Below are 55,799 nucleotides of genomic sequence, written 5' to 3'. Positions count from 1 at the left end.
AACGGTGCAGTAACCATGCCACCAATCATCGGTGCAGCAATACGTTGCATCACCTCCGAGCCACTCCCATTGCCCCACATGATTGGCAGCAGTCCCGCCATAATCGTGGCGACCGTCATCACCTTCGGACGCACGCGCAGCACGGCACCTTCGTGGATCGCCCGCAATAGCACCGTATTTCCCCCTTCTGGCTCCAGCCTGTGATATTTATCAAGCGCATGATTCAAATATAGAACCATAATTACGCCGAATTCTGCTGCCACCCCGGAAAGGGCGATAAAGCCAACGGCCCCCGCCACAGACAAATTATATTCAAGCAGCCATAATAACCACACCCCACCAATAAGCGCGAAAGGCAATGTCCCCATTATTATCAGGACATTTGATATCCGCCTGAAGGTTAACCATAAAAGGATGAATATAATCATCAGCGTGACAGGTAAGACTATTTTAAGCGTCGCGGTCGCCCGTTCCAGATATTCAAACTGCCCGGACCAGGAGAGAGATACGCCCTGCGGCAATACCACCTTCTCCTCCACCCGTTTTTGCATTTCATCTACGGCGGACTTCAGATCGCGCCCGCGTAAGTCCACGTAGATCCAGCTGGAAAGGCGCGCGTTTTCACTTTTTAGCATCGGTGGGCCTTCCGTCACGACGATATCGGCCAGTTCCCCCAGCGCCACCTGGCTACCGCTGGCGGTTACTACCGGCAACACCCGCAACGTGTCGACGTTATCACGCAAATCGCGGGGATAACGCAGGTTGATGGGGTACCGCTCGCGTCCCTGGATCACCTCACCAATGTTATCGCCCCCGACCAGCGTGGAGACCAGGCTTTGCAGTTCATCGACGGAAACGCCGTAGCGCGCGGCTTTTTGCCGGTCGATACGAATATCCACGTAGCGCCCGCCTTCCAGTCGCTCCGCCAGCGCCGAGGAGACGCCAGGAACGTCCTTCACCACCTGCTCAATCTGCCGGGCCACGCGCTCAATGTCGGCAATATTATTGCCGTTCACCTTAATGCCGACCGGGCTTTTGATCCCGGTTGCCAGCATGTCCAGACGGTTACGGACAGGGGGCACCCACACATTGGCAATGCCCGGCAGCGACACGGTTTTATCGAGCTCCTCCACCAGCTTTTGCGGCGTCATTCCAGGCCGCCACTGCTCGCGGGGCTTAAAGTGGATAGTTGTTTCCAGCATGGTTAATGGCGCGGGATCGGTTGCCGACTCCGCCCGACCAGCTTTGCCAAACACGCTCGCCACCTCCGGTACGCTTTTGATCAAGCGGTCCGTCTGCTGAAGCAGCCGCGATGCCTCGCGAGCAGAGATCCCCGGCAGCGTGGAGGGCATATAGAGTAAATCCCCTTCATCCAGCGGCGGCATAAACTCACTGCCCAGGCGGCTCAGCGGCCAGAGCGTGGCGATCAGCAGCAGACATGCCAGTGCCAGCGTCGTTTTCGGGAAGGTCAGTACCTTATCAAGCAGCGGCTCATACAGGCGGATCAGGAGGCGGTTTATCGGGTTTGCCTTCTCATCCGGGATTTTCCCGCGAATAAAGAAGCCCATTAGCACCGGCACCAGAGTGATCCCAAGCCCGGCGGCCACGGCCATCGACCAGGTTTTGGTGAACGCCAGCGGCGAGAACATTCGCCCCTCCTGCGCTTCCAGCGAAAATACCGGTATAAATGACAGCGTGATGATTAACAGGCTGCAAAACAGCGCCGGTCCCACTTCAACCGCCGCCTTTTCCGCCAGACGCCAGTACTCTCCCGACGCAGGCTCCTTGCCCGGATTATCATGCCGCCACTGCTCCAGCACCTTGTGCATGTTTTCAATCATGACAATTGCCGCATCCACCATCGCTCCGATGGCAATGGCGATCCCGCCGAGCGACATCATATTCGCGTTAATGCCCTGATAGTGCATCACCACAAAAGCCCCGAGGATCCCCAGCGGCAGAGAAACCATCGCCACCAGCGCGGAACGCAGGTGGAACAGGAACAGCGCGCACACCAGTACCACCACGGCAAACTCTTCGAGCAGCTTGTGCGTCAGCGTTTTGACCGACTCCTCAATCAGCGTGGAGCGATCGTAGACCGGAACAATCTCGACGCCCTGCGGCAGCGTTTTTTGCAGCTCGCTCAGTTTCGCTTTTACCGCGCGAAGGGTTTCCAGCGCGTTCTGCCCGTAGCGCATCACGATTACGCCGCCAGCAACCTCCCCTTCACCGTTAAGCTCCGCCACGCCCCGGCGGATCTCCGGGCCAATGCCAATGGTGGCGACATCTTTCAGCAGGACAGGTACGCCATCGCGGGTGGCGATCACCACATTGCGAAAATCCTCCAGCGAGCGCAAATAGCCCGTTGTCCGCACCATATACTCCGCTTCGCCCATCTCCAGCAGGGCGCCGCCGCTCTCTTTATTGGCGGCCTGCACCGCGCCGGATAGCTGGCTGTGGGTAATATTCAGCGCGCGCATTTTCGCCGGGTCCGCCACGATCTGATACTGACGCACCATTCCGCCAATGCTTGCCACTTCAGATACATTCGGTACCGTCTTAAGCTCGAACTTAAGCGTCCAGTCCTGAAGGGCCCGCAGATCTGCCAGGCTGTGTTTTCCACTACGGTCGATCAGCGCATATTCGTAGATCCAGCCCACGCCCGTCGCATCCGGCCCCAGCGACACCTTCACGCCCGGCGGAAACTGCGCCTGTACCTGGCTTAAATATTCCAGCACCCGGGATCGCGCCCAGTAGAGATCGGTGCCATCCTCAAACAGCACATACACATAAGCGTCACCAAACATTGAAAAACCGCGCACGGTTTTGGCACCCGGCACAGACAACATGGAGGTTGTCAGCGGCCAGGTCACCTGATCTTCAATCACCTGCGGCGCTTTCCCGGGGTAACTCGCTTTGATAATGACCTGCACATCAGACAGATCGGGCAACGCGTCCAGCGGCGCGCGCTGCACCGCCCACCAGCCCCAGCCGGCCATCATCAGCGCGGCCAGTATCACCAGCAGGCGGTTACGCAACGAGGCGCGAATCACAGCGGCAATCATGGCGTCACCTCCGGCATCACGCTACGCAGGCTGGCTTCGGAATCAATCAGGAATTGCCCGGACGTCACCACCTTATCGCCCTCTTTGACCCCGGACAGGATCGCCGTCCAGCCCTGCGCCGTCAGGCCGGTTTTCACCGTCACAGGCTGGAAATAACCGTCCCCGGTAGCCAGCAGCAGACGCGCAGACTCTCCGCTGTTAATCACCGCTTCTTCCGGCACCGCCAGCACCGGCGGGCCTTTCAGCTCTTCCGCACGCCTGACGGAGAGGTACATGCCCGGCTTCAGCTTATGTGCGGAATTTTCCAGCACGATACGGGCTTTCAGGGTTCGCGTGGCCGCCTCCATCTGCGGCAGCAATTCGCTGACCGTGCCGTGGAACTGCTCCCCCGGCCAGCTTTCTGAGGTTGCTACCACCTTGCTGCCCACCGCCAGAGACTGCGCCTGCGTTTGCGGGTAGTCGACCACCAGCCAGACCGGATCGAGGCTGGCGATCTCAAACAGCGGCGCCGTTGCGGTGATTTGCGCCCCTTCCCGCACGTCCAGCTTCACCACATAGCCCGCCCGGTCGGTGCGCAGAATGAGCGTGGTCTGCGGCTTACCGCTACGCTCCAGCAAACGAATGACCTCTTCTGGCATAAACTGCAACGCCAGCCGCTCGCGTGCGGCGCGGGTCAATGCGGCATCGCCAAGCTGACGAACCGCGAGATACTCCTGCTGGGCGGCGGTCCACTGCGGGATCCACAGTTGCGCCAGCGCCTCTCCGGCTTTTACCTGCTGCTGCGGCGCATTAACAAACAATTTTGACACCACGCCATTGGCCGGGGCTGACAACACCGAGACGTTACGTTCATCCGTTGCAACCGTGGCAAAGGCCGAGAACGGCGAAACCAGCTGGCGCATCTCAACGTTGGCGGTTTTCATCCCCAGGTTTTGCTGCTGTTGAGTGCTGATGGCCACGCCTGACGCCGCCTGCGCTTCATCGGCGTAGCGTGGGACCAGATCCATATCCATAAAGGGGGATTTACCCGGCTTATCGAAGCGCTGACCGGGCACCATGGGGTCGTACCAGTAAAGCACCTTGCGTTCTGAGGGTTGTGAAGCCGCATCCGGCTGATGCGTCTGCTTCTGTCCGACAAAATAGCCGCCAACGGCAGCTATCGCGATGGCAATCGCCATTAACGTTGTTTTTTTCATTGCGCCAGCTCCTGCGGGATCAGCCAGTTCACGGCAGCCCAGGTTCGCGCCATTTCGCGCTCCGCCTGGTTCACCGCCAGTTCCGTATCCAGTACGCCACGACGCGCCTCCAGCAGGGCCGGAAGCGCCGACTGTCCAGAACGATATTGCGCCGTCAGCACCGCCAGCCGTTGTCGCTGCAACGGTAGTACCTCATCCCGCTGACGCTGCCACACCGTTTGCGCAGCCTGATACTGCGCCACCAGCGTTTGCACCTGGGCAATGTGTTCGCGTTTGAGCAGCGTCAGTTGATCCACCGCCTGCATTGAGCGGGAAACATCGGCGGCGTAATCCTTGTCCTGACGTTTTGACTGGAACAAAGGCAGATCCACGCTGAACATCACGCCAGCCATATCGTCATAGCCTTCGGCGCGGTGGGCGTAATAGACCTCCACATCCACATCGGGTAGCGCTGCCACGGCAGATTGCGCTGAACGCGCTTTCGCGGTCTCTGCTTCACGTCGCGCGGCCTCCACTTCCGGGTGTCTGGCAATCCCCTCCTGCAACGTTTTTTCATCGGCAGGAAGGCGCTGATAGCGCGGCAGCGGACCGCGAACCGCCGTAATAGCGTGCCCTGTTAGCTCCAGCAGACGGCTTTGCGCCAGCTGCACATCCCGCTGCGCCAGCGTCTCTTTGTCGCGCATGGCGCTGAGGATCATTTGCAGGGCCAGTGCGCTGTCCGGCGTTGCGCCTCCCGCCCCGACGCTCGCCTTCTGCACGCCCCGCTGGCGTTCCGTTTCACGGACCAGCGTTCTGGCCGTTTTCAGCGCCTGCTGTGCCAGCGCCAGATCCAGCCAGGCCTGGGCGGTATCACGCTGAAGCGCGGCACGTACGGCCTCGGATTTTGCCAGCACGCTTCGCGCCTGCGCCTGAAAAGTCTGTGCTTTACGTTCCCGCTTCTCTGAGCTGACGTAGCTTTGCATGATGCCAACCTTCTGCATGGTCATCCCTTCGCGCGTAAGCCGCCGATCGTTGCTGCCCTGTACCGGCACGTTTTCAATACCGAATTTCAGTTTTGGATCAGGTAATTGCGTGGCGGAATCCGCCATCGCATCCAGCGCCTGCGCTTCGTTACGGCTGGCGGAGAGTTCTGCCGAGTAGCGCTGGGCTTCGGTCAGGGTGTGTTCGAGCGTCCACGGCTCCGCCTGCGCGGCGGAGGTTAACAGGCCGAACAACACCCCACCGAGCCACAGGCTCAGTGAGTGTTGTTTCATGGTGACCTCGCTTAGCGCGCTGGCGTCAGCGAGATAATCTGGAAACCGTCACCCGCACGCTCAAGCGTGAAGGTCACCTCATCCCCCGGTTTGGCGCCATTCAGCGTGGCGCCGGCAGATAAAGTAAACGGCATGGTCATCGCTGGCCATTTTAGTTCCGGTATGGCCTCGTGACGGAGCATGACGGCATTGTCAGAGATCGACTGAACCACGCCGCGGCCCTGCCAGGTCTGGTTTGCCTGAACGGTATAAGAAGCGAAAGAGATGGACGCGCCAACCAGCGCGGAAAGGAATAGGGTACGCATGATAAAACTCCTGTTAAACGTTAAGTAAATAAAATCAACGAATTAACAGGTTTTTACTCCCGAAACCGGCAATAGCGGATCGTTGCCGGCGGCCCCACAGCAGGAGGGGTAACAGACCACGCAGAATGGCTTGCAGATGAACACTCTGGCGTCGTTAAGGTCAGCGTCATGGCGGCAGGCAGCGCCACCAGATGCGGCTGGGCAGGTTCTTTTTGTACCTGATCCGGCACACAATGTTTTTCACACAGCGGTGAAGCACCGGCAGCATAATGCAGCCCCGGTCCCGCCATCATATCCATATGCTGGATGGTGGCCACCTCACCGCGCAAATCCATTGAACATTGATGGGAGGCGACGGCCACCTGACTCTGGATTAACAGCCAGCCAAACGCCAGCAAAAACATCAGCAGATGTTTTTTGATAAAGCGCAGGCGATACGTCCAGCTGGCGTGCATATTCAGATCGTCGGATAGGGTAAAAGTGAACCGAGTATAAGCAGGCAAAAGAATGAAAGAGAAGTAGTTTTAAAGAGATTTACGTTTTTAAATCGATTGTCGGCAAGTAATACTCAAAACCTTAACACTTCACCATCAATTTAATGACATATAATATCTATTCATCAGGTCAATAACGTCTTAATATAAATGACGCAGGGTTAGCAAAAATATCGTCATCATTGCCTTTAGTAGTCTCTTTCTTGATTTTAATCAGCAAGGACTGGCCATTTATTCGGCACATTTCAGGCTTCTTTTTTATTGATTATTTGTCTCTCGGGCAGCAAGGATACAGGGGAAATCATGCTTACTTTTCTCGAACTCCTCATTGGAGTCGTGGTCATTGTCGGTGTAGCACGCTACATCATTAAAGGTTACTCAGCCACCGGTGTGCTATTTGTCGGCGGCCTGACGCTGCTGATCATTAGCGCGCTAATGGGTCATCAGGTTTTACCCGCCAGCGAAGCCAGCACCGGATATACCGCTACCGATATTGTGGAATATATAAAAATTCTGCTGATGAGCCGCGGCGGCGACCTGGGCATGATGATCATGATGCTCTGCGGATTTGCTGCCTATATGACCCATATCGGTGCGAATGATATGGTGGTGAAGCTGGCTTCTAAGCCGCTGCAATATATTAACTCCCCCTATCTGCTGATGGTCGCGGCTTATTTCCTGGCCTGTCTGATGTCATTAGCCGTTTCCTCAGCAACAGGCCTTGGCGTGCTGTTAATGGCGACGTTATTCCCGGTAATGGTTAACGTCGGGATCAGCCGTGGCGCAGCGGCGGCTATTTGCGCCTCTCCGGCGGCGATTATTCTCTCCCCTACTTCCGGTGACGTGGTGCTGGCCGCGAAAGCCGCGGAAATGTCGCTGATTGACTTCGCCTTCAAAACCACACTGCCAATCTCCATCACCGCTATTCTCGGCATGGGCGTGGCGCATTTCTTCTGGCAACGCTACCTCGATAAGAAAGAGAACGTCAGCCATGAGATGATGGACGTCAGTGAAATCACCACTACCGCCCCGGCGTTTTATTCCATCCTGCCCTTCACGCCGATTATTGGCGTGCTTATTTTTGACGGCAAATGGGGCCCTCAGCTGCACATCATCACTATCCTGGTGATCTGTATGCTGCTGGCGGCCATCCTGGAATTTGTTCGTGGCTTTAATACCCAGAAGGTGTTCACAGGTCTTGAAGTCGCCTTCCGCGGCATGGCGGATGCCTTCGCGGGCGTGGTGATGCTGCTGGTTGCCGCGGGGGTGTTTGCTCAGGGGCTGAGCACCATCGGCTTTATCCAGAGCCTGATCTCTATCGCCACCTCTTTCGGCTCGGCCAGCATTATCCTGATGCTGGTGCTGGTGGTACTGACCATGCTGGCGGCGATGACTACCGGCTCCGGTAACGCGCCGTTCTATGCGTTTGTTGAGATGATCCCTAAGCTGGCACACTCCTCCGGCATCAACCCGGCTTACCTGTCCATTCCGATGCTCCAGGCCTCCAACCTGGGTCGTACCATTTCTCCGGTATCGGGCGTGGTGGTTGCGGTTGCAGGGATGGCAAAAATCTCTCCGTTTGAAGTGGTAAAACGCACGTCAGTGCCGGTGCTGGTTGGCCTGATTATCGTTATTATCGCCACCGAAGTGCTGGTTCCCGGCGCTGCCTAAGCGAAATTCCTGCTTTCCAAAAAGCGCCTGCGGGCGCTTTTTGTGCTTTAATAACCCTCAGAAATTAATCGCGCCCAACCAATCAGGAAAGCAAATGTTCAGGAAGGATATCGTTATCCCGTCTGGCGCAGTAGCGCTTGCACTCTGTGTCTTCTCAATTCAGGCAGATCCGCTTAAGCCAACCCAGTACGGCGATTTCGATCGCTACGTCCTGGCTCTTTCCTGGCAAACGGGATTTTGCCAGAGTATGGTCGAACGCAACCGTGACGAACCGGAAGAGTGTCGCCTGCAAAAAGAGAGCAGCAACAAAACCGATTTTCTGACCGTCCACGGCTTATGGCCAGCGCTGCCGAAATCTATTGCCGCTCGCGGAGTGGATGAACGCCGCTGGATGCGCTTCGGCTGTGCCACTCGTCCGGTTCCGAATATGCCGGAAGCAAAAGCCAGCCGCAAATGTGACGCCGCAGAGACCGGGCTATCGCTAACGGGCGCGGCGAAGCTGAACAGCGTGATGCCCGGCGCGGGCGGCAACTCCTGCCTTGAACGTTATGAATACGCGAAACACGGCGTCTGCTTTGGTTTTGATCCCGACGCTTACTTCGGCACCATGGTGCGCATGAACCAGGAAGTGAAAAATAGTGCGGTTGGGAAATTTCTGGCGGAAAACTATGGCAAAACCGTCCGCCGTAGCGATTTTGATGCAGCCGTGGCCAAAAGCTGGGGGAAACAGAACGTAAAAGCGTTCAAGCTTACCTGCCATGGCAATCCGGCTTATCTGACCGAAATGCAGATCTCGCTAAAATCCAGCACCATTAACAACTCGCTCTCAGCCAGCACCTTTGCGCCACAGCCGCATCCCGGTAACTGCGGCAAACAGTTCGTTATCGATAAAGCCGGTTACTGATTGTTCCTGCGCGCATCCGGGCGTACCAGATCGAAGCGATGGCTGTCGCTGATGCCGTAGTAGGCGGACGGTCCACCCGCACGCAGAATGGGCTGCGCTTTCGCGGTCTGGTAAATCCCCTCTTCCAGCAAACTCTCGGCGATATGGACGCCCACCACTTCGCCGAGCACCAGCCAGGTATCAATCGGGGTCCCATCCGCGCCGGTCAACTGAATGCACTGTGACAATCGACACTCGAAATTCACCGGGCTTTCCGCCACGCGCGGCGAGCTCACAAGCTGGCTGGCTACGGGCGTCAGGCCGGCAAAGGTAAATTCATCCTCGCCATGAGGGAGTGTGGCGGAGGTTTCATTCATCGCCTCAGCCAGATCGCGCGTTGCGAGGTTCCAGACAAACTCTTCCGTTTCGGTAATATTCCGCACGCTATCCTTCCAGCCGTTGCTGGAAAAACCAATGATCGGTGGGCGATAGTTAAAGCAGTTAAAGAAGCTGTACGGGGCAAGGTTCAGTTGACCGGCCTTATCACAGGATGAAATCCAGCCAATCGGACGTGGACCGATAATGGCGTTCAGCGGGTCGTGCGGCAGGCCGTGCCCCTGAGACGGTTGGTAAAAGTACATATCGCTCTCTCTACGCTGGGGCTGCAACGCGCATTGCCCGGTTTAAGTTTTACCAGCGTAACGAAATTTCCGTTCAGCGTGAATCGGGATGCCGGGTTTATTGCCAAAAATTCATATGGCGCACGAATGTGACCTTCATCACTTCAAACTTAGGGTTTCAGACAGTATCATCAGATAAGTTAAACCCTCGCTGCCAGACGGCGAGGGTTTTCTTTTGGATTGGTTTCTGCGTTACACGCAGCATTAACGACATGGAGTAAAAATGTCCAGACCTACGATTATCATCAATGAACTCGACGCAGAACGTATTGACCGACTGTTGGAGAAACCAGAATTCGCCTCGCTGCCGGTTGCCGATGCGCTGAACGAAGAGCTAGACCGGGCGCAAATGTGTACGCCTGAGACCATGCCGCATGATGTGGTCACCATGAACAGCCAGGTGAAGTTCCGCAACCTGACCACCGGGGAGGAACTCACCCGTACGCTGGTCTATCCGGCGCAGATGACCGACAGCAGCATGCAGCTTTCGGTGCTGGCACCCGTGGGCGCGGCGCTGCTTGGACTGCGCACGGGCGATACTATCCACTGGGAACTCCCGGGCGGCGCCTCAGCCCATCTGGAAGTACTTGAGCTGCTCTACCAGCCCGAAGCCGCTGGCGATTACCTGCGTTAATCCCTTCTGAACAAGCGACCCCGCTTTGCACAGAGGATGCACCTGCATCCTCTTTCCGCAAATTCACCCGATTGTGTTATATCGGACAAAAACCGCTTAATCCATGTTTACTCTGTCGTAGTGCCGTGGGGACGAAACCTCACACAACGCCGCCGGGGAAGGCATTCACCAGTCCCTTCACTTTCTGCTGCGCTGCCTCCGGGGTGTCTGCGCCAGGCACCAGGATCACCTTGCGGCACTCCTCCTCCCGTTTTTCGAAGATCTTATAGGCGCGCTCCGCATCAGCCAGCGGAAGATAGTGGGTCACAATATCTTCCGGTGTAAGCAACCCTTTTTCGATAAGCGGCAGCAGCTCTCCCAGCCAGGCGTGGACGTGCGTCTGCCCCATCTTAAAGCTCAGCCCTTTATCGAAGGCATCGCCAAACAGGAAGCCATGGATGAAACCGGCGTACACGCCCGGCACGCTGACCACGCCGCCGCGTCGCACCGCAGCAATGCACTGGCGCAGGGCTTTGCCGCTGCTGCCTTCAATTTTCAGGTTACTGAGGATCGTTTCCGTCGTGCTGCCTTTGGCCTCAAACCCGACGGCATCAATCACCGCATCCACCCCGCGCTGCCCGGCCGTTTGCTCAATGATTTTTTCCGCCGCGTCGTTATCGTCATCAAAGTTAATCGGGATCGCGCCGTAGCGCTCCTGGGCAAACCGCAGTCGATAGGGATGATGGTCAACCACAAAAATCTGCTCTGCGCCGAGAAGCCGCGCGCAGGCAATGGTCAGTAACCCCACCGGCCCGGCCCCGAATACGGCGACGCTGGAGCCTTTCTGGATCTGCGCATTTTTCGCCGCCTGCCAGGCGGTAGGCAGAATATCTGACAGGAAAAGCGCTTTGTCGTCTGACAGCAGCTGAGGCACTTTAAACGGCCCTACGTTGCCTTTCGGCACGCGCACATACTCCGCCTGTCCGCCCGGCACACCGCCGTAAAGATGGCTGTAGCCAAACAGCGCGGCAGGGGCGGGAATTTGCTTTTTGTTCAGCGCCGCGCCCTGCCCGCGGTTCGTGTTTTCGCAGGCCGCGTACTGTTGCATCTGGCAAAAGAAACAGTCACCGCAGGCAATCACAAACGGGATCACCACCCGGTCACCTTTCTGCACGTTCTTCACTTCGCTCCCGCACTCCACCACCTCGCCCATAAATTCATGACCAAAGATATCGCCGTGCTGGACCTTGGGAATTTTTCCGCGATAAAGATGCAAATCAGAACCACAGATCGCCGTGGCCGTTACGCGCAGGATGATATCGTCAGGCTGTTCGATGCCCGGATCGGGGACATTATCGACCCGAACATGATGTGGACCGTGATAGGTGAGAGCTTTCATGCAACCTCCGAAAGGGTGTGGGTAAGCTTATAAAAGGGTAGCTACCTCTCGGGATCTGCCCCGGAATCCGGCTGTTTTGAGATTTATCCTGGCGAGATAAAAAAGTGCTGTCGGGATTACAGAAACCTTTTATATTTTGTGGTTGAATGATTTCAGCGTTTATAAACAAGGAGAAACGGTTATGTATCAAACAATCATTATGCCGGTTGATGTTTTCGAAATGGAACTGAGTGATAAGGCTGTACGTCACGCGGAATTTCTCGCGCAGCAGGACGGAGTTATTCATCTTCTGCATGTTTTACCGGGCTCTGCCAGCCTGAGCCTGCATCGTTTCGCTGCTGATGTGCGTCGTTTTGAAGAGCATTTACAGCATGAAGCCGAGACGCGCCTGCAAACCATGGTCGGGCACTTCAGCATCGATCCTTCCCGCATAAAAACCCACGTCCGGTTCGGTAGCGTGCGTGACGCCGTTAATGAACTGGCCGCGGAGCTGAACGCAGACGTGGTGGTGATTGGTTCGCGCAACCCGTCTATTACCACGCACCTGCTGGGGTCGAACGCCTCCAGCGTGATCCGCCACACCCACATTCCGGTGATGGTCGTCAGATAAAAAAAGAGGCCACCTTTTGGTGGCCTCTTGTATTGCAGGTGTCGTCTTGCTTTCTTTTATTATGCAGTTTTGGTGCGGATCAGGTAATCAAACGAGCTCAGCGACGCTTTCGCACCTTCACCGGTAGCGATGATGATCTGCTTGTACGGCACGGTGGTGCAGTCGCCCGCCGCAAATACGCCCTTCACGCTGGTTTCGCATTTCGCATCGATGATGATCTCGCCCATGCGGTTGCGCTCAATTGCGCCTTCCAGCCAGGTGGTGTTTGGCAGCAGGCCAATCTGAACGAAGATCCCCGCCAGCGGTACGCTGTGAATATCGCCACTCACGCGGTCACGGTATTCCAGACCGGTCACTTTGCTGCCGTCGCCTTTCACTTCTGTCGTCTCGGCATTGAGCACAATGTCGACGTTATTCAGGCTACGCACTTTATCCTGCAACACCTGGTCCGCTTTCATCTCAGGGGCGAACTCCAGCAGGGTAACGTGTTCAACAATTCCCGCCAGATCGATAGCCGCTTCCACACCGGAGTTACCGCCGCCGATCACCGCTACGCGTTTACCTTTGAACAGCGGGCCGTCACAGTGCGGGCAATAGGTCACGCCTTTGGTGCGATACTGATCTTCGCCCGGCACGTTCATGTTGCGCCATTTCGCGCCAGTGGCAATGATCACGCTGCGCGCCTTCAGCACCGCACCGGACGCCGTTTCAATCTGGTGCAAACCACCCTCGACCGCGGCCGGAACCAGTTTGCTGGCGCTCTGGCTGTCAATGACATCCACGTCGTAGTCGCTGACGTGCGCTTTCAACGCCCCGGCCAGCTTCTGGCCTTCGGTTTTCGGCACGGAAATGTAGTTTTCAATGTCTACGGTATCCAGAACCTGACCACCGAAACGCTCGCCCATCAGACCGGTACGGATCCCTTTACGTGCGGAGTAAACCGCTGCCGCCGCGCCCGCCGGGCCGGAGCCAACAATCAGCACGTCATAAGCATCGCGTTGGTTCAACTCTTCCGCCGCACGTTTTTCTGCGCCGGTATCCACTTTGGCGACGATTTCGGTCAGCGTCATACGCCCCTGGCCGAACTCCTGACCATTCAGGTAAACCGCCGGAACGCCCATCACGTTGCGCTCGGTGATTTCGTTCTGGAACGTACCGCCGTCAATCGCCGTGTGCTTAATGCGTGGGTTGAGCACTGACATCAGGTTCAGCGCCTGCACCACGTCCGGGCAGTTGTGGCAGGAGAGCGAGTAATAGGTTTCAAACTCAAAATCACCGTCGATATCGCGGATCTGCTCCAGCAGCGCCTGCGCTTCTTTTGACGGATGACCACCGGTCCACAGCAGCGCCAGCACCAGGGACGTAAATTCGTGCCCCAGCGGAGAACCCGCGAAACGCGGCCCCTGGTCAGACCCTGGGTTGGCGATCAGGAAAGAAGGCTTACGGACTGCCAGCGTGTTGTCTTCTTTGAAGGTCACTTTCGGCGACAGCTCAGCAATCTCTGTCAGCAGCGCTTTGATTTCTGCCGATTTCGCGCTGTCGTCCAGCGTGGCAATCAGCTCAACAGGTTTGGTCAGTTTCTCAAGGTAGGCCTTGAGCTGGGTTTTCATGTTAGTGTCGAGCATTATTCTTCCCTCTCTTAAAACGTCATCATGCAAGCCGCCTTATACGGGCTGCCTGAATGCAACTTGCATCATGGTGCTGGAATGAAATGGGCGCGGGTGCGCCCATGACTGAAACAATTTCCAGAGTATTTCGCGTCAGAGCAAGGCGGCTAGCCTGAGAATCCCCGGGAGCTTACTGAAGTAAGTGACCGGGGTGAGCAGGCGACGCCAACGCAGCTATGGCGTGAAAGACGACGGAAATTTAGATCTTGCCGACCAGGTCCAGAGATGGCGCCAGCGTTGCTTCGCCTTCTTTCCATTTCGCCGGGCACACTTCGCCTGGGTGAGAAGCAACGTACTGAGCCGCCTTCACTTTGCGCAGCAGGTCAGATGCATCACGGCCGATACCTTCAGCGGTAACTTCGATAGCCTGGATAATGCCCTGCGGGTCAACAACGAAGGTCGCACGGTCAGCCAGGCCTTCATCTTCACGCATGTTGTCGAAGTTACGGGTCAGGGCGCCAGTCGGGTCGCCGATCATCGCGTATTTGATTTTCGCGATAGTTTCAGAGCTGCTGTGCCACGCTTTGTGGGTGAAGTGGGTATCGGTAGAAACAGAGTAAACGTCTACGCCCAGCTTTTGCAGTTCTTCGTAGTGGTCTGCAACGTCGCCCAGTTCGGTCGGGCAAACGAAGGTGAAGTCAGCCGGATAGAAGAAGAACACGCTCCAGCGGCCTTCGGTATCTTTCTCAGTAACTTCGATGAACTCACCGTTTTTGAACGCCTGGTTTTTGAAAGGTTTAATTTTGGTGTTAATCAAGGACATCTGTACTTCCTCCGTGTTTTCGTTGAGGTGTAAGGTAACCAACTTTGTTCATCGGGGCTAATGCGTATGCTTTATCAAATCAATCAGCCAAACCTTACAACAGCAACAAGACAGCAAGGTGAACCTTTTACAGGAAAGCCTGAAAGTAAAAAGGCCGCCTCAACGGGCGGCCCTGATACCTGAATTCCCCGCAGGTACATTCAGTGCCAGCCGAAGCTGGCGTTGCGTTGCGCTCTACATACCTTGTATCAAGGCCGTAACAGCGGTTTGATTACAGCACCCCTGCGCGCAATGAGCAATGCATAAGAGGGATAGTCCTGCCTATGGCTGTGATAGGCAGATTCGAACAGGTCATTGAAACATTATAAATTTAATTTCATTATGGGTTTCACGCTATATATAAACGCCATTTGTCATTCAAATAATTCAATCACACTTTAAAGATAAAATTATCTTAATAACTCTTGAAGATATGTTTCAATAATCCAAAGCCGTGATATATTAAGATCACTTAAATTTTAAATTAAGCGAGTTATTCACACGGATTGTAAAGGGTAACTACACTCTGTCGTACTCCATGGTGTGATAACGACAGCAAACTCAACTCACTCAGGACGAAACATGGCAAACCTCTACGACCTAAAAAAATTCGATCTCAATCTGTTAGTTATCTTCGAATGCATTTACCAACATCTCAGTATCAGTAGGGCTGCCGAGACGCTTTATATCACACCATCCGCCGTCAGCCAGTCGCTGCAACGCCTGCGCGGTCAGCTTGATGACCCCCTGTTTATCCGTTCAGGGAAGGGAATTACGCCCACCACGGTAGGTACCAACTTGCATCATCATCTGGAAAAAAATCTCAATCAGCTTGAGCAGACGATCAACATGATGCATCACTCGGACATCAAGAAAAAGTTCGTTATCTATTGCACTCAAATGGTGTCTCCTGGTTCGATGCTGGAACCGTTGAAGCTTTTAATATCTGAGGAGAATTATGAGATAGAACAAAGAGATATGCTTATTTCCTCCGAATCAGCGGAAGATTTGTTGGCCTATCGTATAGCCGATCTCATCTTCTCTATCGCACCTATCCACAATCGCTCTGTGGTCTGCACCCACTTCACTACGGTGCCGATAGCCTTAATCTGTAGAGCAGACCACCCAAGGCTCGCTGACACAGCCACGGTGGACGCGCTATACCAGGAGAAATTCACTTTTTACCAGAGTGCTCATCCGGGTGTAAAAGAGTTCCAGAGTCGGGCCAATGACGCTTTTCCGGAAAGAAATATTGCTTTTCGCACCGACTCCCTTAGCTCTCTCATCTCTATGGTCAGTTCATCTGATTTGTTAGGCTATATCCCCGTGTCGATCTATGAAACATTTAAAGAATCTTTGAAATTAAAAAGGCTTGAGCCACCGTTTGCGCTGCCTGAATTAAAGATCTATATGCTCTACGGCCGTTCATCACTGAATAGCTCTGTTTTTTCAACATTCATTGAAAAAATGCATAAGCTCTGCGTTTCTCCGCCGTCTGCGTAAAATACATTTGCATGGTGAATATAATTAAAGCGAACCGAAAAAAATGACTCCGTGAAATTAAGGATAAATAATTCCATAATATCGTTTTGATTTTCCCAAGACATTTAACACGCAGGACGCGATTAATCATGTCGAACTATAAAATCCCTTTACAGGAAAATGTTTTAGACGCTTCTGCGGAACGCATACACTGGACGCTTAACAATTTCCCCAAGGTATGCGTTTCCTTTTCCGGTGGAAAAGATTCTACCGTGATGCTGCATCTTGTTGCCCAGAAAGCACGGCAATTAAAGCGAAAAATAGACGTCATCTTTCTGGACTGGGAAGCGCAATTCTCGTCGACCATTCAGCATGTTGACGCTATGAAAACGCTCTATCGGGATGTTATCCACCAGTTCTGGTGGGTAGCGCTTCCGCTCACGACCCAGAACGCCCTGTCACAGTTTCAACCTGAATGGCAGTGCTGGGAACCCGGAACAAACTGGGTTCGCCAGCCACCAGAAGATGCCATTACCGATTATCACTATTTCGATTTTTATCAGCAGGGAATGACGTTTGAAGCCTTCGTGCGCGAGTTTGCCGAATGGTATGCGCAAAGACGTCCTGCCGCAGTCATGGTAGGGATCCGCGCCGATGAATCTTACAACCGCTTTCTGGCTATCGCGTCGGCGCGTAAGCAGCGCTTTTCTGACGATAAACCCTGGACGACCGTCGCCCCGGGTGGGCACGCCTGGTATATCTACCCACTGTACGACTGGAAAACCGCCGACATCTGGACGTGGTTCGCGAAATCAAAATGTTGCTATAACCCGTTATACGACCTGATGTACAAGGCTGGGGTGCCGCCGCGTTATATGCGCATCTGCGAACCGTTTGGTCCGGAACAGCGTCAGGGCTTATGGCTCTATCATGTCATTGAACCCGAACGCTGGGCGGCTATGTGTGAACGCGCCTGCGGCGTGCGAAGTGGAGGTATTTATGCCGGGCACGATAACCATTTTTATGGCCACCGGAAGATCCTGAAACCTGACCATCTCGGCTGGCGCGAATACGCCATGCTGCTACTCGACAGCATGCCGCAAAATACGGCGGAACATTACCGAAATAAAATCGCAATTTATCTCCACTGGTATCAAAAGCGAGGCCTGGACGATATTCCCGATACGCAGGAGGGTGACATTGGCGCAAAAGATATCCCTTCCTGGCGACGCATTTGCAAGGTTTTACTCAACAATGACTACTGGTGCCGGGCTCTCTCATTTAGTCCAAACAAACCTAAACACTATCAACGCTACAGCGAAAGAGTGAAAGCCAAACGCAAGGAATGGGGGATTTTATGCAGCAGCAAATAATCAGAGAAATGCAGACGTACCTGCAGGCCCTTTCTGAAGAAGAGAAAATCGGCGCTATTAATGCCTTTCGCCAGGCATTACACGAAATCAGCCCTTTTAATAATCAACCCGTCGACTGCGTATTGTGGATAAAACAGACTGACATCACCGCCAATGACTACAACCCAAATAATGTCGCTCCGGCGGAGAAGCGGTTGCTCAGCAAATCACTGGAGCTGGATGGATTCACACAACCTATCGTTGTGACGGAAAATGCGCCTGAGAGCTATGAAATTGTCGATGGATTCCATCGCCATGAGCTTGGCAGTCATCGGGCTATTCTGAAGCGTCAACTTAAAGGTTACCTCCCTGTTACCTGCCTGCGTAAAGCACGCCAGGAAAAGTTCGATCGCATGGCTGCAACCATTCGTCACAACCGCGCGCGTGGACGCCACCAGATCAATGCCATGTCAGAAATCGTGCGAGAACTGGTGCTTATGGGCTGGAGTGAGCAGAAAATTGGCCTGGAGTTGGGTATGGACAGCGATGAAGTGCTGCGACTGAAGCAAATCAACGGTCTGCTGGAACTCTTCGCGGACCGTCGTTTTTCAGAAGCCTGGACGGTTAAATAGTCAGAGCGAATTTAAGCGCGCAGCCGCTGCCAGCAGCGTCGACTCCTGCTTCGCAAAGCAAAGACGAATCAGTTTATGCGGGAAGGGATCGGCGCAGAACACCGACAGCGGAATGGCCGCCACGCCCACCTCTTTCGTCAGCCACTGGCAAAAACTGACATCATCCAGATCGGAAATCGCGCTGTAGTCCGCCAGCAGGAAGTAGGTGCCTTCGCATGGCAGGATCTCCAGCCGACTCTCGCTCAAGGCAGTCACAAACCGATCCCGCCGCGCACGGTAAAAAGCTGGCAGGTCCCGGTAATGTTCAGGTTCAGCGCGCAGCATATCCGCCAGCGCCAGCTGGGCGGGTGTGTTTACGGCAAACGTCAAATACTGGTGCACTTTACGCAGCTCAGCGCTGATGGCGGCGGGCGCCACGCAGTACCCTACCTTCCAGCCGGTCATATGGTAGGTTTTCCCAAATGATGATACCGCGATTGCGCGCTCGCGAAGCTGCGGATGCGCCAGCACGCTGGCATGACCCTCTTCGGCAAAGCAGATGTGCTCATACACCTCGTCGCTCAGAACATAGATTTCACGTTCGGCGATGGCCTGCCACAGGGCGGCAAAATCGCTTTTCTGCCACACCGTCGCCGATGGGTTGTGTGGCGTATTCAGGATCACCAGCCGGGTTTTATCGCTCAGCAGCGCGGCAAACGCCTGCCAGTCCGGACGAAAATGCGGCGGCTGGAGCGCCACGCGTTTCACCACGCCACCGGCCAGTTCAATCGCCGGGGCGTAGCTATCGTAGCTCGGGTCAAAACAAATCACCTCATCGCCCGTACGCACCAGGGCGGTTATCGCCGCATACAGCGCTTCGGTGGCCCCTGCGGTTACCGTGATATCGCTGTTCGCGTCAGGCTTATGGCCGTATAACTCCGCCGTTTTATCCGCAATGGCTTCACGCAACGCCTGCACGCCGGTCATCGGCGCATACTGGTTGGCTCCCTGCGCAACGTGGTACGCCAGACGCTCCTGCAAATATTTCGGCCCGTCAAAATCCGGGAAACCTTGTGAGAGGTTAATGGCGTTGTGCTGCTGCGCCAGGGCGCTCATCTGCGTAAAAATCGTCGTGCCGAGATTCGGAAGTTTACTCTGCGGGATCAACGGGTTATTGCTCATTGTAGTGTGCCTGCCTGTAATACTTATGTTGCTGACACTATAACACGATGTTAGTCTTTGGCAATCAAGACGCTTAGACGTCTAAATGATATAAATATTCCTGACCGAGAGGGTAAAAGGAAATGACAGACAACCTGCAACTCACACACCTGGTCGAGGCCTGCCGCTGGATTGGCGCTAAAGGCTGGGCGCCCGCTACCGGCGGCAATATGTCCGTGCGTCAGGATGAACATCTGTGCTGGCTGAGCGAATCCGGAAAAGACAAAGGCAGCCTGACCACCGCCGATTTTCTACAGGTTGAAATCGCCACCAACCGTGCGCCTTCTGGCCGTAAACCGTCGGCAGAGACCGGGCTGCATACCCTCATCTATCGCCTGTTCCCGGAGGCTAACGCCGTCCTGCACGTTCACACCGTCAATGCCACGGTGCTGTCGCGGCTGGTCAACGAGACCGAGCTGAAGATCTCCGGCTTCGAGATGCAAAAATCCCTTACCGGACAGACCACGCATCGGGATACGGTGGCCATCCCGGTGTTTGATAATGACCAGGACATCGACGCCCTCGCCTCTCGCATCGCCCATTACGCGCAGGAACGCCCGCTTAATTATGGTTTTCTTCTGCGCGGTCATGGCTTAACCTGCTGGGGACGCGACGTGGCCGAAGCCCGCCGTCATCTGGAAGGTTTAGAATTCTTATTTGAATGCGAAATGCGTTTACGACAATGGGAGAGAGTATGATTCGCGCGATTGTGACGGATATTGAAGGGACCACCAGCGATATCCGTTTTGTCCATGATGTTTTGTTCCCCTACGCGCGTGAGCGGCTGGCGGCCTTTGTGACCGCGCAGCAGTACGCCGAGCCGGTCAAATCGATTCTGGACAACCTGCGCGATGAAATCAGCACTCCGCATGCCAGCGTCAGCGATCTCATCAACGTGCTGTTTACCTTTATGGATGAAGACCGCAAATCGACGGCGCTCAAAGCCCTGCAAGGCATCATCTGGCAGGACGGTTACGTCAACGGTGACTTTACCGGCCATCTCTACCCTGATGTACTGCCCGCGCTGGAAAAATGGAAGGCACAAGGGATTGATCTCTATGTTTATTCCTCTGGCTCCGTCGCCGCGCAGAAACTGTTATTTGGCTACAGCGACGAAGGTGATATTACTCATCTGTTCAGCGGCTATTTTGATACCCGCATCGGTGCCAAGCGTGAGGTGCAGTCTTATCATAATATTGCGGCGCAAACGGGCATCGCCCCGTCGCAGATCCTGTTCCTGTCGGATATTCATCAGGAGCTGGACGCGGCTGAACAGGCGGGTTTTCGCACCCTGCAACTGATACGCGGTGAAGATGACGGCGCAAGCCATCACCATCAGATCCACCAGTTTGACGAGATTAACCCGGAGCAGATCCCTTCATGAGCGCATTGACCATTTATTCCGATAAAGACGCCAGTAAGCACCTGTGGCACAGCACCGACGCCGCCGAGATTGCCCAACAGCTGAACGCTAAGGGCGTGCGCTTTGAGCGCTGGGCGGCAGACCGTGATTTAGGGCAGGATCCTGCGCCCGAAGCCGTGATCGAAGCGTATCAGCATGCAATCGACAAGCTGGTGGCAGAGAAAGGTTACCAGAGCTGGGATGTGATCAGCCTGCGCGCCGACAATCCGCAGAAAGAGGCGCTGCGTGCGAAGTTCCTGAATGAACACACTCACGGCGAAGACGAAGTGCGCTTTTTCGTGGAAGGTGCCGGGCTGTTCTGCCTGCATATTGGCGATGAGGTGTATCAGGTGCTGTGCGAGAAAAACGACCTGATTTCCGTTCCCGCGGGCACGCCGCACTGGTTTGATATGGGCTCAGAACCGAACTTTACCGCCATTCGTATTTTCGATAACCCGGAAGGCTGGGTGGCGCAGTTTACGGGCGATGCAATCGCGGATGCGTATCCACGCCTGGCCTGATCTTTTCTCCCTACCCCGCAAAGTAATGCGAGCACCGTGCTATCCCCTCGCCCCTCTGGGGAGAGGGTTAGGGTGAGGGGAACATACGGCTCAGGTGGTCAGTTCCATACTCAGGCATTAATTAAATGCTGGCGATAATCCTCTGCACATCTGCGCCAACCAGCCTCGCCAGATGCACAAACTCCACCACGTCCAACCTACGCTCACCGTTTTCCACTTTAGCAATAAACGATTGTGGTTTTCCCAGTGCCTCCGCAAGCTGCGCCTGAGTCATCGCCTTCTCTTTACGCGCTTTCTTCAACGCATTGATAACACGCTGGTATTCATCCGAGTAAACTGAAGCCATTGTTCCGATTCCATACAAATATCCTGAAATCGAATATCCTCCCGTTGCCTTCTTATCCCAAAACAGGATAATTGAGCACGTAACGAACACATGTAAGGAGGACACAATGCAGCATCAGAACTGGCACCCGGCCGATATTATCGCTGCACTAAAGAAACATGGAACAAGCCTGGCTGCGTTGTCCAGAAAGGCTGGCCTTTCCTCATCCACACTGGCAAATGCGCTTACCCGACCATGGCCCAAAGGTGAACTGCTTACCGCTCAGGCGCCAGACATTCCACCCGATGTGATATGGCCGGAAAGATACTTTGATGAAAAGGGAGAGCGAGTATTTCGTCAGATGAGGAATACCAAAAAGAGAAATCTGTCTTCAACATAATCAATGAATTCTCCCCCCTCACCCCAGCCCTCTCCCTCAAGGGAGAGGGGGTCTAAGGGCACTACCGTTTCAGCCCTTTCACATACCCCACCAGCTGATCCAACACCACGCCCCACCCTTCGTGGAAGCCCATCTGTTCATGCTGCTCGCGGATCTCCTTCGTTGGGTGACGCGCTATCGCCGTGTAGCGGGTTTTGCCCTCCCCCACATCTTCCAGCAGCAGGATCGCCGTCATAAACGGCTTTTCAGCCGGCTTCCAGCCCTCAGTATAGCCATCGGTAAAGACCAGCTTGTTCCCCGGATCGATTTCAAGAAATACGCCCCGGTTATCCATCCGCTGCCCGTCCACCTCAAACACGGTATTGAACCGCCCACCCACGCGCAGATCGAGGTCGCATTCAGTCACCTTATGGGGAGCAGGAATGAAGAAGTTTTTGATGTGCTCCGGTGTGGTCCAGCAGAGCCACAGCAGGTCGCGCGGTGCGTCCACCACGCGTTCAAGTTTTAAGTCTGTTTCAGGATCGAGCGTCACGATAACGTCCTCTAAAGGGAACCCCTTACAAGGATAGTCCCACTCAGGCGAATTTCCCTTTCGCTACCTCTTCAGGGGTGACCACGCCCGTATCCAGCACCCAGCCGCTAATCAGCGAGGCGGGGGTAACGTCAAACGCCGGATTATAGACCTGCGCCTCTTGCGGTGCCCACTGCACCGCGCCAAAGCTTCCCGCCACGCCCGTCACTTCGCTGGCCGCGCGCTGCTCAATGGGGATCGCGTCACCGTTCGGGCAGTCCCGGTCGAGGGTCGTTTGCGGGGCGGCGACGTAGAACGGAATACCGTGGAACTTCGCCAGCACCGCCAGGGAATAGGTGCCGATTTTGTTCGCCACGTCGCCGTTGGCGGCAATGCGGTCTGCCCCCACCCACACGGCATCCACCTGCCCTTTTGCCATCAGGCTGGCGGCCATGGAGTCAGTAATCAGCTGATACGGCACGCCCAGCTCGCCCAGCTCCCATGCGGTCAGCCTGCCGCCCTGCAACAGCGGACGGGTTTCATCCACCCAGACGTTGCTGACATTCCCTGCCTGATGCGCGCGGGCAATCACACCCAGCGCCGTCCCGACGCCCGCCGTTGCCAGCCCGCCGGTATTGCAGTGGGTCAGCAGGCGGCTGCCGGGCTTCACCAGCGCGCTACCCGCTTTCGCAATCGCGTCGCAAAGCCGTTTGTCTTCATTAATCAGGCGCAGCGCTTCAGCCACCAGCGCCGGAACGAACGCTTCCTGCCACAGCGCAATCTTCATGCGGTCGAGATTGTTCATCAGGTTCACCGCCGTCGGGCGGGAGGCACGCAGGGTCTCCAGCGCCGCCGCCAGCTCGTCGCGGCTTTTACCGCTTTCCGCTAACAGTGCCAGCAGCAGGCTTGCAGAGAGACCAATTAACGGCGCGCCACGCACGCGCAGAGCGTGGATATGCCCAACCAGCGCCTCCACCGTCGAGGCATCCAGCCAGCGTTTCTCCTGCGGAAGCGCCTGCTGGTCGAGAATATAGAGCTGATTATTCGCCACCCGCAGGCTGGTCGTCTGTAATGTCTGCATGTCGTTAATTCCCTGTTGCGTTGTTGTAGCACATTGTGTCAGGATGAAATCCAGATGTATAGACGTCTACATGTCTTAACTAGCAAAACTGAGGAGCAGGCCATGTCGCAATACCTTACCTTTACCGCTCAGGACGCCGTGGAGTATGCCAGGCAGTTTGGCGGACTTGACGATCCGTCATCGCTGGTGGAGGCGCAGGAAATCGGCGACGGTAACCTCAACCTGGTCTTTAAAGTTTTCGACCGCGCGGGCGTGAGCCGAATCGTCGTTAAGCAGGCGCTGCCCTATGTGCGCTGCGTCGGCGAGTCCTGGCCGCTGACGCTGGATCGCGCTCGCCTGGAGGCGCAAACCCTGGTCGAGCATTACAAGCACAGCCCTGAGCACACGGTGAAAATCCACCACTTTGACCCGGAACTGGCGGTGATGGTGATGGAAGATCTCTCCAGCCATCGCATCTGGCGCGGCGAGCTGATTAACAACATTTACTACCCGCAGGCGGCGCGGCAGCTGGGTGAATATCTGGCTCACACCCTGTTCCACACCAGCGATTTTTATCTGCATCCGCACGAGAAAAAAGCGCAGGTGGCAAAATTCATCAACCCGGAGATGTGCGAGATCACTGAAGATCTGTTCTTTAACGATCCGTACCAGATCCACGCGCGCAACAGCTACCCGGCCGATCTGGAGAACGATGTTGCCGCCCTGCGCGACGACGCCCAGCTTAAAATCGCTGTGGCCTCCCTGAAGCACCGCTTCTTTTCGCATGCCGAAGCCCTGCTGCACGGGGACATTCACAGCGGCTCAATTTTTGTGGCCGACGGCAGCCTGAAAGCCATCGACGCCGAGTTCGGCTACTTTGGCCCGATTGGCTTTGACGTTGGCACTGCCATCGGCAACCTGCTGCTGAACTTCTGCGGCCTGCCGGGGCATCTGGGCATTCGCGATGCCGCCGCCGCGCGCGAGCAGCGCCTGACCGATATTCAGGAACTGTGGAACACCTTCGCGGAGCGCTTCCAGGCGCTGGCGAATGAGAAAACGCGCGACGCCGCGCTCAGCGCGCCGGGCTATGCCTCTGCGTTCCTGAAAAAGGTCTGGCACGATGCCATCGGATTCTGCGGCACCGAGCTGATTCGCCGCAGCGTCGGGCTTTCCCATGTGGCGGATATCGACACCATTCAGGATGAAGCGATGCGTCACGAATGCCTGCGCCACGCGATATCCCTCGGCAAGGCGCTGATTGTGATTGCTGACCGCATCGACAGCGCGGAAGAGCTGGTCGCGCGGGTGCGGCAGTACAGTTGAGAACGTTTGCCCGGTGGCGCTGCGCTTACCGGGCCTACGGGTGCAAAATGTAGGCCCGGTAAGGCGAAGCCGCCACCCGGCAAAAACTCACCCCAGATACTCAATCACCGACATCCCGCCGTTATAATCCGTGCTGTAAATAATCCCCTGCGCATCCACAAACACGTCGCACGACTGGATCACCTGCGGGCGATTGGGCCGCGTATCCATCATCTTTTCCGGCGCCGCGGGCACCAGCGCCCCCGTTTCTACCGGGCGATACGGATTGGAAATGTCATACGCGCGCACGCCCGCGTTCTGGTACGTCGCGAAGATCAGCGTTGAGCTGACAAAGCTCCCCGGCCGGTTCTCGTGCAGGTTGTGCGGGCCGAAATGCGCCCCTTTCGCCACGTAGTCGGTTTCATCCGGCTGCGGGAAGGTAGAAATGCTCACCGGGTTCGACGGCTCGCGGATATCAAACAGCCAGATCAGCTTCTCGCCGTCCTGCTGGTTATCCAGCACCGCCTCGTCCAGCACCACCAGCAGATCGCGATCCGGCAGCGGAAGCGCGGTGTGCGTCCCGCCCCCAAACGGCGGGCTCCAGTTACGGTGGCTAATGAGCTTAGGCCGGGTGCGGTCCTTCACGTCCAGCAGCGTCAGGCCACCGTCGCGCCAGCTGCCGTACGCGGTATCGCCTGCAATAATCGCATGGTGCAGAGCGTAGCGTTTGCCTTCCGGCCAGTTCGGCTGTTCGCCTTCGGCCTGATTCATCCCCGGCAGCCACCAGCGTCCCGCCACTTCAGGCTTGCGCGGGTCCGCCAGATCGATGGTCAGAAAGATGTAGTCGGTAAAGCCGTCAATCAGCGCTGAGACATACGCCCAGCGGCCACCGACGTACCAGATGCGGTGAATGCCGATGCCGCTCAGCGATAAAAAGCCTATCTCGCGTGGCCTGTCCGGTGTGGAGATATCAAAGACGCGAAGCCCGGCGCTCCAGCCTTTATCCTGCACATCGCTGACGGTCTCCCCCACCTGGCGGGTGTAGTAGACCTTCTCGTCGGCAAAACGCGCATCGGCAAACAGATCCCGGGCGTTGATCACCAGCAGCAGGTCGTCATGCGCCTGGAGATGCACATTCCAGGTACCCGGCGGCGCAGGCACGTATCCTGCGGCTTTTGGTTTTTTCGGGTCGCGCACATCCACTATCGAAAAGCCCTGCGACACCATATGGCCGATATAGGCGAAACCGCGGTGCACCATCAGCTGCACGCCGTCCGGGCGACCGCCCTGATCGCTATGGCCAATCAGCCGCATATTGCGGCTGTATTCGGGTTGAGGTAATGCAGACATGTATAAGTCCTTTCGCCGGATGGCGGCTGCGCCTTATCCGGCCTACAACACCGTAGGCCCGGTAAGCAAAGCGCCACCGGGCATTATTTTGACCTGGCTTCCAGCGTCGCAAACCACGGCGCAACAAAATCTTCCGTCTGGCCCCAGCCCGGAATGATTTTCCCCAGAGACGCCACGTTCACCGCGCCCGGCTGGGCGGTCAGCAGCGCCTGCGGAATGGCCGCCGCCTTGAAATCGTAAGTGGCAGGCGTCGCTTCTCCGGCAATCTTATTGGCAATCAGGCGTACGTTGGTCGCGCCAATCAGCTTCGGATCCACCGCCACGCTCACTGCCCATGGGCTACCCGGCTCGCGCATCAGCTGTAAATCCTGGTTGGAGATGTCGATGCTGTAGAGTTTGATCTCGGTTCGGCCGTTCTCTTTCAGCGCCTTATAGGCGCCCTGGCTGAAGGCATCCCAGGTACCCCAGATGGCATCGATTTTACCTTTCGGGTATTTCGCGAGGATCGCGCCCACCTTGTTGGCAGTGTCGCCCTGCACGTCAGAGGAGACCGCGCCGATGGACTCCAGCTCTTTAATCTCCGGGTACTGCTTTTGCAGTTCTTTGTAGGCCGCCTGACGGCGCTCCATCGGCGGGAAGCCCGCGACCCATAGCTTGACGATATTGGCCTTGCCGTTGAAATCTTTCGCCAGCTGGCCGAAAGAGAGGTTGGTCAGGGAGGCATCGTCCTGCTGGGTAACGGTTACGCCCGGGATCTCGCCGTTCACAGCGGTATCAAACACCGAAACTTTGATCCCGGCATCCACCGCCTTCTTCACCAGCGCGGTGGAGTACGGATCGCGCCCCTGAGAGAGAATAATCCCGTCGTATTTCTGGCTGATGGCCTGGTTAACGAAATCCTGGAATTTGGCGTCGTCCCCGTTACTTAAAAAGGTGCTGACCTTAAAGCCGAGCTTTTTCCCTTCCTGAATCGCCCCGGCAACAAACTGCGTGGTGTTGTCGTCCGAGCCCAGGTTGCGGATCACCGCGATGCGGATCGGGCCGTCATGGCTGGCAATGGCGGTCGGAACCGGCGCGGGGGTAGCCGCCAGGCCCGGCAGAGAAGTGAGTAACCCAAGAGCTACCAAAGAGGGCGCAATCTTTTTCATTTATTATCCCGTTGTGTTGTCAGCGTTTTTGTATGTAGGTAATCGCCAGCGCTACCGCGAGCACCAGCCCTTTTATAATGTCCATGGCGTAATACGGCACGGAGAGCATCACCAGCCCGTTCGACAGCACGCCGAGGATCACCGCCCCCACCAGCGTACCCAGCGCGTTCGGCTTGCCGGATCCGGCCAGCGAGAAGCCGATCCACGCCGCCGCCACCGCGTCCATCAGGTAGCCGCCGCCCGCATTCACCTGCGATGAACCAATACGCGAGGCCAGCAGAATGCCGCCCAGCCCCGCCAGCAGAGAGGCAATCACGTAGGCTGCCACCTTGTAGCGGGTGGTGCGAATGCCGGAGAGGCGCGCGGCTTCGGGGTTGCCGCCAATGGCGTACATCCGGCGTCCATGGGTGGTCAGCGACAGGCCCAGCTGTGCCAGAATCGTCACCACCAGCATGACGATCACAATGGTCGGCACCTGCCCGAGCAGGCCAAACGCCGCCGGAATGGTCCCTTCCGCCATGTCGCCGCTCGGCAGTACCATGTTCTCGGTAATCGACCCGCCGTAGCTGTAGGTCATCGCCACACCCTGAATGACAAACAGGCTGGCAAGGGTCGCGAGCATGTCCGGAATGCGCAGGATGACGATCAGAAAGGCGTTAAACAGGCCGACCAGCGTACAGAGCGCGAGGGTCAGCAGAATCGACTCGGTGGTGCCGAAGCCGTGCCAGACGAAAAGCGAAATCACCAGCGCGTTCGCCAGCGACGCGGTAGATCCTACGGAGAGATCGAACCCGCCGACGGTCAGCGAAATAGAGACGCCAACGGCAATCACCGTCACGATGGCAATCGAGCGCAGAATGTTGATGATGTTGTTCGGGTCGAGGAAGCTGTCCGACGCCAGGCCAAACACCGCCACCAGCGCGACGACGGTCAGCAGCATGCCCCACTTATAAAGAAAATCGAAAATCTGCTGACGGCCAGACGCCGCCGTGGTCACTGAAAGGGCCTTGCTCACGACGCCGTTCCTCCGGTTGAATAATAAAGTAGTGTTTCTTCCCGGGCCTCTGCCCCGGCGATTTCCGCCACGATGCGCCCGTCCCACAGCACGCAGATGCGGTCGCACAGACCGACCAGCTCGGCAAATTCACCCGAGGCGTAAATCACCCCTTTGCCCTCGCGCGCCAGGCCGTCGATCAGCTGAAACAGATCGGTTTTGGCCTTCACGTCCACGCCTTTGGTCGGCTCGTCGAATATCAGCACGCTGGCGTCATTGCGCAGCCATTTCCCGATGGCGACCTTCTGCTGGTTACCGCCGGAAAGCCGACGCAGCACCTGCCCCGGCCCGCGTGTGCGCACGCCGACGCGGGCAATCACCTCTTCCGCCCAGCGCCACGCCTGACGATGACCAAACAGGCTCCAGCGCGAGAAACTGTTATCGGCGCACACGGCAAGGTTCATGCTCACCGGCTCGTCGATAAAAATGCCCTCTTTGCGCCGCTCCTCCGGCACCAGCGCCAGACCGCGTAGCACCGAGTCTGCCGGATCGCGCGGTTTCCAGGCCTGATGGTTCAGCTCGCCGCGCGCCACGCGGCTTTTGCTGGCGCCAAACAGCGCCTTGCAGAGTTCCGTTTTCCCCGCCCCCGCCAGCCCGGCAATGCCGAGGATTTCACCTTTGCGCAGATGCAGGGAGATATCTTTCAGCAGCGCGTCGTCGTGCAGGCCTTCCACCCGCAGCAGCATCTCTTCACCGTGCGGCGGTCGCGGGGGCGGATAGATATCGCTCAGCTCGTGGCCGAGCATCTTCTCGACGATCTCCTCTCCGCTCAGATCCGCCATCGGGCCGGACTCAATCAGCCTGCCGTCGCGCAGCACCGTCAGGGTGTCGCAGATGGCCTTCAGCTCGTGAATGCGGTGAGAAATAAACACCACGCCAATACCCTGCTGTTGCAGACGTCTTACTACCGCAAACAGACGCTCGCTTTCGTGCGCGTCCAGCGGCGCAGTGGGCTCATCAAGAATGAGAAAACGGCAGTGGTGCGAGAGCGCCCGCGCCAGCAAAATCTGCTGCTTTTCAGCCAGCGTGCAGTTGTCGATGGAACGGCGAACGTCCAGCGAAACATCCAGCTGCGCCAGCGCCTGCCGCGCCTGCTGACGAATCGCGCGCCAGCTGTAGCGGTGTCCCGGCTGCGCCAGCTGGTCGAGCATAATGTTCTCCGCAATGCTCAGCCCGGGGATCAGCGCCACGTCCACCTCCTGCTGCACAAGGTGGATACCCAGCCGTTTGGCGTCCAGCGGCTCGCGGATGCTTACCGGCTGGTTGTTAATGCAGATTTCGCCTTCATAACGATCGTGCGTCCCGCACAGCACCGCCATCAACGTCGATTTTCCCGCGCCGTTGGCGCCGGTCAGCGCATGCACCGACCCGCCATTCAGGGTGAAATCCACGCGCGACAGGGCCTGAAAGCCGGAAAAGGCCAGGCTGATACCGCGCATCTCAAGGCGACTGGAAACCATCCGCGTAAATCCTTCATTACTCTTCTGATTTAGCGAATTTTTCACAGCTCCGGTTGACTGACAACGACGGAAAAGGCATAAGATAAAGCGAAATATTATTAGCCATCCGGATGTCCAGACATAACATCGGGTTAGCGCTTGCTAAAAAAGGACAACTTCATGAGCAACACCAATATCCGCGTCGTGCCCGGCCCGGCGAACTACTTCTCTCATCCGGGAAGCCTTGCGCACCTGGATGATTTCTTTACTCCGGAACAGCTTTCCCGCGCGGTGTGGATCTACGGCGAGCGGGCTATCGAGGGCGCACGCCCTTATCTGCCGCAGAGTTTTAACGCGACGGGGGCAAAACATCTGCTGTTTAAGGGCCATTGCAGCGAGCGTGACGTCACTCATCTGGTGAACGCGTCGGGTGGTGAAGCCAGCGTGGTGATTGGCGTAGGCGGCGGTGCGGTAATGGATACCGTCAAGGCCGTGGCGCGTCGTCTGGGCGTGCCGTTCGTGGGCATTCCCACCATCGCCGCCACCTGCGCGGCGTGGACCCCGCTCTCCGTGTGGTACAACGATGCCGGGCAGGCGCTACAGTTTGAGATTTTTGACGACGCCAACTATCTGGTGCTGGTGGAGCCGCAAATCATCCTTAACGCCCCGGCGGAATACCTGTTGGCAGGCATCGGCGATACGCTGGCGAAGTGGTACGAAGCGGCGGTACTCGCCCCTGAACCGGAAAACCTGCCGCTGACCGTGCGTCTTGGCCTGAACGGTGCGCTGGCGATCCGCGACGTGCTGCTGGAGCGCAGCGAAGAGGCGCTGGCCGACCAGCAGCGCGGCGACCAGACGCAGGCGTTTCGGGACGTGGTGGACGCCGTTATCGCCGGTGGCGGTATGGTCGGCGGTCTGGGCGAACGCTATACCCGCGTGGCGGCGGCACATGCGGTGCACAACGGCTTAACCGTGCTGCCGCAGACGGAAAAATACCTCCACGGCACCAAGGTGGCCTACGGCATTCTGGTGCAGAGCGCCCTGCTCGGTCAGGAGGACGTGCTGACGCAGCTGGTGGCGGCATACCAGCGTTTTAACCTGCCGACCACGCTTCGCGCGCTGGAGGTCGATATCCATAACCGCGACGAGCTGGACAAGGTCATTGCCCACACCCTGCGCCCGGTGGAGTCTATTCACTTTTTACCGATTACGTTAAGCCCTGACGTTCTGCGCGCCGCGTTTGAGAAGGTGGAATCCTTCAGCCGTTAATCGCGCCGACGGGCTATACCTAATGATGATTCTCTCCACTCTTGCAACGAGGTCATCATGCAGATCGATTTAACAGGTAAAAAGGCGCTGGTCACCGGCGCCAGTCGTGGGCTGGGTCGGGCAATTGCGCTGTCGCTGGCACGCGCCGGTGCCGATGTGGTTATCACCTACGAAAAATCCGTCGATAAAGCCCAGCAGGTCGTCGATGAAATCAACGCGCTGGGGCGACACGGCGAGGCGATTCAGGCCGACAGCGCCAGCGCGCGGGCGATTCAGGATGCGGTCACGCAGGCGGCGCGCTCCCTCGGCGGGCTGGATATTCTGGTCAATAACGCCGGGATTGCACGCGGCGGCCCGCTGGAGTCCATGACCCTGGCGGACATCGACGCTCTGATCAACGTCAATATCCGCGGCGTGGTGATCGCCATTCAGGAAGCGCTGGTGCATATGTCTGACGGCGGACGCATCATCAACATCGGCAGCTGTCTGGCGAACCGCGTGGCGCAGCCGGGGATCGCCGTCTACTCGATGACCAAATCGGCCCTAAACTCCCTTACCCGGGGTCTGGCCCGCGATTTAGGCCCGCGCGGCATTACCGTCAACCTGGTTCATCCCGGCCCGACCAACAGCGATATGAACCCGGAAGACGGCGAGCAGGCGGAAGCCCAGCGCCGGATGATCGCGCTTGGTCATTACGGCCAGCCGGAGGATATCGCAGCGGCGGTCACCTTCCTCGCCAGCCCGGCTGCGGGGCAAATTTCCGGCACCGGTCTGGATGTGGACGGCGGTCTGAACGCCTGATCGCAAATTTACTGTATGCCTCTGTCGCCCGGCAGAGGCCTGTTCGAGTCGCCTCGACGATTCGCGTTTTGCCGCTTTCTCGCGGTTTTTCTCCGCTCTACAGTACCCCATAAGAAATTCGGAATTTATCTAATAGTCTTATTATTTCCTTATGTTTTGTGTGGGCGTACAGTGGAGGTACGGATGAAGATCGTGTGGTCTAAAACAGCAGAGAAGCAGTTTTCTAAAATCGATCCTCGATATCAGAACCGCATTAAATTCAGGCTGGAGAAGATGGACGATAAAACATCACCTGTCGCGGATATCAAGAAATTATCTTCTCCCGAAAACCACTACAGGTTGCGATTAGGTGATTACAGGGTCATTTACACCTTCGGAGACCCGCCGGGTGATATCTGCTACGTAGTGGCAGTAAAACGCCGGACAACCACTACCTACCTTCATGAGGAGCATACGGAATATGACTATTCAGTTCATCAAGGATGAAGAAGGAAAAAAACAGTATGTTGTCATACCCTACGGTGAATATTTTCGCATGCGTTTAGCCATGCTTGAGTATGATGACGATGATGAAAACGACTGGGAAGACATCCCTTACGAATCAGACATCTACGATAACGTAGGTTTACCGGGTGAAGTGTGCGACATCATGCATAACGAGAACGTCAGCCTACAGGCCGCCTGGCGCATTTTACGCGGTATGTCCCAGCAGGAGGTGGCGGAGAAGCTTGGCATCAGTCAGTCCGCCGTGTCACAGCTGGAGGCGCTGGACTCCCGACCGCAAAAGCGCACCCGCGAAAAGCTGGCGGCAATTTACGGCTGTAAACAGGAGCAGATCAGCCTCTATTTACCAAAAGAGGGTTAACAGCACTTCGCCCCGCCCTTGCCACCGTAGCGGGCATCCTGGCGGTCGCGGAAAAATTCTTCGTAGGTCATTGGCGTCTGATCCGGGTGGTTGACGCGCATATGCTCGACGTAGTTGTCGTAATCCGGCACGCCAATCATCATTTTAGCGGCCTGGCCCAGGTATTTACCTGCTTTGGAAAGGGTGTCGAACATAGTCAGTTTCTCGTTTGTTTCCCTCACCCCGGCCCTCTCCCGGAGGGAGAGGGAGGATAAGAAATGTAGGCCGGGTAAGGCGAAGCCGCCACCCGGCACACGGGTTAATGCGCCCCTTTCGCCTGGGTGACAATCTCGTCCAGGTTCTCAGGCATTGGCTCATACGGCGTCTCTTTCGCCGTTGGCGTGTCGACTTTCAACGCCGCCAGCGCGGTTTTCAGAGAATACAACGCCAGCACCACAACCACCACCATAAAGAAGATGGTCAGCCCGGCGTCCAGACGGTTGTTAAACACCAGCTGCGACAGCTGAGATTCGGTGTACTGTGCCGGGATCTTGCCGCTGTCGATCATCGCCTGGAACTTGTTGGCAATGGCCAGGAAGCCCACCTTGTTGTCCGGGCTGAAGGCTTTCTGCCAGCCTGCTGTCAGGGTACAGATCAGCAGCCACGCCGTTGGCACCAGCGCCACCCATGCGTAACGCTGGCGCTTCATCTTGAACAGGACTACGGCACAAAGCATCAGCGCCATGCCCGCCAGCATCTGGTTGGCGATTCCGAACAGCGGCCACAGGGTGTTAATCCCGCCCAGCGGATCGACCACGCCCTGATGCAGGAAGTAGCCCCACGCCAGCACGCACAGTGCCGTCGCCAGCAGGTTAGCCGGGAGTGAATCGGTACGTTTCAGATTCGGGGAGATCACCCCCAGCAGATCCTGCAACATAAAGCGCGCCGCGCGCGTACCGGCATCCACCGCCGTCAGGATAAACAGCGCCTCGAACAGAATGGCGAAGTGATACCAGAACGAGACATCCATCAGCCCGCCCAGCGCACCGTGCAGGATGTAGGCCATACCCACCGCCAGCGTCGGCGCCCCGCCCGCACGGGAGATAATCGACTGCTCGCCGACCTCGTTAGCGATATGCGTCAACGTATCAGGGGTGATCGCAAAGCCCCAGCCGCTCACCACCTGCGCAGCAGAGGCGACCACGTCAACAGTGCCGGCCGGGGCCAGTACCGCCATCGGGCTGTTCATCGCGAAGTACACGCCCGGGTCGATAATACAGGCCGAGACCAGCGCCATAATCGCCACGAAGGATTCCATCAGCATGCCGCCATAGCCAATCAGGCAGGCCTGATTTTCATTCGCCAGCATCTTCGGCGTGGTCCCGGAGGCGATAAGCGCATGGAAGCCAGACACTGCCCCACAGGCGATGGTGATAAACAGGAACGGGAACAGATTGCCGGTCCAGACCGGGCCGGTGCCGTCAATGAATTTGGTCAGGGCAGGCATGGTCAGGGTCGGGCGCATAATCAGAATGCCGATCGCCAGCCCGACGATGGTACCAATTTTCAGGAACGTAGAGAGGTAGTCACGCGGGGCCAGCAGGAGCCATACCGGCAGCACCGCCGCCACGAAGCCGTAGCCCACCAGCATCCAGGTCAGCTGCACGCCGGTGAAGTCGAAGAACGGTGCCCAGGTCGGGCTTTCCGCCACCCAGCCACCGGAGATAATAGCAAACACCAGGAACACCAGGCCAATGACTGAAACTTCACCAATGCGTCCCGGACGCAGATAGCGAATGTAGATCCCCATGAACAGCGCCAGCGGAATGGTGAAGGCGACGGTATAGGTTCCCCACGGGCTGTGGGTCAAGGCTTTCACCACAATCATCGCCAGTACCGCGAGGATGATGACCATGATCATAAAGGTCGCCACCAGCGCAATCACCCCGGCAGTTGCCCCCATCTCCTCTTTCACCAGCTCACCCAGCGAACGACCGTCGCGACGGGTGGAGACGAACAGCACCATGAAGTCCTGCACCGCGCCCGCCAGCACCACCCCCGCGAGGATCCAGATCATCCCCGGCAGGTAGCCCATCTGCGCGGCCAGTACCGGCCCCACCAGCGGGCCTGCCCCGGCAATCGCCGCGAAATGGTGACCGAACAGCACTTTTTTATCGGTCGGCACGTAGTCCAGACCATCGTTATGACGCACGGCCGGCGTCATGCGTGTGCCGTCTACGCCCAGTACCGTCTTCGCGATATAACGGCCATAAAAACGGTATGCGATCAGATAAATGCAGACGGAGGCGACCACGATCCAGAGCGCATTGATCTGCTCCCCCCGGTTGAGGGCGATGTAGCCCAGGGCAAAGGCTCCCACAACGGAGAGCCCTGCCCATATAAGGTATTTCCCTGAGTTGTTCATAATGGTTATCCGTTGTTGTGATACAGTGAGATGTTACATTTTGTTTCTAGAACAACGGATAAAATTTAACAACTTTGAAACGCAATAATGCGTGGTCAAACCAGACATTTACACCACATTGTTAAGCCGATCACTTTCGTAGCGTCACCGTTCACACTTTTACCTTTTTCGGCCAGACACCGCCTTACGGAATGATTTGTATCATTTTTTTTGGCCATAACCTCGCCAGAATGATCCTGCGCAATCGCGTGCATACAAGGAAAAGGATATGAACAGTTCAGTACCTCAGGATAGTCAGGTCGGGCCGGGTGCGTACTTCGCGCTGGCGTTTGCAGCCGTTTTCTTCTCGGGTCTGTTAGGCGGACAAGAGTGGTACGGCGTCTTTGATTTCACCACCCTCAACGGCGCATTTGGCAAAGTGGTCAGCAAAGCCAGTCTGGATGACGGTACGTTAACCACAGCCAGCAGCGCCTTTCGCGGCACCGGCGGCAGCGGCGCGATGGACGGGTTTCTCTTCGCGCTCGGTTTAATTCCCGCGGTGATGTTCGCGCTGGGGATGATCAACGTGCTGGAGCACTATGGCGCCCTGCGTGCCGCGCGAAAACTCTTAACTCCTCTGCTGCGCCCGCTATTGGGGATCCCTGGCACCACCGGGCTGGCGCTGATTGGCAGCCTGCAAAGTACCGACGTGGGCGCGTCGCTTACCCGTAATCTCTCTGATGAAGGGCAAATCAGCGAAAAAGAGAAAGACGTTTTCGCCATGTTCCAGTTCTCCGCCGGGGCGATGATCACCAACTTTTTCTCTTCCGGGCGATCCTCTTCACGCTGCTCGCCGTTGACGGCACGGCGGCGGTGCCCACCTCCATCGGGGCCTGTATCGCGGTGATGTTTATAATGAAAATTGTCGGCGCCAATCTGCTGCGCCTGATCCTGACGTTTACCCATAAAGGAGACGCCGCATGAGTGTCCCACAGTCCAATCCCGTCATTACCGATGTGTTTATCGAAGGCGCGCGCAAAGGCTGGAGCATTGCCACCAGCAGCACGCTGCCCAACGTGGTGATGGCCTTTATCATCATCAAGGCGCTGGAAATTACCGGCGCGCTGAAAGGGCTGGGCACGATCTTCTCCCCGCTGATGGGCCTGTTTGGCCTGCCGGGCGAAGCGGCCGCCGTGCTGATTGGCGGCTGGATGTCGATGGGCGGCGGGATCGGCGTTGCCATCGGCCTGTTTGATAAAGGCATCCTCACCGGAGAGCACCTGGCGATCCTGGCGCCCGCCATCTACCTGATGGGCTCGCAGGTGCAGTACCTGGGCCGCATTCTGGGGGTGATTGGCACCCGCGCCAAACGTATTCCGCTGCTGATCGCCCTCTCGGTGGTCAACGCTTTCTTAGCCATGCTGCTGATGCGCATTATTCTCTGAACAGGACGTGAACATGAACCTTGACCATTATATCGAAGAGCTGAAAACCCTGGTGAACGTAGACTGCGGCACCCAGACGATTGACGGCGTCGCCGCTGTTGCAGGCATCATGCAGCAACTGTGGCAGCGCGAAGGCTGGCATACGGAGCAGGTGAACCTGGGCGACAAGGTGGGCCCCGGCGTCTTCGTCAGTAACAAGCCGCAGGCGGAACGGTTCGACGTGCTGCTGGTCGGGCATCTGGATACCGTATTTCCCGCCGGCACCGTGGCCGCGCGTCCGCTGAGCGAGGATGAAACCCGCCTGTACGGCCCCGGTGTCTCGGATATGAAGAGCGGACTTCTGAATATTTTGTGGGCAATGCGCGCGCTTGACGCCGCAGACAACGATCGTCTCGCGATTGCCGTTGCGATGAACCCGGACGAAGAGACCGGATCTGTCCATTCCCATGAGTGGGTTGGCGAGCTGGCTAAGCGTTCCCGCTGCGTGCTGGTGTGCGAAGCCGCCCGCGCCGACGGTTCGCTGGTGAAAGCGCGTAAAGGGATGGCGGGCTATCACCTCACCTTTAGCGGCGTGGCGGCACACGCGGGCAATGACCCGGAAAAAGGCCGCTCGGCGATCACCGCGCTGGCAAAGAGCGTTATCGCCATCAATGCGCTGACGGACTGGGATCGCGGCACTACACTTAACGTCGGCGTGATTCAGGGCGGCAGCGCGGCGAACGTGGTCGCGGACAGCGCTGTGGCAGAACTGGACGTTCGCTTCTGGGAAAACGACGAGTATGACCGGGTGAACCAGGCGCTGGAGTTGTTATGTGAACAAGGCTTTTTAGACGGCGTGACCACCACGCTGACGCGGGTTAATCACAAACCGGCGATGGCCGCGAGCGACGCGACGCAGGCGCTGATGCAGCAGGTTGAAGCGGCGGGTAAAGCGGAAGGCATCGACATTACCTGGCAGGCAGTCGGCGGCGGCAGCGACGCCAACCACACCGCCGCGCTCGGCATCCCCACGCTTGACGGCTTCGGGCCGGTTGGCGCCGGGTTCCACAGCCCGGCGGAATGGCTGGATAAAGCGTCCATTGCGCCGCGAATTCGGCTGTTGACGCGGGTGGTATCGATGTTGTAACAACCGCCCGGTGGCGCTTCGCTTACCGGGCCTGCATGTTTCGTAGGCCGGGTAAGGCGAAGCCGCCACCCGGCACTCCCGCCGCACAATCTAACCCAGCACCATCGTACTCAACCGACACGTACAGCACCGCCGCCCCTGCTCGTCGAACACCACAATCTCCCAGCTCTGACTGGAGCGGCCCAGATGCAGCGGCTGACATACGCCGCGCACCTTACCGTGAGAGACCGCGCGGTGGTGCGTAGCGTTCAGTTCCGTGCCCACCACATTCTGCCCGTCGCGGGTCATCAGAAAACCGGCCATCGACCCCAGCGTTTCCGCCAGCGCCGCCGACGCACCGCCGTGCAGCAGGCCAAACGGCTGGTGGGTGCGCGCATCCACCGGCATCTCCGCTTCCAGCGTATCGTCCCCGAGGCGGGTATAGACGATGCCAAGGTGTTCCACCATCGTGTTCTGGCTAGTGGCATTCAGCTCGTCGAGGGATAAATGACGTTTCCAGATCATTACGCCCCCAGCGTGGAGCCGCCGTCCACCACGATATCCTGCAAGGTGATATGGCTGGCGGCATCGGATGCCAGGAACAGCACGGTCGCGGCAATCTCCTGCGGACGGGCAATTTTACCGAGCGGAATGCCGAGTTTGAACTGCTCGCCGAAGCCGCGAATGCGCCGCTGTTCCGCATCATCGCTGGTCCACAACGTGCGCTGCATGTCGGTATCCGTAGAACCCGGCGACACCAGGTTACAGCGTACGCCGCTGCCCGCCAGCTCCAGCCCGACGGTCAGCGCCAGGCTTTTCAGCGCCGCTTTCGACGCGCCGTAGGCGCTCATGCCGATGCGCGGCGTGTGCGCCGCGTCAGAGGCTACGGTCACAATCGCCCCGCCCTGCTGATGACGGAACTGGCCCATCGTCTGCTGGAACAGGTTGAACGCGCCGCCGACGTTGACCGCAAAGGTCTGCTGCCAGTCCTCCTGCGAAAGCTGATCCGTCGCGCCCATACGCAGAATGCCCGCCGCGTTAACCAGCACGTCGAGCCGCTCAAGGCTGCTGAGCAAACGCCCGCAGACATCACTCGCCTGCGCCGCATCCGCCACGTCCAGTGTTTCGGTGGCAAACGGATATTCGCCGTGAGGGAAAGCCAGATCGAACCCGGTCACCTGCGCCCCGGCCTCCACAAATGCCAGCGCGGTCGCATAGCCAATGCCCTTACCCGCGCCCGTCACCCAGACGGTTTTACCGGTAAAATCAAAAGCCATCACTTCACCTCGCGGGAGAGCAGCGCCCACCAGGCATCGAGGGTCGGATTTTTTGCCAGCATCACGAAATCAATGTCGCCGTGCACTTTGCGCCAGCGGGCGGCGAGCGCCATCATCCGTACTGAATCCAGACCGTAGTCGATCAGGTTTTCGTCATCCATCGGCTCGTCGGACTCGTCCAGCAGCGGCAGGATCAGCTCACGCAGCGCGGCTTTCGTTGCCGGAACAGACGGCAGCAACTCGTCGGTCATCACCACGCGGCCCGAACGTCCGGCCACGTATTTCAGCGACATCAGGTGCTCGTCGCGGGTGAAATCCGCCAGCGCGTCGGCGATAAAGAACGGTTTGATGTCGCGCATAAAGGCGTCGGTGGCGGTGGTCATGCAGCCGATGTGGGCGTACACGCCGGTGATCAAAAGCTGGTTGCGGCCGGTCTCTTTCAGCATCTGCTCCAGCGGGGAGCGGTGAAACGCGCTGTAGCGCCACTTCACCAGCACGGTGTCCGCTTCGTCCGGGGTCAGCTCAGCGACGATGCGCTGCTGCTCCGGTGAGCGAGTCAGACCCGGCCCCCACATATCGTTCAGCAGGGCGCGGTCTTCATCGCTCTGATCTTTCGGCTGCGCGGTGTAATACACCGGAATATTGTGCTCTTTGCAGTACGCGCGCAGTTTAGCGATGTTCGCCACTACCTGCTGCATCATGTCGCTATTTTCGCCCCAGAAATTCAGGAAGTACTCCTGCATATCGTGGATCAGCAGCGCGGCGCGCTCCGGTTCAAACGCCCAGCTTACTTTACTGGTCGGCAGTTCGGCGGCGGTTGGCAGCGCATATGCGGTTAATTTTGGAATAGCCATTCTCTGTTCCTCAGCCCCGGGCGCGTTCAGCAAGCCACAGGCGCAACTGTTTCTTATCAACTTTGCCGACCGGCGTGAGCGGAAGCGCATCCACGCTCTCCACGCGGTCCGGCAGCTTAAATTCGGCAACGCCCTGCTCGCGCAGGAAGCGGCGCACCTCCACCGCGCGCAGCGGCTGTTTCACCACCAGGTACGCGCAGCTTTTTTCGCCCAGCAGGCTGTCCTCCATGCTCACCAGCGCGGCGTGGATCACTGCTTCGTGGCGCAGCAGCAGGTTTTCGATCTCTTCGGCGGCGATCTTCTCGCCACCGCGGTTGATCTGATCTTTCTCGCGCCCCTGCACGGTGATGTAACCCTGCTCATCGATGGCGATCAGATCGCCCGAGCAGTAGAAGCCGTTGGCATCGAAGGCGCTGGCGTTGTGGTCCGGGCTGTTGAAATAGCCGCGGAAGGTGTAAGGGCCGCGCGTCATCAGACGCCCGACCTCCCCGCGCGGCAGCGGGTTACCGTCCTCGTCCGCCACCCACACTTCATCGTCCGGGCACATCGGGCGGCCCTGGGTATTGATGATGCGCTCCGGCGCATCGTCGAGGGCGGTATAGTTCACCAGCCCTTCCGCCATGCCAAATACCTGCTGAAGCTGGCAGCCAATTTCCGCCGGAATGCGCGCCGCAAGCGTGGCGGAGAGGCGCGTGCCGCCCACCTGGAGCAGCCTGAGGGATTTTAGCTGGGCGTTCCCCGCGCCGTCGGCAATCGCCTGCAACCACAGGCTGACCGCGGGCGGCACCAGCGAGGTGACGTTTATCTGATGCTGCTCAATCAGCGGGAAGCAGAGCGTGGCGCTCGGATCGTTCGCCAGCACCACGCAGCCACCCGCCGTGAAAACGCCTAACGATCCTGGCGAGCTCATGGCGTAGTTATGCGCCGCGGGAAGGGCGTTCAGATAGCGGGTGTGCGCAGTGATACCGCAGATTTCGTTGCTGCGACGGATGCTGTAGTCGTAATCGTTATGCGTGCGCGGGATCAGCTTCGGCGTGCCGGTGCTGCCGCCGGAGAGCTGGAAGAACGCCACTTCGTCGGCGGGCGTCGGGTTCGGGATGAAATTGTCCGCCGGGCGCGCAATCGCCGCCTCCAGCGCATGTTCGCCCTTATCGCCACGCAGCAGCACAACGCGTACCGAGCGATGCGCATCCACAAAGGTGTTGAGAAAATCATCGCCTGAGAACAGCGCGTGGTCGCGATCGGCAATCAGCACGGCGGGTTTGATCTGCTCCGCGTAGGCGTTGAGTTCACTGCGCTGATGGCTAAAGAGCGCGTTGACCGGCGCGACGCCGATTTGCAGTAGCGCGAAGAAGCTGATGTAGAACTCGGCCACGTTGCCAAGCTGCACCAGCGCGGTCTCCCCGCGATGCAGCCCCTGCGCCTGAAGGGAGGACGCCAGATTCGTCACCGCCTGATTAAACGCGCGGTAGGTGATGCGGCGTTCGCCGTCAATTATCGCGACCGTATCGCTGTCCGCATGGTCCGTCAGGATGTGGGTCAGCGGCAGATCCTGCCAGTAGCCTTTTTCACGGTAGCGGCGGGCAAACTCCTCAGGCCAGCGGGTAAAAGGGATGGTCATGAGTATTCCTTAGTGCAAACCAAACACGTTGAGCATGGTGGAGAGCTTCACGCCCGTCTCGCGCCACTCGCCGACCGGGGAGGAGGCAGGCACAATGCCCGCGCCGGCAAACAGGCGAACGGTATTTTGATGCAGCCGCGCGCAGCGGATAGTTACCACCCACTCGCCGTTACCTTCGCTGTCGCACCAGCCGACGATGCCGCCGAACAGCTCGCGGTCAAACGGCTCCAGCTCGGCAATCAGCTCTTTTGCCGCCTGATGCGGGAAGCCGCTCAGCGCGGGCGTCGGGTGCAGCAGGCAAGCCAGCGTCAGGGCGTTCTCGTTTTCACGTGCCTCACCTTCTACCGGCGTGGCCAGATGCCACAGCGTCGGGGTGGTGATGAGCTGCGGGGAAGCCGGCATGCTCAGATGATGGCTACGCGGTTCCAGAATGGTTTTCATCGCCTGCGTGACCAGATCGTGCTCGTGGCGGTCTTTTTCGGAGGCCAGCAGCTTAGTGCCCGCTTCGCGATCCAGCACATCGTCCGGCTGACGGCGCGCAGAGCCTGCCAGCGGCAGCGAGCTAAAGTGCGCGCCCTCTTTGCGCAGCAGCAGTTCCGGGCTGGCGCCCAGCAGCACGCCGCCGTCTTCCAGCGGTACGTGGAAGTTAAAGCTCGCCGGGTTCTGGGCGATAAGACGCTCCATCAGCGCGCTGCTATCGATCTGTTTGTCGGTAGCGATATCAATCAGGCGCGACAGCACCACCTTATTCACCTGCGGCGTAGCGGTGAGCGACGCGGCGCGAGCAACCATCTCCTCGAAAACCGGCTGCGACGGGATCTCGGTGCGCTGTTGCACGTTCAGCGTCTGCGCGCCGGAGGCATAACGTGCGGACTGCTGACGCGCCGGGCGGGAGAAGGTTTGCCAGCGTTGCGGAATAAACAGTGATGACGGTTTGCGGGTATCGAAGGGGATCGCCCCTACCATCACCGGATGGGCAATGCCGCTGTTTTTCGCATTCCGGAAAGCCTGAGCTAATTTCTGCTGAAAGGGACCCGCCGGATCGTCACCGCCGACGGCGGGTTCAGAAAAACGGGCGAAACAGCCGGACGTGGTAAAACTGCGGTAAGGCGACATAAAGAAAAAGCTGTCTGATTGCAGCGTAGTCGCGGTGTGCTGAACTTCCTCAGCCAGGGACGTGTCCATATCATCCTCCTTAAAATGATAAAAGAAGCAATAATGATTATCATTTATATTTTCGTCGGCTAACCTAATCCCACATCGCCCCGCTGTCAACCGTCGGGCAAATAACTTGTGCGACAAACGCTTGCATCCCTTCCCTACAGCCCTGAAAATGAGAAGCATTATCTTCAATAAAATCAGGATGCCGCTCTGTGAAAATCGCTGCCGTTTGCCGCAATGCCCTTCTTTTAACAGGACTTTTTGTTTTAGGACTAACCTCAGCCGCCGCCGACGACTGGCCGCGTCAGGTCACCGACAGCCGCGGCGTTCACACGCTTGAGAGCAAACCGACGCGCATTGTCTCCACCAGCGTGACCTTAACCGGCTCCCTGCTGGCCATTGACGCGCCGGTCATTGCCAGCGGCGCGACCACGCCAAACAACCGCGTGGCGGATGCGCAGGGCTTCCTGCGTCAGTGGGGCGATATCGCCAAACAGCGTAAGGTTGCCCGGCTGTACATCGGCGAGCCGAGCGCCGAAGCCGTCGCGGCCCAGATGCCGGACCTGATTTTGATCAGCGCCACCGGCGGGGATTCCGCGCTGGCGCTCTACGATCAGCTTTCCGCCATCGCGCCGACGCTTATCATTAACTACGACGACAAAAGCTGGCAGGAACTGCTGACCCAACTGGGGACGATCACCGGGCAGGAGACACAGGCCGCAGAGCGCATCGCTGCCTTCGACAAACAGCTCGCCAAGGTGAAACAGCAGATGAAGCTGCCGCCACAGCCGGTGAACGCCATCGTCTACACCGCCGCGGCGCACACGGCGAACCTGTGGACGACAGACTCCGCGCAGGGCAAGCTTTTGCACCAGTTGGGCTTTACGCTGGCCGACGTGCCTGCCGGGTTGCACACCTCAAAAAGTCAGGGCAAACGCCACGACATTATCCAGTTAGGGGGTGAAAACCTGGCGACGGGGCTGAACGGCGAAGGGCTGTTCGTGTTTGCCGGCGATCAGAAAGACGTGGACGCGATTTACGCCAATCCGCTGCTGGCGCATCTGCCGTCGGTGAAGAACAAGCGCGTCTGGGCATTAGGAACCGAGACGTTCCGCCTGGATTATTACAGCGCGATGTTGGTGTTGCAGCGTTTGAATTCAATTTTTAAATAAGTGGCACGTTCCCCGTAGGCCCGGTAAGCGCAGCGCCACCGGGCGTTTTGTCGGGTGGCGGCTACGCCTTACCCGACCTACAGGGTCTGCCTGAACCGACGCAACTCCACCAGAACCGCCAGTAAAATCACGCCAACAACGGCTAACACAAACCCGCTGCTGCTCGCCGACGCCACCGGGGTCATTATCGCCCCCAGCCCGCCGAGGATCGCCGCGCCAATCGCATCGCCCGTGACGTTCTGCGCCGTCCACAGGCCGTTAATGCGCCCGAGCATCCCTTCCGGCGTCTGGGTCTGGATCAGGGTGTACTGTAAAAGAGAGCTGACCGCGCTCAGCCAGCCGAAAATCACCAGACACATCACCCCCAACGCCCACACCGGCATCAGGCTAAAGAAACCAATGGCGATAAACGAGGCCAGCGTCGCCACCAGCATGATCAACCCCGGTCTCGCGCTCTGCGCCAGGTTGCCGCTGGTCAGCGCCCCGAAGGCCGCACCGAGCGGAATGGCGGCGTACAGCACGCCAATCTCTGAGGCGCTCATCTGCCACTCACCCGCCAGCGCCGGATACAGCACGCGCACGGCGCTCGCCATCGTCAGCAGGCCGCCGAGCAGCGCAATGCCGCCAATCAACGGGTTGCTGAACAGGAAACGAATCGCGGCCATCAGGGACTTCAGCGGATGCTCGCGCGGCTGCGGCGGGGGTGGCAGGAGCGGCAGACGCAGTAGCGTCAGAGTGGTAATAAACGTTCCCGCCGCGGCAAGGCCGTAGTTCCACGCCACGTTGCCGGTCGCCAGCAACAGACCGCCCACCATCGGCGAAATCACCGAGCCGAGACGTACGGTGAGCATGGTGATCGCCCCCGCCTGCATCAGGTTCTCGCGCCCGACCAGCGCGGGCGTGGCCGCCAGCAGCGCCGTCACGCCTAACGAAGCAAAAAAGCCGTCCCACAATCCCAGCACGTAAATGGCCACCAGCGACGGCTCCGGCAGCATGGCGTTCAGACACAGCCCGACAAAGCCCACCCCGCAGGTGCCGCGCGCCAGCAGGATCAGCTTTTTACGCTCGTAGCGGTCCGCCAGCACGCCGCCCACCATCAGGCCGATAGACATCGCCCCGCCGGTTAAGGTGACGGATAACCCCACCAGCCAGCTGGAGTGAGTCATGGTCTGGATTTGCACCGGTACGGCCACACCAAGCAGACCGAGGGACAAAATGGAGATAAAGCGAGCGATAAAAACGGCGCGATACACCGGGTGTGTTTTGAGCAGGCTGAGGTTAAGCAGCCAGGATTTTTGATTCATGACAAAGCCTTGAGTCTATTTCTACCCATTCCATGGGCGCACATGCTAACATAGCCAAATAAGATAGATAACGATAATCACTATCATTATCAAATCATGGATGTTGCTATGTCGTTTTCCTCTTCTGCGGTGCGCGCCCTTGCCGTGCCCGTTTTATTGCTACTGCTAATCCTTGCGATTGCACTCAGCCTGCTGGTCGGCGCAAAACCGCTGCCCGCGTCCGTTATTGTCGATGCGCTATCCGGTACCTGTCAGAGCGCCGACTGCACCATCGTGCTCGACGCTCGCCTGCCCCGAACCCTTGCCGGATTGCTGGCTGGCGGTGCGCTCGGCCTTGCCGGTGCCCTGATGCAAACCCTCACCCGCAACCCGCTGGCGGACCCCGGCATTCTCGGCGTTAACTCCGGCGCCAGCTTTGCCATCGTGCTCGGCGCAGCGCTGTTTGGATTTACGTCCCCCTCTGAACAGCTGATGATGGCTTTTTGCGGCGCGCTGGCGGCCTCGCTGGTGGTGGCGTTTACCGGCAGCCAGGGCGGCGGCCAGCTCAGCCCGGTACGCTTAACGCTGGCGGGCGTAGCGCTCGCGGCGGTACTGGAAGGCTTGTCCAACGGCATCGCCCTGCTCAACCCGGACGTGTATGACCAGCTGCGCTTCTGGCAGGCGGGTTCGCTGGATATTCGTACCCTTGATACCTTAAAGGTGGTGGTGATCCCGACGATCGTCGCTGCCGCCGTGGCGCTCTGTTTAAGCCGGGCGCTGAACAGCCTGAGCCTCGGCAGCGATACCGCGACCGCCCTCGGCAACCGCGTGGCGCGCACGCAGCTGACGGGGCTACTCGCCATTACCGTGCTCTGCGGCAGCGCGACCGCCGTGGTCGGGCCGATTGCCTTTATCGGCCTGATGATGCCGCACATGGCGCGCTGGCTGGTGGGGGCGGATCACCGCTGGTCGCTGCCGGTCACGCTGCTGGCGACCCCTGCCCTGCTGCTCTTTGCCGACGTACTGGGCCGCCTGCTGGTGCCGGGTGAACTGCGCGTCTCGGTGGTCAGCGCCTTTATCGGCGCGCCGGTGCTGATCTTCCTGGTTCGACGCAGACGCGGGGGTGGCGCATGATGGCCCCGTCCCGTCGTTTACTTACCAGCGTCGCCCTGCTGGTCGTCGCCAGTCTGCTGCTGGCGGTCTGGAGCCTGCAAAGCGGTGCCGTAACGCTTGATTTCGCGCAGGTCTTTCACGCTCTCACCGGCAGCGCGCCGCGTAACATCACCATGGTGGTCACCGAATGGCGACTGCCGCGCGTGGCGATGGCGATCCTGGTGGGCGCGGCGCTTGGCGTCAGCGGCGCGATATTCCAGTCGCTGATGCGTAACCCCCTCGGGAGCCCGGACGTGATGGGCCTGAATACCGGCGCGTGGAGCGGCGTGCTGGTGGCGATGGTGCTGTTCGGGCAGCATCTTACGGCCATTACCTTTACGGCGATGGCGGGCGGCATTCTCACCTCCCTGCTTATCTGGGCCCTGGCCTGGCGCAACGGCATCGACACCTTCCGTCTGATCATCATCGGGATCGGCATCCGTGCGATGCTGATGGCGTTCAACACCTGGCTTCTGCTACAGGCATCGCTGGAAACCGCGCTCTCCGCCGGGCTGTGGTACGCCGGCTCCCTCAACGGTCTGACGTGGGGAAAAACCTGGCCCGCCGCGCCGCTGATTTTGCTGATGTTTATTGGCGCGTTGCTGCTGGTCAGGCGCATGCGGCTGCTGGAGATGGGCGACGACAGCGCCTGCGCGCTGGGCGTGAGCGTAGAGCGCTCGCGCCTGATGCTGATGCTGGTGGCGGTCTTGCTGACCGCAGCGTCTACCGCCATCGCCGGGCCGATCTCGTTTATTGCCCTCGTAGCCCCGCATATCGCGCGGCGTCTTAGCGGTACCGCGCGCTGGGGATTAACCCAGGCGGCGCTGTGCGGCGCATTGTTACTGCTGGCCGCCGATCTCTGCGCTCAGCAGCTGTTTATGCCTTATCAACTGCCGGTGGGCGTGGTGACCGTCAGCCTCGGCGGGATTTACCTCATCGTCTTGCTCGTTCAGGAGTCACGCAAGAAATGACAGATTCAACATTCCGCTTGCGCGGCGAAAACTTGACCCTCGGCTACGGCAAAAAAATCATTGCCCGGGATTTATCCGTGTCCATTCCGGACGGCCACTTCACCGCCATTATCGGCCCGAACGGTTGCGGCAAATCGACCCTGCTGCGCACGCTGAGCCGCCTGATGTCGCCGGTTGAGGGTAGCGTGTTCCTCGACGGGGAGCAGATCCAGCGCTTCGCCAGCAAAGAGGTGGCGCGCCGAATTGGTCTGCTGGCGCAAAACGCCACCACGCCGGGGGATATTACCGTGCAGGAGCTGGTCTCCCGCGGGCGCTACCCGCACCAGCCGCTGTTTACCCGCTGGCGCAAGGAGGACGACGAGGCGGTGAAGCGCGCGATGCAGGCGACGGGCATCACCGATCTGGCCCAGCAAAGCGTTGATACTCTCTCCGGCGGACAGCGCCAGCGCGCCTGGATTGCAATGGTACTGGCGCAGGAAACCTCGATTATGCTGCTGGACGAGCCGACAACCTGGCTCGATATCAGCCATCAGATTGATCTGCTGGAACTGCTGAGCGAACTGAACCGCACGCAGGGGTACACCCTGGCGGCAGTGCTGCACGACTTAAATCAGGCGTGCCGCTACGCGACGCATCTGATTGCGCTGCGCGACGGCGAGATTGTGGCGCAGGGCGCGCCGAAGGAGATTGTGACGCCGGATCTGATCGCGCGGATCTACGGCATGCGCTGCATGATTATTGACGATCCGGTGGCGGGTACGCCGCTGGTGGTGCCGTTGGGCAAGCGTGCGGTCTGATGCCCTCACCCCGGCCCTCTCCCACAGGGAGAGGGAGCAAACCATCCCCTCTCCCCGTGGGAGGGGGTTAGGGTGAGGGGCATTTGCACTATCCTAAAATTTCCTTCAGTACCGGCCCAATCTTCTCAAACGCCTGCGGTGAAATAATATCCACGTGGGCGCAGTCCTGGCTGTACACCTCCAGCGCACTCACCCACGGCGCCCATGCGGCCTGCGGATCCATGGTTCGCGTGCGTTCGGCGACAAACAGCGTCGCTTTACCGTCGAACCGTGAACTATGCGCGGTGGTGAGCAGCCGCACCGCATCGGCGTAGTTGCCTTCAATAGCGTTAAACAGCTCGCTGGAACCTTGCCCCTGCTGGGCGGCGATAAACGCCTGACGCTCGCGCTCAATTTCCGCCAGCACCTCCGGATCGAGGCCATTAGCCTCTTTCTTCGCCCAGTTCTGGGTTTCCGGCGGCCAGGTATCCAGCAGGCCGAGGAACGCCACCGCTTCACCCTGCTCGCGCAGACGCGCCGCAATGCCCTGCGCCAGCGTGCCGCCGAGGGAATAGCCGAACAGATAATACGGCCCCTGCGGCTGCTGCTTACGCAACGTGTTCAGATGATGTTCGATCACCGCATCGAGATCCGCACACTGCTCCATCGGCCCCTCAGGCCGGGGAGACTGAATACCGACGATTGACCAGCGCGGGCTGAGGTAGCGCGCCAGGACGCTAAACTGCCAGGCAAAGCCGGACGCCGGATGGAAGCAGAAAAGCGTGCGGCCGTTGCTTTCACGCAGCGGGAGAACAGTTTCATACCCCAGACGCTGCGCCTGCTCGTCGCTCATCTGCGAGTCCAGCAGGCCGCTAAGCTTACTCACCGTTGAGGCGACCATAATCTGGCCCGGCGTGACCTTACGGCTGAACGCACGGCTGAGCTGAGCCGCGAGGCGCATCGCCAGCAGCGAGTGGCCGCCGAGGGCAAAGAAATCGGATTCGATATCGTTCACTGCGCAGCCCAGCAGGGCAGAAAACGCCTGCGCCACGGCGACTTCGGTTTGTGTCTCAGGCGCGCGACCAGAGGTTTTGCTGGTCAGCTCCGGCAGCGGCAACGCCTTGCGATCCAGCTTGCCGTTGGCGCTTAACGGCAGCGCGCTGATTTGCAGCAGCACCACCGGCACCATATGTGGCGGCAGCTGGGCTTTGAGTGATGCTAGCAGCGCGTCGCGATCCAGCGGTAAGCCGGATTCGGAGACAACGTACCCCACCAGCTGGCGGGCATCGCCACCCGTCGCCGCTGCCTGGTTGAACACGCAGGCGTGCGCCACGGCCTGGGCCACATCCGGCAGCGCGAGCATCGCCCGATCGATTTCGCCCAGTTCGATACGCTGTCCGCGGATTTTTAACTGGTCATCGCTGCGGCCCAGATATTCTACCGCGCCGTTGTCCAGCCAGCGGGCAACGTCCCCGGTGCGGTACATCCGCTCGCCGGGGGCAAACGGATCGGCGATAAAGCGGCTGGCGGTAAGGTCGGGGCGTCCCAGATACCCCTGCGCCAGCTGGATGCCGGTGAGATACAGATCCCCCGCCACGCCGAACGGCACCGGGCGCATCATCGCGTCCAGAATGCGCAGCCCCGTATTCCACACCGGGAAGCCGATCGGCACGCTGTTCCCTTCCACCGCCGCCAGCTCGGGGCCGTACGCCGGATACCAGCTGACGTCCACCGCCGCTTCGGTCGGGCCATAGAGGTTGTGCAGCGGCGCATCGGTGAGCTGTTCCCACTCGCGGCACAGCGCAGTCGGCAACGCCTCGCCGCTACAGAACACCTGCTTCAGCGTCCTGCAACAGTCGACGTTTTCCGGCGTCAGCGAGGCGACGAACGCCGCCAGCATCGACGGCACGAAGTGGGTGGTGGTTACGCCATATTGTGCGAAGAAGCTCTGCATCGCCTGCGGATCGCGGTGCGCGTCCGGCTCGGCCATCACCAGCTTCGCCCCGGCGATAAACGGCCACCAGAACTCCCACACCGACACGTCAAAGCTGCACGGCGTTTTCTGCGCCACCACGTCATGCGCCGCCAGTGAATAATGATCCTGCATCCACTTCAGGCGGTTAACGATGGCGGTATGGCCGACCATCACGTCTTTTGGTCGTCCCGTCGAACCGGAGGTAAAGATGATGTACGCGGTCTGCTCCGGCTTCGCCAGGCGCAGAGGTTCAGCATCGGTGGCCGGTAATAGTGTGTTGTAACTAAAGGTGGCGATCGGCAGATCGTTAAAGCGCGGAAGCTGCTCGTCGGTGGTAATGAGCAGCGACGGCTTCGCGTCCTCCAGCATCATCCGCAGACGGTCGTCCGGGTAACCGGTATCCAGCGGCAGCCAGGCGGCGCCAACTTCAACAATCCCGTGCAGCGCCAGGGTCAGGAACACCGAGCGCGGGAGCGCCACCGCCACGCTGTCGCCCGGCTTCACGCCGCGCGCGCGCAGCAGATTTGCCAGCGCGACCACCTGCTCGCGCATCTGGCGGTAGTTCAGCTCAGTATGGGCATCCGCCAGCGCCGGGGCGTCCGGCGTTTTGCTCGCCTGCTCCGCGACAAGGTCCGCCAGCGTGGTGGACGGCAGCGCCAGCCCGGTATCGTTGATTCGCGCCAGCCGCGCGTATTCCTGCTCTGATACGGTTTCCACGTCGCCACAGCGCAGGTCCGGGTTGGCGGCAAACTGCGTCAGCATTGCGTTCAGCCGCGCCGCGTGCCCCTTCAGCGCCGCCTCGTCGTAACGCTGCCTGTTGGCGAGGATCTCAATGCTTAGTCCGCCCTGCTCGTCCGGGAACAGCGCCAGCTCCAGATCGTTCACCGGGCCGGTCGCCAGCGTGTGGGTAATGGCCTCCACGCCGTCGATATCCAGCTGATAATCGAACACCTTGACGTTCAGCACCGGACCAAACAAGGGTTCGTCCCCTGCTGCCTGCCCGCTGTCGCGCACGATCTGCTCGGCATCGTAGCGCTGATGGCGGCGCATCTTTTTCAGCTGGTTCGCCAGGCGCAGCGCCAGTTCCGGCAGGCTCTCCTGCGGGCGAATATTCACCGCCAGCGGCAGGACGTTGAGCACCGGTCCGGTCGCGGTCAGCGCGGCGGAGCCCATGCGGCGCATAAAGATAAACCCGGCGGCGTAGTCCAGCCGTCCGGTCAGGCGGCCCAGCCACAGCGCCACCAGCGCAAGCGCCAGATCGGTACGCTGCGCCTGGCCTGCCTTCTGTGCAAGCTGGCTGAACGCACGGCCGTCCATCGCAATTTTCAGGCGCAGGATATCGGTGGTGGCGGCGCGTCCCGGCAGCGGCGCGGAAGAGAGCGAGACCGGAGAAGGAAGCTGTTTGCGCTGTTCGGTCCAGAAAGCACCGTCGCGCTGATACGCCTCGCTGTCGCGATAGCGCTGATACTCTTCTACCACCTCGGCGAACGGAGTAAACGGGGAGGCGGGCGCAGGTTCACCTTTCTGCCACGCAGCGTAAATGGCGGCGATTTGACGGGTAATGGCCGGGAAACTGAAGCCATCTACCACCAGATGATGATACCGCTGATACCAGTACCAGTGGTTTTCTCCCACCTGAATCAGCTGGTGAAACGCCAGCGGCTGACCGCTGTCGACGCGCAGGTTCTGGTTGAGATCGGCCTCCATCAGCGCCACGGCGGCGTCGTGGGAGTTAACGCGCACAATGGACGGCTCCGGCAGGATCATGGCCTCATCGACCCACTGCCACACCTCGCCGTTATCCTCGGTGAAACGCATCCGCAGGGTGTCGGCCTGCATCATGCCTTCAGCGATGGCTTTTGCCAGCAGCGGCGCGTCGATAGCGCCTTTCAGTTCGGTGTAGTGCGCCACGCTCCAGGCGTTTGGCAGGGAGGAAAGCTGCTCTGCCATCCAGATCCCCGGCTGGGCGGCGACAAGAGGGAGACGATTCATGCGCGCTCCCCCGCAAAATAAGACGGCTCAAGCGTCTGCCACTGTTCCGCCAGCCACTGCTGGCACGCCTCCTGAGATTGCGGTTCGCACACCACGCGCCAGCCCGCGGGCAACTCGCACTCCTGCGGCCACAGGCTGTACTGCCCCTGGTCATTTTGCAAAATGGCGAACTGTCCCTGCGGATTATCGAAAGGATTGCTGAATTCCATACAGACTCCGTTATTGAATAAGCGGCTGCCAGAGGGTCATCAGCCCCTGTGTCAGCCCACCGCGCCAGCAAAGCGCATCGTGTCCGCCGTCAACCTGACGCCAGAAAACCGGTTGCTGAGTGTGTAGTTCGGCGAGGATCGCCTGGTTTGCGCGTAAGATAAGCGGCTCGTTGCGCCCGGCCTCAAGGACGATGCGCAGCCCGCGAGCGGTTTTTTCACCCGCTTTGAGTTGTTCAATGAGCAGCCCGTCCTGCTGCGCGCCGCGGTGCGGCCACCAGTAGGATCCGGACTGGCTGAGGATGCAGCCAAAACGCTGCGGCCAGTTGAGGCCCGCATAGAGGGAAGAGAGCCCGCCGAAGCTTTGGCCCGCCACCACGGTATGGTCGGCGCGGTCGCTGAACGGGGCCATGCTTTTCACCTGCGGGAGGAGTTCGTCCTGCACCGCCAGCCAGAAATCAGGGTTGCACGGCAGCTCGCGGCTGCGGTGTGCGGTGTCAATGACGTCGATTAAGACATAAACCGCAGGCGGCAGTTTGCCTTCATGGGTGAGCGACGCCAGCGCAGGCCAGACGGGCATGCTTTCGGCCCAGAACTGCCCGTCAAGCAGTACCGCCAGCGGGCGCTCGGGGCTTTCATCCCCGGTGGTAAAAATCCACACGCGGCGATGGTTCCTCAGACGCGCGCTGTGCCACTCAATGCAGACTGGCTTTTTATAGGGCGTATCGGGATGATTCCAGCCGGGCTGTACGGGCGCCTCCGGCATCTCCAGCGCCGAGACGGCGTGCCCGCGTCCGCCGCGCCAGCTCTGCGCATTCAGCGGATCGGAAACCGCGTGCGGCAGCAGTTTGCGCCAGCCTTCGCGCAGCGCCATGCGGTCCGGCTGCTCGCCTTCAAACACTGCGCTGGCAAAATCATCTTCATTGTCGGAGGGGATAAAACAGTAGCTGCCGCGCCATTCGGGGCTGAACTCGCCCTGCCACTGCCAGACGTCGGTATCCGGGATACGTTCAAGGGACTGCGGACGGGCATTTTGATGGTGATCGGTCACGCCGGTGACGTAGAGCCAGACGCGTTTAATCGTCGACGTTTTCTGCGTTCCCGCCGGGTCCCGCCACCAGAATGTCACGCGATAGTTTTCCTGATGACGTTCCCGTTCCGGCCCGTTTTTCGCCTGCCACCACGCTTCACTTCCGGTTGTTAACGCCGTCACCCTTATAACCCCATGTTTAACAGTCTTTTTTGTTTCAGAGCAAATTTTATTGATAATATTATTGATAACTATTTGCATTTGCAATAGCGTAATGCCCGCGCTGTGGGAAGCGCGCTCATTAAATAACCATAAAAGCGGGACGTACAATGAATAAGAAGATTCACTCTCTGGCCTTGCTGGTCAATTTAGGGATTTATGGTGTCGCGCTGCCCGCCATGGCAGACGACAACACCGCCTCCGCGCAGCACGAAGACACCATGGTGATCACCGCCGCTGAGCAGAATTTGCAGGCGCCGGGCGTGTCAACCATCACCGCCGATGAGATCCGCAAAAACCCGCCCGCGCGCGACGTGGCGGAAATCATCCGCACCATGCCGGGCGTTAACCTGACCGGCAACTCCACCAGCGGCCAACGCGGGAACAACCGCCAGATTGACATTCGCGGCATGGGCCCGGAAAACACCCTGATCCTGATTGACGGCAAGCCGGTCACCAGCCGCAACTCCATCCGTCTGGGCTGGCGCGGCGAGCGTGACACCCGCGGCGATACCGGCTGGGTACCGCCAGAGATGATCGAGCGCATCGAAGTGATCCGTGGCCCGGCCGCTGCACGCTACGGTAACGGCGCGGCGGGCGGCGTGGTGAACATCATCACCAAAAAATTCGACGACCAGTGGCACGGCTCCTGGAACACCTACCTGAACGCGCCAGAACATAAGGACGAAGGTTCGACTAAACGCACCAACTTCAGCCTGAGCGGCCCGCTGGGCGGCGACTTCAGCTTCCGCATGTTCGGTAACCTGGACAAAACCCAGGCCGATGCGTGGGACATCAACCAGGGTCACCAGTCTGAACGTACCGGTGCCTACGCCAACACCCTGCCCGCAGGCCGTGAAGGTGTGGAAAACAAAGACATCAACGGCGTGGTGCGCTGGGACTTCGCACCAATGCAGTCGCTGGAGTTTGAAGCGGGCTACAGCCGCCAGAACAACCTGTATGCGGGCGATACGCAGAACACCAACAACGACAACGCGCTGGTGAAGAAGAACTACGGTAAAGAGACAAACCGCATTTATCGTCAGAACTTCGCCGTGACCTGGAACGGCGGCTGGGATAACGGCATTACCACCAGCAACTGGGCGCAGTACGAGCACACCCGCAACTCCCGTCTGGGTGAAGGACTGGCGGGCGGTACTGAAGGTCTGTTCAACAGCAATAAATTCACCGACACCGATCTGTCCGACGTGATGCTGCACAGCGAAATCAACCTGCCGATTGATTTCATTGTGAACCAGAACCTGACGCTCGGCACCGAGTGGAACCAGCAGCGCATGAAGGACTCGACCTCCTTCACGCAAACCCAGCAGGGCGGCACCATCCCGGGCATGAGCGAAGACCGTAGCCCCTACACGTCAGCGGAGATCTTCTCCCTGTTCGCCGAAAACAACATGGAGCTGACCGACAGCACCATGCTGACCCCTGCCCTGCGCTTCGATCACCACACTATTGTCGGCAATAACTGGAGCCCGTCCCTGAACCTGTCGCAAGGTCTGGGGGATGACTTCACCCTGAAGATGGGCATCGCGCGCGCCTATAAAGCGCCAAGCCTGTATCAGACCAACCCGAACTACCTGCTGTACAGTAAAGGCCAGGGCTGCTACGCCAGCTCCGACGGCGTAGGCTGCTACATGATGGGTAACGACGATCTGAAAGCGGAAACCAGCATCAACAAAGAGATTGGCCTGGAGTGGAAACGCGACGGCTGGCTGGCGGGCGTGACCTGGTTCCGCAACGACTATCGCAACAAGATTGAAGCGGGCTACGCGCCGATTGGCCAGACGTCCACCGGCAAAGTCACCACCGATATCTACCAGTGGGAAAACGTACCGAAGGCGGTAGTGGAAGGTCTGGAAGGCTCCCTGAACGTGCCGGTCAGCGATACCATCAACTGGACCAACAACATCACTTACATGCTGCAAAGCAAGAACAAGGAGACCGGCGATCGTCTGTCGATCATCCCGGAGTATACGCTGAACTCTACCCTGAGCTGGCAGGTACGTCAGGATGTCTCATTGCAGTCGACCTTCACCTGGTACGGCAAGCAGCAGCCGAAGAAGTACAACTACAAAGGTCAGCCGGTGACCGGGTCTGAGAAAGACGAAGTCAGCCCGTACAGCATCGTTGGCCTGAGCGCGACCTGGGACGTGACCAAAAACGTCAGCCTGACCGGCGGCGTGGACAACGTCTTCGACAAGCGCCAGTGGCGCGCCGGTAACGCCCAGACCACGGGTAATACCACGACGGGTGCGTATATGTACGGTGCGGGTGCGTATACGTATAATGAGCCGGGTCGCACCTGGTACATGAGCGTGAATACGAGGTTCTGATACAGGCAGTGACTTCCCCCTCTCCCTGTGGGCTGAGGGATCCCCAGTAATTTTTTTATGCAGAAGCAATAAAGT

The 55,799-nt window shown here is 58.6% G+C and carries 51 protein-coding genes and 1 pseudogene (1 of these 52 running past the window's edge); 24 read left to right on the top strand and 28 right to left on the bottom strand.

Annotation, left to right across the window (positions count from 1 at the left end; translation table 11 throughout):
* The 5 genes in view from ACOT0L_RS11645 to ACOT0L_RS11625 are tightly spaced (at most 53 nt apart) and all read right to left on the bottom strand, a layout consistent with a single transcriptional unit that may run on beyond the window.
* Positions 1-3,065: the 5' portion of an efflux RND transporter permease subunit gene (locus tag ACOT0L_RS11645; RefSeq protein ID WP_126503693.1), read on the bottom strand. It extends 52 nt beyond the left edge of the window; only the first 3,065 of its 3,117 coding nucleotides appear in the window; it begins with the start codon at positions 3,063-3,065; the stop codon falls past the left edge of the window.
* On the bottom strand, positions 3,062-4,261 hold the full coding sequence (locus ACOT0L_RS11640) for an efflux RND transporter periplasmic adaptor subunit (protein WP_108367297.1): 1,200 nt from the start codon (positions 4,259-4,261) through the stop codon (positions 3,062-3,064). The genes ACOT0L_RS11645 and ACOT0L_RS11640 overlap by 4 nt, the downstream gene beginning before the upstream one ends.
* Positions 4,258-5,514, bottom strand: coding sequence for a TolC family protein (locus ACOT0L_RS11635; RefSeq protein WP_126503691.1), 1,257 nt, complete (start codon positions 5,512-5,514; stop codon positions 4,258-4,260). The genes ACOT0L_RS11640 and ACOT0L_RS11635 overlap by 4 nt, the downstream gene beginning before the upstream one ends.
* 11 nt (positions 5,515-5,525) lie before the next feature.
* Positions 5,526-5,819 (bottom strand): copper-binding protein, encoded by a 294-nt coding sequence (locus ACOT0L_RS11630; RefSeq protein WP_023299583.1) that lies wholly within the window; start codon positions 5,817-5,819, stop codon positions 5,526-5,528.
* A gap of 53 nt (positions 5,820-5,872) precedes the next feature.
* Positions 5,873-6,274 (bottom strand): hypothetical protein, encoded by a 402-nt coding sequence (locus ACOT0L_RS11625; protein WP_038415669.1) that lies wholly within the window; start codon positions 6,272-6,274, stop codon positions 5,873-5,875.
* A gap of 342 nt (positions 6,275-6,616) precedes the next feature.
* On the opposite strand from ACOT0L_RS11625, the gene dcuC reads away from it, so the two are divergent.
* Entirely contained in the window at positions 6,617-7,984 is a 1,368-nt protein-coding gene (gene dcuC, locus ACOT0L_RS11620) for an anaerobic C4-dicarboxylate transporter DcuC (protein ID WP_017382481.1), read from the top strand.
* A gap of 94 nt (positions 7,985-8,078) precedes the next feature.
* The gene (gene rna / locus ACOT0L_RS11615; protein ID WP_022647416.1) at positions 8,079-8,888 is read left to right on the top strand and encodes a ribonuclease I; all 810 of its coding nucleotides are present in this window, start codon (positions 8,079-8,081) and stop codon (positions 8,886-8,888) included.
* Here the strand turns inward: rna and ACOT0L_RS11610 are convergent.
* Positions 8,882-9,508, bottom strand: coding sequence for a flavin reductase family protein (locus ACOT0L_RS11610; protein WP_023299579.1), 627 nt, complete (start codon positions 9,506-9,508; stop codon positions 8,882-8,884). The genes rna and ACOT0L_RS11610 overlap by 7 nt on opposite strands.
* Positions 9,509-9,770: 262 nt before the next feature.
* On the opposite strand from ACOT0L_RS11610, the gene rnk reads away from it, so the two are divergent.
* Complete coding sequence (gene rnk / locus ACOT0L_RS11605) at positions 9,771-10,181, top strand: nucleoside diphosphate kinase regulator (protein ID WP_022647414.1); 411 nt, start codon at positions 9,771-9,773, stop codon at positions 10,179-10,181.
* Between the two features lie 139 nt (positions 10,182-10,320).
* Here rnk and ACOT0L_RS11600 read toward each other — a convergent pair whose 3' ends face one another.
* Positions 10,321-11,559: a zinc-dependent alcohol dehydrogenase gene (locus ACOT0L_RS11600; RefSeq protein WP_015571156.1), complete on the bottom strand. Its 1,239-nt coding sequence runs from the start codon at positions 11,557-11,559 to the stop codon at positions 10,321-10,323.
* 181 nt (positions 11,560-11,740) lie between these two features.
* Between ACOT0L_RS11600 and uspG the strand changes: the two genes are divergently transcribed.
* The gene (gene uspG, locus ACOT0L_RS11595; RefSeq protein WP_022647413.1) at positions 11,741-12,169 is read left to right on the top strand and encodes a universal stress protein UspG; all 429 of its coding nucleotides are present in this window, start codon (positions 11,741-11,743) and stop codon (positions 12,167-12,169) included.
* A 59-nt stretch (positions 12,170-12,228) separates the two neighbouring features.
* On the opposite strand, the gene ahpF is transcribed toward uspG, so the two are convergent.
* The gene (ahpF, locus tag ACOT0L_RS11590; protein WP_126503689.1) at positions 12,229-13,794 is read right to left on the bottom strand and encodes an alkyl hydroperoxide reductase subunit F; all 1,566 of its coding nucleotides are present in this window, start codon (positions 13,792-13,794) and stop codon (positions 12,229-12,231) included.
* A 241-nt stretch (positions 13,795-14,035) separates the two neighbouring features.
* Positions 14,036-14,599 (bottom strand): alkyl hydroperoxide reductase subunit C, encoded by a 564-nt coding sequence (gene ahpC, locus ACOT0L_RS11585; protein ID WP_014882974.1) that lies wholly within the window; start codon positions 14,597-14,599, stop codon positions 14,036-14,038.
* 621 nt (positions 14,600-15,220) lie between these two features.
* Between ahpC and citR the strand changes: the two genes are divergently transcribed.
* From citR to ACOT0L_RS11570, 3 genes are all read left to right on the top strand, one after another.
* Positions 15,221-16,141, top strand: coding sequence for a DNA-binding transcriptional repressor CitR (gene citR, locus ACOT0L_RS11580; protein WP_126503688.1), 921 nt, complete (start codon positions 15,221-15,223; stop codon positions 16,139-16,141).
* 128 nt (positions 16,142-16,269) lie between these two features.
* Positions 16,270-17,493, top strand: a complete 1,224-nt coding sequence (locus ACOT0L_RS11575) for a phosphoadenosine phosphosulfate reductase (RefSeq protein WP_045308962.1) — start codon at positions 16,270-16,272, stop codon at positions 17,491-17,493.
* Complete coding sequence (locus ACOT0L_RS11570) at positions 17,478-18,104, top strand: IbrB-like domain-containing protein (RefSeq protein WP_023305676.1); 627 nt, start codon at positions 17,478-17,480, stop codon at positions 18,102-18,104. Before ACOT0L_RS11575 ends, ACOT0L_RS11570 begins: the two co-directional genes overlap by 16 nt.
* Here the strand turns inward: ACOT0L_RS11570 and ACOT0L_RS11565 are convergent, their stop codons facing one another.
* Complete coding sequence (locus ACOT0L_RS11565; protein WP_032676370.1) at positions 18,105-19,265, bottom strand: pyridoxal phosphate-dependent aminotransferase; 1,161 nt, start codon at positions 19,263-19,265, stop codon at positions 18,105-18,107.
* 122 nt (positions 19,266-19,387) lie between these two features.
* Here ACOT0L_RS11565 and ACOT0L_RS11560 point away from each other — a divergent pair, with 122 nt between their 5' ends.
* Genes ACOT0L_RS11560 through ACOT0L_RS11550 form a run of 3 tightly spaced genes read left to right on the top strand, consistent with a single transcriptional unit; the run spans position 19,388 to position 21,227 of the window.
* Positions 19,388-20,002, top strand: a complete 615-nt coding sequence (locus ACOT0L_RS11560; RefSeq protein WP_022647407.1) for a methylthioribulose 1-phosphate dehydratase — start codon at positions 19,388-19,390, stop codon at positions 20,000-20,002.
* Positions 19,999-20,688 (top strand): acireductone synthase, encoded by a 690-nt coding sequence (mtnC, locus tag ACOT0L_RS11555; protein ID WP_048965633.1) that lies wholly within the window; start codon positions 19,999-20,001, stop codon positions 20,686-20,688. Before ACOT0L_RS11560 ends, mtnC begins: the two co-directional genes overlap by 4 nt.
* Entirely contained in the window at positions 20,685-21,227 is a 543-nt protein-coding gene (locus ACOT0L_RS11550; RefSeq protein ID WP_022647405.1) for a 1,2-dihydroxy-3-keto-5-methylthiopentene dioxygenase, read from the top strand. Before mtnC ends, ACOT0L_RS11550 begins: the two co-directional genes overlap by 4 nt.
* Positions 21,228-21,348: 121 nt before the next feature.
* Here the strand turns inward: ACOT0L_RS11550 and ACOT0L_RS11545 are convergent, their stop codons facing one another.
* Positions 21,349-21,573: a helix-turn-helix transcriptional regulator gene (locus ACOT0L_RS11545; protein ID WP_022647404.1), complete on the bottom strand. Its 225-nt coding sequence runs from the start codon at positions 21,571-21,573 to the stop codon at positions 21,349-21,351.
* A gap of 106 nt (positions 21,574-21,679) precedes the next feature.
* Here ACOT0L_RS11545 and ACOT0L_RS11540 point away from each other — a divergent pair, with 106 nt between their 5' ends.
* Positions 21,680-21,952 carry a helix-turn-helix domain-containing protein gene (locus tag ACOT0L_RS11540; RefSeq protein WP_046618920.1) on the top strand — a complete coding sequence of 91 codons (273 nt, stop codon included), beginning with the start codon at positions 21,680-21,682 and terminating at the stop codon, positions 21,950-21,952.
* Positions 21,953-22,013: 61 nt separating this feature from the next.
* Here ACOT0L_RS11540 and ACOT0L_RS11535 read toward each other — a convergent pair whose 3' ends face one another.
* Both ACOT0L_RS11535 and mtnA read right to left on the bottom strand, forming a co-directional pair.
* Positions 22,014-22,484 carry an SRPBCC family protein gene (locus tag ACOT0L_RS11535; protein WP_045622238.1) on the bottom strand — a complete coding sequence of 157 codons (471 nt, stop codon included), beginning with the start codon at positions 22,482-22,484 and terminating at the stop codon, positions 22,014-22,016.
* Between the two features lie 43 nt (positions 22,485-22,527).
* On the bottom strand, positions 22,528-23,544 hold the full coding sequence (gene mtnA, locus ACOT0L_RS11530) for an S-methyl-5-thioribose-1-phosphate isomerase (RefSeq protein WP_022647401.1): 1,017 nt from the start codon (positions 23,542-23,544) through the stop codon (positions 22,528-22,530).
* Positions 23,545-23,646: 102 nt separating this feature from the next.
* On the opposite strand from mtnA, the gene mtnK reads away from it, so the two are divergent.
* On the top strand, positions 23,647-24,846 hold the full coding sequence (gene mtnK, locus ACOT0L_RS11525; protein WP_126503686.1) for an S-methyl-5-thioribose kinase: 1,200 nt from the start codon (positions 23,647-23,649) through the stop codon (positions 24,844-24,846).
* Positions 24,847-24,933: 87 nt separating this feature from the next.
* On the opposite strand, the gene ACOT0L_RS11520 is transcribed toward mtnK, so the two are convergent.
* The 4 genes from ACOT0L_RS11520 to ACOT0L_RS11505 all read right to left on the bottom strand — a co-directional run bounded on the left by ACOT0L_RS11520 (position 24,934) and on the right by ACOT0L_RS11505 (position 29,837).
* The gene (locus ACOT0L_RS11520; protein ID WP_023299569.1) at positions 24,934-26,175 is read right to left on the bottom strand and encodes an LVIVD repeat-containing protein; all 1,242 of its coding nucleotides are present in this window, start codon (positions 26,173-26,175) and stop codon (positions 24,934-24,936) included.
* A gap of 83 nt (positions 26,176-26,258) precedes the next feature.
* Positions 26,259-27,323: a sugar ABC transporter substrate-binding protein gene (locus ACOT0L_RS11515; protein WP_126503684.1), complete on the bottom strand. Its 1,065-nt coding sequence runs from the start codon at positions 27,321-27,323 to the stop codon at positions 26,259-26,261.
* Between the two features lie 19 nt (positions 27,324-27,342).
* Positions 27,343-28,338 (bottom strand): ABC transporter permease, encoded by a 996-nt coding sequence (locus ACOT0L_RS11510; protein ID WP_022647397.1) that lies wholly within the window; start codon positions 28,336-28,338, stop codon positions 27,343-27,345.
* Positions 28,335-29,837: a sugar ABC transporter ATP-binding protein gene (locus tag ACOT0L_RS11505; protein WP_126503682.1), complete on the bottom strand. Its 1,503-nt coding sequence runs from the start codon at positions 29,835-29,837 to the stop codon at positions 28,335-28,337. Before ACOT0L_RS11505 ends, ACOT0L_RS11510 begins: the two co-directional genes overlap by 4 nt.
* Positions 29,838-29,996: 159 nt before the next feature.
* Here ACOT0L_RS11505 and ACOT0L_RS11500 point away from each other — a divergent pair, with 159 nt between their 5' ends.
* The 4 genes from ACOT0L_RS11500 to ACOT0L_RS11485 all read left to right on the top strand — a co-directional run bounded on the left by ACOT0L_RS11500 (position 29,997) and on the right by ACOT0L_RS11485 (position 32,751).
* Positions 29,997-31,085, top strand: a complete 1,089-nt coding sequence (locus tag ACOT0L_RS11500) for an oxidoreductase (RefSeq protein ID WP_063150844.1) — start codon at positions 29,997-29,999, stop codon at positions 31,083-31,085.
* A gap of 57 nt (positions 31,086-31,142) precedes the next feature.
* Positions 31,143-31,886: an SDR family NAD(P)-dependent oxidoreductase gene (locus ACOT0L_RS11495; protein ID WP_126503680.1), complete on the top strand. Its 744-nt coding sequence runs from the start codon at positions 31,143-31,145 to the stop codon at positions 31,884-31,886.
* 183 nt (positions 31,887-32,069) lie between these two features.
* The gene (locus tag ACOT0L_RS11490; RefSeq protein ID WP_022647393.1) at positions 32,070-32,372 is read left to right on the top strand and encodes a type II toxin-antitoxin system RelE family toxin; all 303 of its coding nucleotides are present in this window, start codon (positions 32,070-32,072) and stop codon (positions 32,370-32,372) included.
* Positions 32,347-32,751, top strand: coding sequence for a helix-turn-helix domain-containing protein (locus ACOT0L_RS11485; protein WP_022647392.1), 405 nt, complete (start codon positions 32,347-32,349; stop codon positions 32,749-32,751). Before ACOT0L_RS11490 ends, ACOT0L_RS11485 begins: the two co-directional genes overlap by 26 nt.
* On the opposite strand, the gene ACOT0L_RS11480 is transcribed toward ACOT0L_RS11485, so the two are convergent.
* Both ACOT0L_RS11480 and cstA read right to left on the bottom strand, forming a co-directional pair.
* A complete protein-coding gene (locus ACOT0L_RS11480; protein WP_006809671.1) occupies positions 32,748-32,945 on the bottom strand; it encodes a YbdD/YjiX family protein in 198 nt (65 codons plus the stop codon). The genes ACOT0L_RS11485 and ACOT0L_RS11480 overlap by 4 nt on opposite strands.
* Positions 32,946-33,049: 104 nt before the next feature.
* Positions 33,050-35,155 (bottom strand): pyruvate/proton symporter CstA, encoded by a 2,106-nt coding sequence (cstA, locus tag ACOT0L_RS11475; protein WP_022647390.1) that lies wholly within the window; start codon positions 35,153-35,155, stop codon positions 33,050-33,052.
* Positions 35,156-35,423: 268 nt separating this feature from the next.
* On the opposite strand from cstA, the pseudogene ACOT0L_RS11470 reads away from it, so the two are divergent.
* The 3 genes and pseudogenes from ACOT0L_RS11470 to ACOT0L_RS11460 all read left to right on the top strand — a co-directional run bounded on the left by ACOT0L_RS11470 (position 35,424) and on the right by ACOT0L_RS11460 (position 37,705).
* Positions 35,424-36,118 (top strand): annotated as a pseudogene (locus ACOT0L_RS11470) (nucleoside recognition domain-containing protein).
* Positions 36,115-36,579, top strand: a complete 465-nt coding sequence (locus tag ACOT0L_RS11465) for a YjiG family protein (RefSeq protein ID WP_126503678.1) — start codon at positions 36,115-36,117, stop codon at positions 36,577-36,579. The pseudogene ACOT0L_RS11470 and the gene ACOT0L_RS11465 overlap by 4 nt, the downstream one beginning before the upstream one ends.
* Positions 36,580-36,592: 13 nt before the next feature.
* A complete protein-coding gene (locus tag ACOT0L_RS11460) occupies positions 36,593-37,705 on the top strand; it encodes a M20 family metallopeptidase (protein WP_126503676.1) in 1,113 nt (370 codons plus the stop codon).
* A gap of 90 nt (positions 37,706-37,795) precedes the next feature.
* Here ACOT0L_RS11460 and entH read toward each other — a convergent pair whose 3' ends face one another.
* The 5 genes from entH to entC are packed head-to-tail and all read right to left on the bottom strand — an operon-like array spanning position 37,796 to position 42,621.
* Positions 37,796-38,209, bottom strand: a complete 414-nt coding sequence (gene entH, locus ACOT0L_RS11455; protein WP_022647384.1) for a proofreading thioesterase EntH — start codon at positions 38,207-38,209, stop codon at positions 37,796-37,798.
* Positions 38,209-38,961 (bottom strand): 2,3-dihydro-2,3-dihydroxybenzoate dehydrogenase EntA, encoded by a 753-nt coding sequence (gene entA, locus ACOT0L_RS11450; RefSeq protein WP_015571174.1) that lies wholly within the window; start codon positions 38,959-38,961, stop codon positions 38,209-38,211. The genes entH and entA overlap by 1 nt, the downstream gene beginning before the upstream one ends.
* Positions 38,961-39,815: an isochorismatase gene (locus ACOT0L_RS11445; protein WP_022647383.1), complete on the bottom strand. Its 855-nt coding sequence runs from the start codon at positions 39,813-39,815 to the stop codon at positions 38,961-38,963. Before ACOT0L_RS11445 ends, entA begins: the two co-directional genes overlap by 1 nt.
* A 10-nt stretch (positions 39,816-39,825) precedes the next feature.
* Positions 39,826-41,436 (bottom strand): (2,3-dihydroxybenzoyl)adenylate synthase EntE, encoded by a 1,611-nt coding sequence (entE, locus tag ACOT0L_RS11440; protein WP_368995183.1) that lies wholly within the window; start codon positions 41,434-41,436, stop codon positions 39,826-39,828.
* Positions 41,437-41,445: 9 nt separating this feature from the next.
* Positions 41,446-42,621, bottom strand: a complete 1,176-nt coding sequence (entC, locus tag ACOT0L_RS11435) for an isochorismate synthase EntC (protein WP_023299559.1) — start codon at positions 42,619-42,621, stop codon at positions 41,446-41,448.
* A 188-nt stretch (positions 42,622-42,809) separates the two neighbouring features.
* Here entC and fepB point away from each other — a divergent pair, with 188 nt between their 5' ends.
* Positions 42,810-43,769, top strand: coding sequence for a Fe2+-enterobactin ABC transporter substrate-binding protein (gene fepB, locus ACOT0L_RS11430; protein WP_063201436.1), 960 nt, complete (start codon positions 42,810-42,812; stop codon positions 43,767-43,769).
* Between the two features lie 77 nt (positions 43,770-43,846).
* On the opposite strand, the gene entS is transcribed toward fepB, so the two are convergent.
* Entirely contained in the window at positions 43,847-45,073 is a 1,227-nt protein-coding gene (gene entS / locus ACOT0L_RS11425; RefSeq protein ID WP_126503672.1) for an enterobactin transporter EntS, read from the bottom strand.
* A gap of 108 nt (positions 45,074-45,181) precedes the next feature.
* Here entS and fepD point away from each other — a divergent pair, with 108 nt between their 5' ends.
* From fepD to fepC, 3 genes are read left to right on the top strand one after another with little or no spacing between them, the layout of a single operon-like run.
* Positions 45,182-46,186 (top strand): Fe(3+)-siderophore ABC transporter permease, encoded by a 1,005-nt coding sequence (gene fepD / locus ACOT0L_RS11420; RefSeq protein WP_126503670.1) that lies wholly within the window; start codon positions 45,182-45,184, stop codon positions 46,184-46,186.
* A complete protein-coding gene (gene fepG / locus ACOT0L_RS11415; RefSeq protein WP_072200994.1) occupies positions 46,186-47,175 on the top strand; it encodes an iron-enterobactin ABC transporter permease in 990 nt (329 codons plus the stop codon). The genes fepD and fepG overlap by 1 nt, the downstream gene beginning before the upstream one ends.
* A complete protein-coding gene (fepC, locus tag ACOT0L_RS11410; RefSeq protein WP_038415628.1) occupies positions 47,172-47,972 on the top strand; it encodes an iron-enterobactin ABC transporter ATP-binding protein in 801 nt (266 codons plus the stop codon). Before fepG ends, fepC begins: the two co-directional genes overlap by 4 nt.
* Positions 47,973-48,060: 88 nt before the next feature.
* Here the strand turns inward: fepC and entF are convergent, their stop codons facing one another.
* The 3 genes from entF to fes are packed head-to-tail and all read right to left on the bottom strand — an operon-like array spanning position 48,061 to position 53,337.
* Positions 48,061-51,918, bottom strand: a complete 3,858-nt coding sequence (entF, locus tag ACOT0L_RS11405) for an enterobactin non-ribosomal peptide synthetase EntF (protein ID WP_126503668.1) — start codon at positions 51,916-51,918, stop codon at positions 48,061-48,063.
* Positions 51,915-52,127: an MbtH family protein gene (locus tag ACOT0L_RS11400; RefSeq protein ID WP_032624700.1), complete on the bottom strand. Its 213-nt coding sequence runs from the start codon at positions 52,125-52,127 to the stop codon at positions 51,915-51,917. Before ACOT0L_RS11400 ends, entF begins: the two co-directional genes overlap by 4 nt.
* A 10-nt stretch (positions 52,128-52,137) precedes the next feature.
* A complete protein-coding gene (gene fes, locus ACOT0L_RS11395; RefSeq protein WP_032670974.1) occupies positions 52,138-53,337 on the bottom strand; it encodes an enterochelin esterase in 1,200 nt (399 codons plus the stop codon).
* Between the two features lie 146 nt (positions 53,338-53,483).
* Between fes and ACOT0L_RS11390 the strand changes: the two genes are divergently transcribed.
* Positions 53,484-55,724 carry a TonB-dependent siderophore receptor gene (locus ACOT0L_RS11390; RefSeq protein ID WP_023299551.1) on the top strand — a complete coding sequence of 747 codons (2,241 nt, stop codon included), beginning with the start codon at positions 53,484-53,486 and terminating at the stop codon, positions 55,722-55,724.
* Positions 55,725-55,799: the final 75 nt, after the last annotated feature.

It is taken from the genome of Enterobacter cloacae complex sp. XAL002, from assembly GCF_049236805.1.
Classification (GTDB): Bacteria; Pseudomonadota; Gammaproteobacteria; order Enterobacterales; family Enterobacteriaceae; genus Enterobacter; species Enterobacter intestinihominis.
Note: the sequence above shows the minus strand (reverse complement) of the source record. Positions and strands in the feature narration are given on the sequence as shown.

Excerpts from the sequence above, each read along its gene's own strand:
- ACOT0L_RS11640 (WP_108367297.1), bottom strand. The coding sequence starts at position 4,261 with ATGAAAAAAACAACGTTAATGGCGATTGCCATCGCGATAGCTGCCGTT.
- ACOT0L_RS11635 (WP_126503691.1), bottom strand. The coding sequence starts at position 5,514 with ATGAAACAACACTCACTGAGCCTGTGGCTCGGTGGGGTGTTGTTCGGC.
- ACOT0L_RS11630 (WP_023299583.1), bottom strand. The coding sequence starts at position 5,819 with ATGCGTACCCTATTCCTTTCCGCGCTGGTTGGCGCGTCCATCTCTTTC.
- ACOT0L_RS11625 (WP_038415669.1), bottom strand. The coding sequence starts at position 6,274 with ATGCACGCCAGCTGGACGTATCGCCTGCGCTTTATCAAAAAACATCTG.
- dcuC (WP_017382481.1), top strand. The coding sequence starts at position 6,617 with ATGCTTACTTTTCTCGAACTCCTCATTGGAGTCGTGGTCATTGTCGGT.
- rna (WP_022647416.1), top strand. The coding sequence starts at position 8,079 with ATGTTCAGGAAGGATATCGTTATCCCGTCTGGCGCAGTAGCGCTTGCA.
- ACOT0L_RS11610 (WP_023299579.1), bottom strand. The coding sequence starts at position 9,508 with ATGTACTTTTACCAACCGTCTCAGGGGCACGGCCTGCCGCACGACCCG.
- rnk (WP_022647414.1), top strand. The coding sequence starts at position 9,771 with ATGTCCAGACCTACGATTATCATCAATGAACTCGACGCAGAACGTATT.
- ACOT0L_RS11600 (WP_015571156.1), bottom strand. The coding sequence starts at position 11,559 with ATGAAAGCTCTCACCTATCACGGTCCACATCATGTTCGGGTCGATAAT.
- uspG (WP_022647413.1), top strand. The coding sequence starts at position 11,741 with ATGTATCAAACAATCATTATGCCGGTTGATGTTTTCGAAATGGAACTG.
- ahpF (WP_126503689.1), bottom strand. The coding sequence starts at position 13,794 with ATGCTCGACACTAACATGAAAACCCAGCTCAAGGCCTACCTTGAGAAA.
- ahpC (WP_014882974.1), bottom strand. The coding sequence starts at position 14,599 with ATGTCCTTGATTAACACCAAAATTAAACCTTTCAAAAACCAGGCGTTC.
- citR (WP_126503688.1), top strand. The coding sequence starts at position 15,221 with ATGGCAAACCTCTACGACCTAAAAAAATTCGATCTCAATCTGTTAGTT.
- ACOT0L_RS11575 (WP_045308962.1), top strand. The coding sequence starts at position 16,270 with ATGTCGAACTATAAAATCCCTTTACAGGAAAATGTTTTAGACGCTTCT.
- ACOT0L_RS11570 (WP_023305676.1), top strand. The coding sequence starts at position 17,478 with ATGCAGCAGCAAATAATCAGAGAAATGCAGACGTACCTGCAGGCCCTT.
- ACOT0L_RS11565 (WP_032676370.1), bottom strand. The coding sequence starts at position 19,265 with ATGAGCAATAACCCGTTGATCCCGCAGAGTAAACTTCCGAATCTCGGC.
- ACOT0L_RS11560 (WP_022647407.1), top strand. The coding sequence starts at position 19,388 with ATGACAGACAACCTGCAACTCACACACCTGGTCGAGGCCTGCCGCTGG.
- mtnC (WP_048965633.1), top strand. The coding sequence starts at position 19,999 with ATGATTCGCGCGATTGTGACGGATATTGAAGGGACCACCAGCGATATC.
- ACOT0L_RS11550 (WP_022647405.1), top strand. The coding sequence starts at position 20,685 with ATGAGCGCATTGACCATTTATTCCGATAAAGACGCCAGTAAGCACCTG.
- ACOT0L_RS11545 (WP_022647404.1), bottom strand. The coding sequence starts at position 21,573 with ATGGCTTCAGTTTACTCGGATGAATACCAGCGTGTTATCAATGCGTTG.
- ACOT0L_RS11540 (WP_046618920.1), top strand. The coding sequence starts at position 21,680 with ATGCAGCATCAGAACTGGCACCCGGCCGATATTATCGCTGCACTAAAG.
- mtnA (WP_022647401.1), bottom strand. The coding sequence starts at position 23,544 with ATGCAGACATTACAGACGACCAGCCTGCGGGTGGCGAATAATCAGCTC.
- mtnK (WP_126503686.1), top strand. The coding sequence starts at position 23,647 with ATGTCGCAATACCTTACCTTTACCGCTCAGGACGCCGTGGAGTATGCC.
- ACOT0L_RS11520 (WP_023299569.1), bottom strand. The coding sequence starts at position 26,175 with ATGTCTGCATTACCTCAACCCGAATACAGCCGCAATATGCGGCTGATT.
- ACOT0L_RS11515 (WP_126503684.1), bottom strand. The coding sequence starts at position 27,323 with ATGAAAAAGATTGCGCCCTCTTTGGTAGCTCTTGGGTTACTCACTTCT.
- ACOT0L_RS11505 (WP_126503682.1), bottom strand. The coding sequence starts at position 29,837 with ATGGTTTCCAGTCGCCTTGAGATGCGCGGTATCAGCCTGGCCTTTTCC.
- ACOT0L_RS11500 (WP_063150844.1), top strand. The coding sequence starts at position 29,997 with ATGAGCAACACCAATATCCGCGTCGTGCCCGGCCCGGCGAACTACTTC.
- ACOT0L_RS11495 (WP_126503680.1), top strand. The coding sequence starts at position 31,143 with ATGCAGATCGATTTAACAGGTAAAAAGGCGCTGGTCACCGGCGCCAGT.
- ACOT0L_RS11490 (WP_022647393.1), top strand. The coding sequence starts at position 32,070 with ATGAAGATCGTGTGGTCTAAAACAGCAGAGAAGCAGTTTTCTAAAATC.
- ACOT0L_RS11485 (WP_022647392.1), top strand. The coding sequence starts at position 32,347 with ATGACTATTCAGTTCATCAAGGATGAAGAAGGAAAAAAACAGTATGTT.
- ACOT0L_RS11480 (WP_006809671.1), bottom strand. The coding sequence starts at position 32,945 with ATGTTCGACACCCTTTCCAAAGCAGGTAAATACCTGGGCCAGGCCGCT.
- cstA (WP_022647390.1), bottom strand. The coding sequence starts at position 35,155 with ATGAACAACTCAGGGAAATACCTTATATGGGCAGGGCTCTCCGTTGTG.
- ACOT0L_RS11465 (WP_126503678.1), top strand. The coding sequence starts at position 36,115 with ATGAGTGTCCCACAGTCCAATCCCGTCATTACCGATGTGTTTATCGAA.
- ACOT0L_RS11460 (WP_126503676.1), top strand. The coding sequence starts at position 36,593 with ATGAACCTTGACCATTATATCGAAGAGCTGAAAACCCTGGTGAACGTA.
- entH (WP_022647384.1), bottom strand. The coding sequence starts at position 38,209 with ATGATCTGGAAACGTCATTTATCCCTCGACGAGCTGAATGCCACTAGC.
- entA (WP_015571174.1), bottom strand. The coding sequence starts at position 38,961 with ATGGCTTTTGATTTTACCGGTAAAACCGTCTGGGTGACGGGCGCGGGT.
- ACOT0L_RS11445 (WP_022647383.1), bottom strand. The coding sequence starts at position 39,815 with ATGGCTATTCCAAAATTAACCGCATATGCGCTGCCAACCGCCGCCGAA.
- entE (WP_368995183.1), bottom strand. The coding sequence starts at position 41,436 with ATGACCATCCCTTTTACCCGCTGGCCTGAGGAGTTTGCCCGCCGCTAC.
- entC (WP_023299559.1), bottom strand. The coding sequence starts at position 42,621 with ATGGACACGTCCCTGGCTGAGGAAGTTCAGCACACCGCGACTACGCTG.
- entS (WP_126503672.1), bottom strand. The coding sequence starts at position 45,073 with ATGAATCAAAAATCCTGGCTGCTTAACCTCAGCCTGCTCAAAACACAC.
- fepD (WP_126503670.1), top strand. The coding sequence starts at position 45,182 with ATGTCGTTTTCCTCTTCTGCGGTGCGCGCCCTTGCCGTGCCCGTTTTA.
- fepG (WP_072200994.1), top strand. The coding sequence starts at position 46,186 with ATGGCCCCGTCCCGTCGTTTACTTACCAGCGTCGCCCTGCTGGTCGTC.
- fepC (WP_038415628.1), top strand. The coding sequence starts at position 47,172 with ATGACAGATTCAACATTCCGCTTGCGCGGCGAAAACTTGACCCTCGGC.
- entF (WP_126503668.1), bottom strand. The coding sequence starts at position 51,918 with ATGAATCGTCTCCCTCTTGTCGCCGCCCAGCCGGGGATCTGGATGGCA.
- ACOT0L_RS11400 (WP_032624700.1), bottom strand. The coding sequence starts at position 52,127 with ATGGAATTCAGCAATCCTTTCGATAATCCGCAGGGACAGTTCGCCATT.
- ACOT0L_RS11390 (WP_023299551.1), top strand. The coding sequence starts at position 53,484 with ATGAATAAGAAGATTCACTCTCTGGCCTTGCTGGTCAATTTAGGGATT.